This window comes from Microcoleus sp. PH2017_12_PCY_D_A (assembly GCF_020738565.1).
In the GTDB taxonomy this organism is placed as follows: domain Bacteria; phylum Cyanobacteriota; class Cyanobacteriia; order Cyanobacteriales; family Microcoleaceae; genus Microcoleus.
In genome coordinates this window covers 56,408-110,488 of record NZ_JAEQCI010000042.1, presented here as the reverse complement: position 1 = coordinate 110,488, position 54,081 = coordinate 56,408, and the positions used below count along the sequence as shown (strand labels likewise).

The following is a 54,081-nucleotide window of genomic DNA, read 5'->3' as shown; positions in this document are numbered from 1 at the left end:
CGTTTGATCGTTCGGAATTCAGTCGGAGCCAAAAACTCGCTCGGACTGAATTCCTCACTACCAACTAGCGGCAAGGTGCGCAGTGCGCACCCTACTGACAAGAGATTTTAGGTATTTTCCACCGGATAGAGTTGGTGAATAATTCCCTTGTTTTCTAACAAAGAGACATTTTTACGGGAATATCTAACTTGTCCATCACGGTATTTAGCGCCTTCAAATTGGCATCGTTGGAGTCAAGTTCAGCTAGAAGTTGTACTAGCATTTGAGCTTTTTCTGAATTGTCTGCTTCCGAACTAGCTAACTCCAAATTACCGTCGCGCAACTCTTCCAAAACCGGCACTATAATTGGTGGCTCGATAATAATTGGTCCAAAGATTGCCGGAGGAAGCACATTCAATGCTTTTCCGCTAGCGATCGCCAGAGTGTAATTAATTTGATCGAAGTCTAGATCCCCCATTACACCGGGAAAACCATTCGGCAAAAAAGTACCCCGAATTTCTGGATTCAGCAACACTCTGGCTCCTTCTTTGGTTGGGGGTACGGGGCCTGGAAAGAAGCGGCGGGGGTGCAAAAACAGCGAGACATATCCCCGCACTTCTAAGGTACCCGGAGTGAGAGCTGCTGGTACAATAGGCAACAGTTCAACAGATGCTGTTTTGCCAGCAGGTATTGTGAAAACCCCGCGATATACACTCGGCTTCATTGGGTTCTGAGTCAGAGGTATAAAGGTGTTAGTGCCTTCAACGTCAATAATTAAGCGAACGTTAACGCCGTCGATCAAGATTTTATTAGGATCTGGCGGTACGGGCAAACTGATGGTAAACTCAATCCGATATCGCAAGTCGATCGCTTCGAGATTAGAGATGGTGAGAAAGTATCCTTGAACGACTCGGCGAAGCACTGGAGTGAGTTCTGGTGCTGTGGGTACTGGAGGTGCGATCGGCTTTGCCAATAGTTCAAAAGTGGAAATTTCCATGTGTTTATCTAAGTAGGTTGTTCGCTCGGAAAAGTTTTGTTTTTGCTTTTCCCTCGCTATATCTATTGATAACCGGGGGTACAAGTTAGTTACCAGTCACTTTTTTGAGTGACACTCATTTGAGCTAACCCGATCGGGCTAGCTCAACCGTGCGACTTGACAGTGCATATAGAATTTGCTACAAGGGCGATCGTTTTTAAGTTAAAACTTATGTATCAAGGCAAAAAAACCGGGTTTTTTGAGCGAGATCGAAGGTTTTAGTCAAATATTTTGGTTGCAAAAACTAGGTTTCTAGCTACCCGTGCGTCCATGACTATAAGTAGAAATGCACGAAAAAAAATAAGCTCTGGTAGGGTTTTGCAGGGGAGCTAAAGAGCATAGAATCTATACTAGGAAAGAGCTGATGAGTAAACTCACCCGCTCTTCCCAAGTTATGTTTATTTGTACTGCTGCTACTTAGCTTTCGATCGATATTAGAGTCTTTGCGGTCTTTAGAGAGCGATCGCGTCTCGCACAGCCGGCGCAGGGTATAGACTATTGCAGGGGCAAAAATACGGTCATCACCTCGCCCTTTTGGGGGCGCTGGCGAATTACCAACTTCCCGCCAGCAGCCCGAAATAAATTCTTAGTGACGCTCAAATTTAAGCTCAAACTTCCCGTCTCCGGCTGTACCATGAGCAAAGGCCCGATCGATCGCAAAGGAGCATTCGCCGATTCTGCAAAATTCGATACGCCGTTACCTTCAGGTAGGTGTTCCGATTCCAACTGCAACTTTAACTGACTCCCTGCCAAAGTCACCTCTACCTGAATGCGGCTCCCCGATCGCAAAGTTCGAGTAAAATTCTCAATCAAATTAGTTAACACCTGATCCAACATCGTCGGATCGCTGACTACCGCCGGCAATTTTTGCGGCACAATAACTTCCAAAGTGTGGTTGCGCTGAATCGCTTGTTTTTGCCAGCGGGGAATGCTATTTTGGAGCACTTCACCGAGGGACATTGCTGTTAGCTGCAATGCGGAATTTTTAGCTTGCGACATTTCCATTTCCACGGCGCGGAAAATTAAACCGAAGCGATCGATCTGAGCGGTACATTCAGCATCAATCATTTCCAAACGCTTCACCACCACCGGATCGAGTTTGGGGCGTTTCAGCAGCAACCGAGTCAGGGTGCGGATGGTAGCTAAGGGAGTGCGGACTTCGTGGGCGATCGCCTGTAGCAACTCCACCTCTTTAGTAGCGTGAGGAATTGGAGACTTGCACTTGATATCTTGCCGGCTTTTTAAACTATCCTCAACTCTTTCATCTTTGATCCTGCCTGCTTCCTCTTTCCCAACAGGCAAATTATGCAACAACAAGCGGGCGAACAGCGCGACTGTTTTATAGTTGGGAGCAACAGGCAAAAACTGCTGGAATAGCGCATCTAATTTAGTAGAATTATTAGTTAATTCGCTTGCTGGCAAATTTAATTTACCGTCATAATTAGCAAGCAAACATTCACTTTCAGTCACGCGGCGCCGCAAAACTTCCCAAGCTTTGGCAACTACTTGCGGGTCGAAAGAAAATAGAAAAGCCGGAATTCCCGCAGCATTTTCACCCAAAACCATTACCAGACTAAAACTAGCAGTTAAAACCACACAAAACTGTTCGTTTGCTAAAGGATCGCCGATCGCCAAAGCCAGCGCAGGCGCAGCAGCAGGCACCGCTCTTTGCTCATCAGCCGCCGGTAGCAAAGCTAAAGTTTGCCTAGCACGAAAAGACCACAAAGCTGCATCGTTGTCAGGAATACTGGTAAAAATCCAATTAGCAAAGCCCGAAGCCACAGCGGGATCGGTCAAAACCGAAGACGGGCCGGACAAAACCAATCCCTGACAGGAATGAGGATTTGGGGAGAGACAATGTTTTTGGTTGGCGAGCATTTGATTCAAAGTTGCGATCGCCCCGTACCATTCCTGTTCAGCTTTAGGGCGGGAAGCCGCACGGCTCCCAGGACACTTCGGGCGGTTGTTTTCTGAGGCCAACTTCACATCAAAGAGACTGAGGTCATTTTCTAAAGCCTCGGAGGCTAAAATTTCGCTGATAGTCGGTAAAAAGTAAGTATTCACAGTAGTTATAAACCAACCTTCAAATACATGAAGGATCCAGTATTTATGTATAGCAATGTTCAGGAGTCACGATTCAAGCACCAGCCGGCTAGAAAAATCCCGCATAATTTCTTGCGCCTTGCTCCTAACTCACAGGATATCCACATTTGTCAACTATCGATATTGGCAGAACCGTACAAATAAGTCGCAATCTCCGCGCTGCGGGCGATATTTTCCGCGAACCCACCCGATCGCCCTAACAAAAGTGCAAAATGAAATCAGTTAAACACCCTGCTTTCCTTATGCCCACCTCGATCGCCGACTCAAAAAATCTGCTGTCAGACTTAATGGCACGCTACCGCAACCAAGTAGATTATCTAGCAATTCGACTCGAAGAAGCCGAAGGCACAGACATCCTGCTGCGGGGCGAAAAAATTGAAACCCTCAGCGAAGGAGTCTCCATTGGCGGCCAAGTCCGAGCTTGTCACAAAGGCGGCTGGGGCTTTGCCAGTTTTAACCGACTTTCCACCCTCGCCGAAAGAATCGAAGAAGCCATCGCCGCAGCCAAACTGATCGGCTCCGAAGAAACGATTCTCGCGCCTGTCACCCCAGTACAAGACATTTGCTTCCTGCCTTTGACAGGAACAGACCCCCGTCTGGTGCCCCTAATTGACAAAAAGCAATTGTGCGATCGCTACGCAGCCATTTTGCGTAGCATAGACCCCCGCATCGCCACCATCTCAGTGCGTTACGGCGACAGCACCCAGCGCACAATCCTCGCCACCTCCGAAGGCACCATGCTCGAACAAGGCTGGGCAGACATGGAAATGCGGTTTGCCGCCACAGCCCGCAGTGGGGAAACCGTACAAACCGGCCGCGAAACCACTGGTTCGCGGAAAGCTTACGAAGATTTAACCGAACTTGAGACCCAAGTTCGCAGCGCCGCCCAGCGCGCCGTAGACTCCCTAGCCTTGCCCCCCGTCTGTGGCAACACCTACACCGTCGTCATCGACCCAATACTCAGCGGATTGTTCGTCCACGAAGCCTTCGGACACCTTTCAGAAGCCGACATGGCTTACGAAAATCCCGACATCTTGGAAATTATGACCCTCGGCCGCCAATTCGGCCCGAAAAACTTGCAAATTTTCGACGGTGCGGCGCCACAGGGACACCGAGGCAGCTATTTCTATGACGATGAAGGGACTCCGGCGACTACGACTCAGTTAATTAAAGACGGGGCTTTAGTCGGGCGGCTGCACTCGCGGGAAACTGCGGGTAAGTTGGGAGAAACGCCTACGGGTAATGCTCGCTGTTTGAATTATCACTATCCGCCGATCGTCCGCATGACGAATACTTGGATCGAACGGGGCGATACGCCGGTTGCGGACTTATTTTCTGGTATCAAAGAAGGAGTTTACGCGCGCAATTGGCAAGGCGGCATGACTAACGGCGAAATGTTTACTTTCAGTGCTGGCGAAGCTTGGATGATCCGCGATGGCAAACTCGACAATCCGGTGCGGGATGTGACTCTTTCGGGTAATGTTTTCAGCACTTTAGCGGATATTGAGGCGATCGGCGACGATTTCTACTGGGATGAATCCGGCGGCTGCGGCAAGGGAGGACAAAGCGGTTTACCCGTCGGCTGCGGCGGCCCGAGTTTGCGGATTCGGGATGTCGTGGTTGGCGGCGAAGCTGCGGAAGACTAAAGCTTGGGATTTGCGTGGAATATTTTGTAGTGAGGAATTCAGTTTTCTATTGCTTGATTAAAAACTGAATTCCTGATTATCTCCGAGTAAGACTAAGTATCAGATTTTTAAATTAAAATTATGGGGCGGACACTCTTGACACCGCCCCTACAAATGTCCTTAAGGTTTCGGTAGCGCACCTTCTGGACTCGGAGAATCTGCCGGTTCTGGGCTGGGAGAAACAGCCGATTCTGGACTCGCTTTTTCTGTCGCAGGAGCAGGCGAAGGAGTGCCGCTAGCTAACTGATTAATTTGGTCTTTATAGTTAGGTGGAGCTAACTCAGTAGCTTTATCAAACAGCGTTTTTGCCTCGTCAGTTTTGCCCTGTTCCTTCAGCACGATCGCATGAGCTAAAGTCGGGCGAAAATCTTTCGGATTCGCCTTAGCCGATTCGTCGTAAATCGCGATCGCCTCTGGGTAGCGCTTCCCCACGGCATAAACCTGTCCCAAAATCAACTGCACCGAAGTTACATCAATACTTCCCGGTTTCGCCTGATTCTGCGCCGGAGCAGCCTTGAGCGTATCTTGCAGCAGTCCGATCGCAGCTTCGGGCCTTTGCTGCACCAACAACAAATTCACCAACCCCTGCAAAGCCTTAATTTCCCCAGGCTTAGACGCTAAAATTGACCGATAGGCCCCAGCAGCCCCTTCGCGATCGCCCGTGCGTTCTTTAGCCTGAGCCAGCAAAATCCCGTATTCCGTAGTTTCAGGATTCAGTTTAGCCAACTTTTCCAACGTCGGCACCACATCCTTAATTGCTCCCACTCCTTGTCCGATCAACTCCAGCCGTACCTGCAAAAGTCCCCGCAAAGCCGTTACATTGTCAGGTTCCCGCTGCAAAACCAATTCGTACCCCCTCACCTGATCTTGCAGCAACTGCGATTGCTTCTCGTTAGATGCTGCTGTCTGAGTTGGCGTTGGAGTCGATCGACTTTGCGCTTGATTGCCCTTGAGAATACTGTCCAAAATTGGAACCAGAGAAAATCCCACAAAAGCGATGAGCGCAAGCACTACCACTACAGTAATCAACCCGCGACCCTTGTTTGCTTTTTCCATAATTCAACTATCCCAACTTAAAATCTACTATTTTCTAAGAATTAACCCATCGCCTAGGGGCGTCTGCGATTTAACCAGATCTATGCAACCATAAAAGTTCTTAAGTTCAAAGTCCCAATTCACAAACCAGTCTTTTGCTTGCAGCTAATATGGTAACAGACCCGCAACTCCACGCTAGCCAAACTATTTTGGACACAAAGACCCGCAGCCCCAAGGAATGCGGCTTTCGTCCAATAAGAGTGCGGTCAAGCTCAAAATTACCTAAAATATGGCGGATCAGTCCGTTAGGTAATTGGATTAAGTAAAATAGGCAAGCTACTCCAGAGAGATTGGAACGGCGCTTTGGGGATTTTCCTCAAATCATTGCGAGATATTGCCGGGTTGGATGCTCAGGTATTCAACACGCTCTGTCGGGATATATCCTAGATTGTCCGGACTTGAAGTATCTGAATATCCTAAACGCTATTAGCCAGCAACGCCAGCTTTCGGGCGATCGACCGCTCCTTGGGCCGAGCAACTCTCAAACTCTTTGCCAACAAGGATTTAGAGCAGCCAGCAAATCCCGGAGCGCTCGCAGCGCAGTTGAAAGTTGGCGTTGGCGGGTCAAAACCAAACTTTCCGGCGCAAGCCTCAAGTCGGGTGCTAGTAGTTTTTAAATCAGTTTCTTCAGTTTATTCCTAATTTCCCTCAAGGGATGTGTCTCCGCTGCAAGGAGTTTTTATGAACCCCTCTCCCAACCGGTCTTCCAAATCGTCCAAATCTACTTCTGCTCGCAAGGCTCAGCCAACCGAGCCCGCCGTGAATCCGCCCGCAGTTACAGCCTCGGTGCCCGAGACACCAGACGAAAGTCCCGTGTCTTCCCCGCCGGCTGCACCTGTTGACCAAAATCAACCACCAGCGCCAACGGACGCCCCAGCGACAACGGACGCCCCAGCGCCAACAGACGCCCCAGCGCCAAAGGATACGCTGCAACGACCGCGCTACAGTTCTGCCCTCGATAAGGACAAAACAAAGCCAAAACACACGCCCAGCGATGCTCCTGCGCTCTCGGAGCAATCAGTGCCTGCGGAATCTGCTGGTAACACTCCAGCCATCACAGTCGCAGCGCCCCCAACGCCCAAGCCTGCCACTAACGAAAGTCAGGCTGATGCTGATGATGAGATACCCTCCGTCATGCGCCAACATCCCATCCCCCCTCCCAGCGAACCCAGACAGTACCGAGCTGTTGGTTTGGTGCGGGGCCGCTACACCCAATCGGAAGAGCAATTCACCCGGGGTATGCTCATAGCTGCCGACGGAACTGCCATTGATGCAGTTTTGCTGGGTAGAGTTATGAGTTTAGTCAAAAATCACCTGGATCTGGAACAAGAACACCTGTGGGTGGTCTATCCCCGCACCAGGCAAGAAGATGGCAACTTGCACGCCCAAATTATGGGTGTTTGGGAGCCGGAAACCCTTAAGAAACCTCCCTCTGATGAGGAAAATCAGGAAGCAGGGGAGATTGAGCAGGGCGGCGAACCATCGACTGCATCTTTGCCGCCCTCGGAAGCTGATGTTGAAGATGGCTATTTTTCGATTCGAGGCGAGGTAATTTATCAACAATCGCAAGAAGATCAAGAAAAGTATGTCATCGTCAAAATCAAGCAAGCTCCCCGCAAGAATGACGACAAGATGAAGTTTTTTAAGTTGAAACTCAAGGGGGATTTAGGCACAAAGGCGATCGGCTTTTTTTGGGATTTCCACGTCAAATTGCAAGCTGACAGTCTGATGATTGAGCAGGCCAACAACATTGGCGCCCTGCCGATTAAAAAGCGGAAATTCCCCCCCGGAAGCGGCAAGCCCGGTGGCGGCTACAAAGGAGGGGGAAACAAGCGTCCCTTTACTCCTAGGCCCAGCGGTGACGGTTCTCGTCTAGAACGCCCTAACATCAAGGCCGCAGCAGCACCGCCTGTCCCCAAGGAACCTCTTCCTAAGCCTGTGAAGAAGCCTAAGCCCGTTGAGGAATAAGACTATTTTAGATTTGGGATTTTAGATTTTAGATTTTAAATTTTCGGTGAGTGCATCAGTTTCCCATGCGTGCAGTTTTTCACCAGAAGGCTTCAATCTAAAATCTAGAATCCTGGGCGCGCTCGCAAGGAGCAGAAACCGGGTTTCTTGACCAAAACTATCGCTTTCAGGCAAAGCCGGCGACAAGAAACCCGGTTTCTCAGACCTTGTGCGTCCAGGACTAATCTAAAATCAACAATCTAAAATTGTTTATTCAATCCTGACTTGGGCGCCCCACAAATCTTGTGGGAGAAACACTCTGTCGGCTGGTAGGGGAGCAACTGGGGCCGTGAGAGTAAATTGACCAGCTTCAATTTGCTGCTTCAATTCCACTGCTACTTGCCGCGAGAGAAACATACTCGCCAGCGGGGCGGCCCGCACTGGTTTGCCCTCGATGAGAATGCGACCTGTTTTTAATTGAGCGTAACTGACTAAACCGAATGTGGGACGCACGCGCCGGGGGATAGAGAAATCTACCACCGGCGCGACTATTTTTTTGTCTGAGACTGCACAGTGGGCGACGACTGTTTCGTTTAAGACGGGGAAGGGGATGCCGACTCCCAGCATCAGGGATGGGCCGTAGTTTTTGAAGTAGCAGCCGCGCACCCATTTGGAGTTCATTTGTTTGGCGTCGCCGATGAGTGCCAGGGTGGCGGCTGGGCCGATGGGAGTCCCGTTGGGCTGCCGTTTTTGCAGCGGGAAGTGCTGGGTTCCTTCCCAGGTGATGTAGCCCTGAGCGCCTCCTAGGAAGATGCGGGTGCCGATGCCGATGAGTTCGAGGTGGGGGTCGTTGAGCAGGGGTGACATGGCTCCTAGGCTCGAATAGACGGCGTTGCCGAGGTTCGGTTGCAGGGGGCCGAGGTAGGTGAACAGCGGGCGATCGCCCCCGTTGACTCCTACAATAAAGTTTTGATAGGCGTTCCGGGGATTGAATAAATAAAACTGGTTGATGGTATCGCGGGTAATCGTGGTTTCAAAGGAGGCGCGGGGGTAGCAGTCTGTAACTTGCCCCAGCGCCCGCAACTGCACGGGTTTGCCGGCGATTAAGTCTTCGATGACGTGTCCGCCGCCCCGTTCCCGCGATTCTTCGCCGTCTTCGGTTACTTGGGTGGCTCCCAGGTACAGGTCTACGGCACCGAAGCCGGAGTAGGCTAAAACGCCGTCCAGCCAGCACTGCCGGATTTTAATCGGGGGGTCGGTATGGCCGAGGTTGATGATGGCGCCGGAGGATTCCATGGGCTCGAAGGTGCCGGCGGTAATCACATCGACTTGTTTGGCGGCTTGGGTAATGCTGGTTTCTCTGACTCTTGTTTTGAGTTCTTCGATTGTCCAGACTGTGGCTTTGCCTTGGCTGATTTTATCGTTGATTTGGTCGATCGATCTCATATATTTTAGATTTTAGATTTTGGATTTTAGATTTTGAATTGATTTTGGATTGATGGATTGTCGAAGGAGCGAAATGCTGTTTTGGCGATCGGTCTAGATTTAAATTGAAAGGAAGACATTATAACGGATCTGATAATATCATAATAAAACTGAGGCTAAGAAACCCGGTTTCTTAGAAAATCTTGGGTTCGATCGCGATAAATATGGTCAGAAACCGAGTTGATGAGGATGATTGCATAAGTCCTACATAAATAATATAAGGAGCGAGCTCCATGACTCAAGCGATATTAAAACCAGTCACCTTCGATGAATTTATTGACTGGTATCCTGAAAATTCGATAAACCGTTACGAACTGCACAATGGAACTATTGTTGAGAAGCATAAAGCAACCGGAGAACATTCAGAAGTAGCTGGCTTCCTGTGCCTGAAGCTAGGGATGGAAATCGAGAGGCTGCGGTTGCCCTACTTCGTACCGAAAGAATGCGTTGTTAAAGCTGATAACGAGTTATCTGGTTACGAACCGGATGCGATCGTTTTGGACAGGCAAGGGACGGACAGCGAACCGAGATGGAAAAAGCAATCTATCATTACAATGGGTAGTTCTGTCCGGCTAATTGTGGAGGTTGTCAGTACCAATTGGCGGGATGATTATGGCTACAAATTGGTTGATTACGAAGCTTTGGGCATTTCTGAATACTGGATTGCGGATTATTTTGGACTTGGCGGCCGACGCTATATTGGCAATCCCAAACAACCTACTTTTTTTGTTCACCATTTGGTTGATGGCGAGTATCAACTTAGTCATTTTCGGGGGACTGATAGGATTGTTTCGCCCACATTTCCCGAGTTGAATTTGACGGTGCAACAGATTTTTAGCGCTGGTAGAGATGCGGTTTAGAGTGCTATGGTTTAAGATAGTTATTCAACGGTCGCAGTACCATAAGTTTACTAAGTTTGTAGTGAGGACTTCAGTCCTCTATTTGGAATAAAGAAGGACTGAAGTCCTCACTACAAACCTGTTGACTAAGTTTGTAGTAAGGACTTCAGTCCTCTATCTGGAATAAAGAAGGACTGAAGTCCTGACTACAAACAATAAAGAAGGACTGAAGTCCTGACTACAAACCTGTTGACTAAGTTTGTAGTGAGGACTTCAGTCCTCTATCTGGAATAAAGAAGGACTGAAGTCCTGAATACAAACCTGTTGACTAAGTTTGTAGTGAGGACTTCAGTCCTCTATCTGGAATAAAGAAGGACTGAAGTCCTGACTACAAACCTGAATTATTGAATTTCATCAGCAGCGTCATTTACTAAGTGGGTAGTGAGGACTTCAGTCCTCTATCTGGGGATAAAGAAGGACTGAAGTCCTCACTACAAACCTGAATTATTGATTGGTAGTATCGTCATTGTCTGCATCATCGGAGATGTCTGGTTTGTGTTCGGGTAACTTTTCTGACCGGCTTTGTGTGACTCCTATAGATTCATATTCTTCGTGGATAGCCGAATCAATTGCGGCCAACCTTTTAGGATTGGCGTCCCACTGGTTGAGAATGTCTTTAATTAGCGCTTCCCTAATCCAAACTTGAGCGACAACTGTGAGGGGGAGGGCTAGCAATAAGCCTAAAAATCCAAAGAAGGTGGCGAAGAATACTTGAGCTATTAATGTTACTGCGGGCAGCAATGATACTTGCTGTGCCATGACGTAGGGGGTGAGGATGTTGCTTTCAAACTGTTGAATTAGAAAGTAAAGGATGAGGACTAAACCGGATTTTAACGGAGTGTCTAAAAGTGCGATCGTCATTGGCGGGATGACGCTGATAGTAGGGCCAATATTCGGAATTAAGTTCAGAAATCCTGCTACTACAGCGTGAGCTAGCGGTAGCGGAACTTGCAAAACAGACAAGCCAATTAAGCTCAAAAAAGCAATCACACTCATGCTAATTAAAGCGCCGATGACCCACCTACCGAGAGCTATTTCGCATTCATCTAAAATACCCTCGATTCGCCGCCGATAAAAAGAGGGAAATAGTTGTATAAATGCTTTGCGGTAAGAGAGGGGATCTGCTAAGGTCATCAAGGTCAAAACTAAGACTAGCAAAAAACTCAGGATAACGCCTAATGTGTTGCCGACAAATGCTCCTGCACCCCCAACGAGTTGGTTGAATAAAGGTTGCAGTTGTCGCATAATGTCGTTAACATCGAGATTGGGCAGCCGTTGGCCGATTTGTCCCGAGAAGCGAGTTTCGATTTGATCTACCCAATCATTTAATCTTGCTATTCCTTGAGGGGCTCTTTGGGTAAGTTGTTGGAATTGCAGGGCGAAGGGCGGTACAATTATCAGGAACAAGCCTACGAAGACGAGGAATAAGAAGGTAATTGAGCAGAGTACGGCGATCGATCTTTTGAGTCGGAATTTTTTTTGTAAGTAGCGTGCTAGTTTGTTTAAGGCCGTGGCTAAGACGATGGCAGCAAACAGCAGCAGTAGGGCTTGCCTGATTTGCCAGAGGATGTAACAAGATGCGATGAGGGCTAATAAGCCGATCCACTGTCCTAGCTTCATGCGATTTTTAGATATTATAACGGGGAATTGCCGACGTTGCTTTAGACGCTTTTGCAATCGCGTCTCTACAAGATAGCTTAAATGCGATCGCCTCTTTACAATATACTCCTACAACGCAGCCTCCTCAATTCCCTTTGGCGAACACCTGCTGCGCTGTCAGATTCAATTCTGGGAAAGTTGGCGACTCAATCACCTCAGCCCCTCTGAATTGTTTAACTTGGTATTCCCCGTCAATTAGTTGGTAAACCGAAAAAGTTGGTTGCTTTGGATTGCCGATAAACCGTCTGCCGCCCAATCCTAGATAGTCTACAATCCAATATTCATTGATGCCCATTGACTCGTAAGCCTCTAGTTTTAGGGAATAATCATCCGCCCAGTTGGTGCTAGTTACTTCTACGATTAGGGGGACTGATGAACCCATTGTAATAATTGATGATTTCTCCCATCGCGGCTCGTTTCCAATGGTTTGTTCGTTGAGTACAATTAGATCGGGTTCGTATCCAGATTCCTCGCTGATGGGTTTGATGACAGATTCTTTGGGGATGAAGTAGGGCAATTGTAGCCGTCTGATTTCAAAATTGAGATCGGCTACGATAAAACCTGTCAGTTTAGAATGTTTGCCTGTTGCTTTTGGCATTTCAACAATCTCTCCATTGTGAAGTTCGTAGTGATGTTCTGAGTTTTCAGGATACCAGTCAATGAATTCATCGAATGTTACAAATTCTGGTAGGGCTTGAATCATGGTGATGGCCTCAAGTTTGGTTGCGATAGTTGTGCTGGGCTGAGATTTAGTTGCCTTTAGATAAGTCTAGCTCGATCGCGCTTCTCGATCGCACTTCTCGATTTTGTCTCTACTGCACAGAAGTGCGATCGCTCTTTCGAGGGCAGCCTTGTCCCTAGAATTGACCTTTAGTTGTATAATTAGGCATTGAGACTATGATGCCAACTGTCTGCTGGGGGTGGATGTGGGGTTGGAAGGTAACGAAAGGGCGATCGAACTGAGATATTGCACCATGTGAATCAGTTTTTCAAGGGCGGGCGAGACGCCCACCCCACAATAAGCTTAATATTTTGTGGAACAGGCATCTTGCCTGTTCTTCAGACAGGAAAGAGGCGATGAATGAGGAGATTGCCGGAAAGATTACAGCTTACCGGAGAGGTAAATCTTAATTGTTTAAGATGATTCCAATAGTTTAATAAAGGTTCGCATAATGACACAGACACTTTTACGCCCGCTAGACCAACGGTTGATTCATTCTGGGATTAGCTGGGAACAGTTCAAACTAATTGAACAGGGGTTTTCTGACTCCCCTGGAATCAAGTTGTTTTATTACAAAGGAGAGGTAGAAATCTTGGCAGTTTCAGAAGACCACGAAGCAATAAGTCGCATCCTCACTATTCTTTTAGCTCTTTACTTTGACATCAAAGATATTGAATTTAAACCCACAGGAAGCCGTACTCTAGAAACAGAAGGCGAAGCTTCAGTACAAGCTGACGAATCATATCTTATTGGTAGGTCAACTGGAACTCCTCCCGATTTATCTGTAGAGGTTGTATTCACTAGCGGTACTGTGAAAAAATTGGAGCGCTATCGAGTATTGGGAGTTTCTGAAGTTTGGTTCTGGGAGGATGGTGTATTGGCTATGTATCGCTTGGGTTCTGAGGGTTATGCAAAAATTTCTGCAAGTGTTGTTTTGCCAGATTTAGATATTAATTTGCTGTGTCGCTGTTTGCTGATGGCTTCGAGTGTGGAAGCTATGAGGGAGTTTCGGAGAGGAATTGTTGGTTAGGGCGATCGCACCTACAGCAGATCCCGCGTTTATGAAGTACACTCAAGATCGAGATCCATCCCCGTAGGGACACCGCACCGTGCCTTTCGTCGTGTCAACTTAACCCGCTTTCCCACAGTCCGCCAGGGACTGAAGTCCCCCTCTTATAGCGAAAGTCCTCTTGCATAGGACTAAAGAACTCATTAGGAATCATGTAAAAATAAATGGCGTAACTTTTTAATTGGAGCCTTTAAATTTAGATACGGTTTAGCAATGCACTTGATCGAGTTATTTTTACACGGATCCCTAGTCCTCTTTAGAGGACTTTCGCTATGAGGCAGGGGTTTAAACCCCTGCCGGACTGTGGGTTTAAACTCAAGCTATGAGTGCGATCGTACATTACTATTTTGAACAGGAAAGAGGCGATGAATGTTGTTTTAAACCCAGAATTAGAGCAGTTGATTCAATCTCAGTTAGACACGGGAAAATATGAAAATGTAGAAGCGGTGCTTAGAGAAGCGTTAAGGCTTTTGTCTGAGCAGAATACTCGCCGCATCATCGCTCGTAAAGTCAAGGAATTATTTGATAAAACGCAAGCTATACCAGAGGTTCAAGAAATTACCGAGGAGGAGATTGCAGTCGAGATTGAAACTTACCGGAGTTCCCAGGGATAGGAAATAAGATTGCTTTAACTTTCAAGTCTTTCTCGAACAACTCGTTGATAAAAACCCTCTAAAGCTGTCACACAAACTTTATCGTCAAACAGACGATCGTGTCGCTGACTCATGCGTTGTGCAATATCTCGCCGCCACTCTGAATCTAAACCCAACTTGACAGCTATTTGAATATATTCCTCTTCGTTTTGGGCGATTGTGTCTGTTACTCCCAGCATCTTGAGAAAGCTATAAGCGTGCATTCCCCGCATAAATTCTCCCGGACAGGTTACTATAGGTAAATTGCAGGCGATCGCCTCCAAAGACGTATTTCCCCCCGACCAAGTGAAAGTATCCAAGAAAACATCGGCAAGAAAGTTCATGGCTATATACTCTTGTCGAGTTGCAATCGCTCGGAACAGACAGTAATCTTCGCTGTCGAGATTAACAGCAGCAAAAGCCCGCTTGAGCCGTTTTCGCAACAGTTCGCCGCGCGGAAAAATAAACTGAGCTTGGGGAACGCGGCGGGCAATTTGTGCTAAAATAAAATCATATTGCGGTAAGTATTTGAAAGGAGCTTGGCAGCAAAAGTAAATTATTGCATCTTCTCGCAGGTCAAAATCTAAGCGACTGTTGTTTAATTCTCCCACGAGTGGTTTTGGGTAGGAAACCCCAATATTAGGCAACTTAACTAAAGTTTCTGAGTAATGCAATTGTGCATTTTCCGGTTCCATCAATTCGCTGGAAATAAAATAGTCAACTGTGGGCAAACCAGAGGTAACAGGATGTCCCCACGCCGTACATTGTATCGGTGCAAGGCGTAAAGCTGCTATCTGGATAGTTGGTGCATCCATGCCAATTTCAGGGAATACCAGAATATGCAATTTGTCATCAATAATTTGTTGGCATACAGCTTCCAAGTTGTGAGGAATATGGCGAAATATATGGCTGTATTCGCGAAATTGTTCTGTAATTAGATCGGGTTCGTTACCCGTGTAGTAACAGTAAATTTCTAATTGTTTCGTATCGGCATAGCGCAACCAGCCGGTCAACCATAAAGTGCCGCTGTAAGAATGCAAGTAACTAGAAACATAACCGACTCTAATTTTGCCATTTTCCGCCAGCGAAGGCATCTGTCGCGGTTCCACCCACTGGGGATAGTTCGCCGCCATAATTTGATGCACTAAATTGGCATATTTTGATTGCGATTCCACAACATTGTGGGCTTGATAGGCTAGGTAAAAATTAGTGAAACTCTGCAATCCGAAAAAAGCATTTAGTTTTTCTTGTGGAGTTTTCAAAGATGTTTGCTGAATCAAGCTTTCTAATTCTCTGACAAATCTCTTCCGGTAAGTTTGAATTTCACGTAAACTATTGTAAATTATCGGTAATGTTAAGTGGCTAAAAAGTTTAAAAACGTATTCATTCGGGAGAATCTCTGCGGCTATTTCTGCGTGGGAAATAGCTTTTTTTGTTTGTCCGCTCTGCTGGCAAATTTTGATGAGTTCAAAGTGCAGTTGTCCGGCTGTACGATGACAACGAATTCCGTGTTCAAGGATAGCGATTGCTGCTGAGATTTTATTAATTCTTCGCCAGCAATCGCTGAAGTTCAAAAATAGTGCTACATCTCCTACTTGGAATTGCGAAAATCTTTGATACTGCTTAATAGCTTCTTCATATCTTCCTTGAGAGTAGAGTGTGTTAGCCAAATTTAGGGCCCTTGATGCTGGTAATTCCAGGGTTATATGGCTAAGTTTATCCTGTTCCAATAGTGGGAGAATTTCTGCGCCGGATAAGGCTAGTGCTGTTTGATTTTCCGCAGTCATCTTAATTCTATATTGAATCTGTGGCACAAGATTTTGCCACTGGCTTTGACTGAGGTTTTCTAATAAAATAATTTCCGGTTCTACGCTTGACTCTAAATCTTCTTCCATGCAGAGATTCATGAGAATCCCGGACAAAATTAAATGAGCGTCTAACTCAGAGTCTTCTGAAATTTCTGTGCTATCTATTAAGAGAGCTAGATTGTGGCGATCGCGATGAGTGACAATACTTTTAATAATTGCGGCCAACTCTAAATATAGCAATTCTTCTGGTTGGCTCCAATCGGGGAAAATGAGCAAGTTTAAGGGTTTGAGATTCAAGGTGGTTAGATCCATGCGATCGTCTGTCCTGTATTGTTGGGTATTGTGGGGCTTTTGGTGTTGTGTACGACTGCTCAACTCCTACCTCGGCTGCTGTTGCCATGCCCGCCAGCCGAGAATCGCAGCTAGGATGATACTGGGGGTAAACACGGCGATGAGGGCGTTGAAGTCGGTTGAGGCTATGGATAAGCTGGGCCCTGCGTACTTGATGGCCAGGGAAAATGCGGCGGAGAAGGAGAATACTTTGAGGATGGGGCTGATGTTGGTGTTCATGGATGTGCTGGTTGGTTGTATAATCTGTTTTTGGGCGGGGGTGGGAAACTTTGACCTTAACTATTATGGCAATGCTGTGGTCTTGTTTGGTGTGGGGTTTGGGGAAAAGTGCGATCGCTTTTTCCCTACGCTCCAAGGATGAAATGCCTTTTCATCTTAGAATGTGTAACTACCACAGCACAATTTTGCAGAATCGGGGGTAATTCAGAATGGAAAATCAAGAATCAGAGTTAATAGAAAAAATTCGTCAACAATTTGACAATGCTCCTTACCCGAGAATTCCCCTCGAACAATCTCCCAAGAAAGACTATGAATTGTTATATATTCACAATCTAGTAACGGCTTACTATTTAAGAAATCAACAAGTTATAGAAACTGAAGGTAAAGTTATACTAGACGCCGGCTGCGGCACAGGCTACAAATCCTTGGTTTTGGCAGAGGCGAATCCGGGTTCGAGAATAGTGGGCATTGACCTGTCGGAAGAATCGGTTAAGTTAGCCCAAAAACGCCTGCAATATCATGGATTTGAAAATGCAGAGTTTCACGCACTTTGTATTGAAGAATTGCCTAAATTAGAATTGAAATTTGACTATATTAATAGTGACGAAGTTATTTATTTGTTGCCCGATATAAAAATTGGATTAAGTAAATTAAAATCCGTTATAAAACCTCATGGAATAATTCGTACTAATTTCCATAGCTCGCTACAGAGGGCTGTATATTTTCGGGCGCAGGAAGTTTTCAAAATGATGGGATTGATGGAGGAAAACCCCAGGGAGTTAGAAATAGAAATAGCCAGAGAAATTCTGACAGCTTTGAAAGATGATGTCATGCTCAAGATACAAAGCTGGGATCGCAATGCTGCGCAGACTGAAGAGTGGATGCTAATGAATTATTTATTTCAAGGCGATAAAGGCTACACCATCCCTGAAATGTTTTCGGCCCTGCGAGCCACTGATTTAGAGTTCGTCAGCATGGTAAATTGGCGGCGATGGGATTTGCTCGCTCTTTTCAAAGAGCAAGACAATTTACCAGCTTTTTTAGCTATGAGCCTGCCAGAAACTTCTGTAGAAGAGCGGCTGCATTTATTTGAATTATTGCATCCTGTCAACCGTCTAATTGACTTTTGGTGCGCTCATCCCAATCAGGCTCAGTCCTTTGTACCTGTTGATGAATGGACTTTATCTGACTGGGAAGATGTGCGGGTACACCTGCATCCTCAGCTAAAAAGTTTTCAGGCGACAGAAGATTTGATCCACTGTATTAATAGCCAAAAACCCTTCGAGATCAGCCGTTATGTCCCTTTACCCGCTTTAGTACCTATTATCATAGAAAGCCATGTGGCCGCTTGCTTGCTACCGCTGTGGGAGAGTCCTTGTCCTGCTAAGTCTCTCATGGAACGCTGGCTCAAGCTCAAACCCCTGCATCCGGTTACTATGCAGCCAGCGAGCGAAAAGACAGCTTGGGATGAAATCAAGGAAGTCTTGAGTAGGCTGGAAGCGTTTCTATACCTGCTTTTGGAGCGTTCAGCCCGCCCCAGCTAACTTTTTTTAGGACAGGATGATATGAAAAAGATCGAAAGTGGGTAAGTTACACTCAGGAGTTAGAAATCAAGCATCCCGCGCCTCTAGGAGAAACAACCAATGAAAACTGAATTAAAAGCCAAGTTCCTGCAACACCTCAATCGGAGAAGACAAGATAAAGGTTTTACTCTGATTGAACTGCTGGTCGTTATTATCATTATCGGTATTCTGTCGGCCATTGCCTTGCCTTCCTTCCTCAACCAAGCTAACAAAGCGAAGCAGTCTGAAGCTAAGCAGTACGCGGGTTCGCTGAATCGCGCTCAACAAGCAAAATATGCAGAGAATGGTAACTTTGCAACTAACGTTGAGACTACTGCTCTGGGCATTAAAACTCAAACTACTAACTATACATATGCTGTGGCCCCAACAACTGCAGGTACCCAGACAGTCGCCACCGCAACACCTTTGAGCGAGTCTCTCAAAGCCTATGCAGGAACAGTAGCTTTGAGTACCGGCACCGGTGATAAAACTACTGTAGCCATATTGTGTGAAGCTCTCTCCGCAGGAGCGGCAGGAACAGGAGGGGTGTCTAGTACGGACGGTGCTTCCACTTGTCCTAGTGGTACTGCGACGGTAGTCTCGAAGTAAAACAGCCATCGTGGCGAGAGGGGGTTTTGGCAGCATAGCTTCAACCTTATAAGAAAGTGGGTAGTGTTTAGGTACGCTACCCACTTTCTGTAGAGCGTCAACAATGTGTAAAGACTAAAATAAGGGAAATCTTTATGACAACTCAAATTAGTAGAAACTCAATGCTAGGGTCACTACTTCAATTAAAGCAGTTGGGTTTAAAACCTAAAACAGTTATTGATGTAGGTGCGGCATTAGGAACTCCTCCACTATATACGGCTTTTCCTGAATCAAGACATTTTCTGATAGAACCAGTAGTAGAGAATGAACCTTATCTAGCTAAACTATGCAACAAGCTTGAAAATGCCGACTATATTATTGCTGCTGCTGCTAAAAAATCTGGAAGTGTATCTCTTCAAGTTTCTCGTCATCTTGTTTGGTCGTCAATAGAGGACGGTAGTAAGACTCAACAGGAAAATTTCTCTGTAAAAAATGCCTCATGGTTGAGGGAGGGCGAATTATTGAGAGCTACTCAAGATTCTGAATTAAGGACTATATCAGCTATTACGCTAGATGAAGTATGTAAAGAACGAAGGCTGTCAGAACCTTACTTAATTAAAGTGGATGTTGATGGCGCTGAATTGGATGTTTTAACAGGTGCTATTCAAATTTTACAGGAGACAGAATATGTGATAGTAGAAGCTACAATATTCGAGCAAATGTATGATGTAATCAATTTTATGAAATCCCAGGGATTCATAATATATGATATTGTCGATCCTCACTACCAACCTTCAGATGCGGCCTTATGTCAAATAGATATGGCTTTTGTAAAAAAATCGGGTAAATTCAAAAAAAATAGTCGTTATTGCGCCACGAGAGAACAAGAAGAATTATTAGTCAAACACCTTGAAGTGTATCGAAAAGTATTAAAATCAGAAATCGAAAGTTTAGGTGAATCTATTTCAATTAAAACAGAATTTGAATTATATAATCCAGATTTTTGGCAGCAAAAAGCACAGGACTATTTGATTCAAGGAAATTACCGTATGGCTGCAAACCTGTACGAACAGGCGATTGAAGCTGAACCGGATACTAAGTCTCACTATTGGCATTTGGGGTTGATCTTACTATTGGACGGGCAAGAGGTAGAAGCCCAAACAACTTGGCTGTTGGGGATGGCAGAGGGGGAACCAGACCAAATCGAGATGTGGACAGCACAACTGATCGAAGTGTTGCAAGCGGAAGCAGAGCGGAGGCGGTTGGATATCGGTGACTATGGGGTGGCTTGGGCAATCCGCCAGCACATACGGGAAATCAATCCCACAGATATTAACAATCTGTTGCATTCGATCGGACTGTCCATCCTGCTTGAAACGTACACAGGAGAGGAACCGAGTTCTCTAGGGGTGATTGAAGCACTTCAGGCGAAGCCGCCGATCGTCGGGGTAGACTCTGAATTATTAATGCAAGTTTTGAAGAGTGTTTTAGATTTCGATGCTTTGCATCCGTGCTCTCTAGAATTCGCGGAAGCTTGTGTGGCTCATGTCCACAATCCTCAAGTTTTCATCGAAATCGCAATCACAGCCTCGGTGGAAATTGCTCACTCTGCACTGATACCAAAATTAGCAGTAAAGTTTGGTGAACTAGCTCTTAGTTTAGATGATAAGAATTTAGGTATTTTGCAGCAGTTGGCTGTTTTTTACCAGAATGCGGGGCAATATGATGAGGGTATTGAGGTAGCAAAGCTGCGCTATTCATTATCGCATGAGTTACCAGACAAAGTTTTTTCAAATCATCAGATTATGCGGGGTTTGATGAGTGCAGGTGGATATTGGGAAGAGTTCAGTACGGTTATTAAACGGCACAAATTATTGCTGGAGTCACTGATAGCTCAACAATCAACATCGCTTCACCCAATTACAGTTCAAAACCTGTTTCTTACCTCCTTCTTTTTCCCGTACTTTCAGGATGATCCGAAAACGAATAGACCAATTCAAAACCAACTGTCTCAGTTGTGCCAAGCAAATGTTCAAACATATGCTAAGGAGCAGGCAGAGCGATACCGACAGCGACAATTATCTCGTAAAAGCCTGGGTGTTGCTGCCAAGCCTTTGAAAATAGGCTACGTATCTCATTGTCTCAGAAGACATTCTGTAGGTTGGTTAGCGCGATCGCTGTTTCAGTATCACGATCGCGATCGTTTTCAAATTTATGCGTATTTCATGGGCAATAAAAAAACGCAAGACTCTTTACAAGAATGGTATGTCAGTCAGGTATTTAAAGCATACAAAGGCGGTATTTCTGGGATTGAAATAGCCGAGCAAATCGATCGAGATGAAATCGATATTCTGATCGATCTCGACAGTATAACTATAGATATTAGTTGTGAGACAATGGCGCTCAAACCTGCACCTGTTCAAGTGTCTTGGCTGGGTTGGGATGCTTCAGGATTGCCTGCGATTGACTATTTTGTGGCAGATCCCTATGTTTTACCGGAGTTCGCCCAAGATTATTACACAGAAAAAATCTGGCGTTTGCCTCAAATTTATATAGCTGTGGATGGTTTTGAGGTGGGTGTCCCAACTCTGCGACGCGATCGGTTAAATATTCCTAGCTATGCTGTCGTATATCTTAGCGCTCAGAGGGGCTACAAACGTCATCTAGATACAGCACGACTACAAATGAAGATTCTCAAGGAAGTCCCAAACAGTTACTTTTTAATCAAGGGAGCGGCAGACGAAGACTCGATGAAAATATTTTTTAATCAACTAGCCGAAGAGGAAGGGGTGGAGTGCGATCGCCTGCGGTTTTTGCCAGAGGTTGCTTTAGAACAAGTACACCGAGCCAACTTAGGCATTGCGGACGTGGTGTTGGATACCTATCCTTACAACGGAGCCACAACCACTCTAGAAACTCTCTGGATGGGGATTCCTTTAGTGACGCGAGTGGGAGAGCAGTTTGCCGCTCGCAACAGCTACACCATGATGATGAATGCTGGCGTTACAGAGGGGATTGCTTGGACTGATGAAGACTATGTGGAATGGGGCATTCGTTTGGGGAAAGATCCTGTTTTGCGACAGCAAATATCTGGGAAACTGCGACAGTCGAGGCAAACATCTCCCCTGTGGAATGCTGAAAAGTTTACCCGCGAAATGGAAAATGCTTACGAACAGATGTGGCAAAGGTACATTGAGGGAGGACATTGACCCATCCAGCCTCCGGTACAACCGTGAATCGTTGGTCTTCAAAGTTTTAATTGCACAATTTATACTCGGTTTTCAACACCTGCTATTTGTAGCCTATTGCCACAATATTGAAGTTTTCTCGACGTACCTCTAAATCGCCGAAGCCAGCTTGCTGCATTTTGTCACTAAGGCTCTTGGCTGTGAATGCTGTATGGTGAGCCATGTAGTAATTGCCAGAAGCGATCGCTTTCCTAAAACCATAGAACATATCAATGGCTGCGATCGGGTCAGCAGGAGAAATATACAGAGGAGAATCTTCTAAGTTGCCCTCAGCTACAGCCTCTGCTGCTACCTGGATATCTGGAACAAGAATCATGGCGAAGCCCCCAGGCTTTAAAACGCGATGGAATTCTGCTAAAACAAGGGGTACTTGATGATAATAAACGTGTTCCACATTGTGAGATGAATAGACGGCATCAACTGACTCGCTAGGTACAGCACTCATCTGTGTGATGGAACCGATGATATCCGGCCTCACAGCAGGGTCAATATCCAGTCGCACTTCTTGCCATTCATCGGTACGGAAGGTTTCAGGTAAACTATCTGGACGATAAGGCCCGCACCCAACATGGAGTACAGCCTTAGTTAAGCTATTTTGAAAGAGAGCTTTTGGCAAGGTCAACGGTGCTGTTTCTTGTTGCTTTAGCCTTTCTTGCACAACTTGTTCGTAAAATTGCTCGAGTCCTTGGACACAGGTTTTGTCTTCATAAAGATAAGCATGACGATCGCTCATTGACTGCGAGATATCCTGTCGCCATTGGGGGTCTAATCCCAATTTCACGGCAATCTCAATATACTCTGCTTCATTTTGGGCAATCGTATCTGTCACTCCTAACATTTTCAAGATTCCACAGGACTGACGACCTCGCATCAACTCACCCGCACAGGTCACAATAGGTAAATTGCAGGCAACTGCATCAAAAGTGGTGTGACCTCCCGAAAAACTTAAGGTATCCAGAAAAACATCTGAATTTAACATCAGACTGGTGTAACTCTCCCAGTCTTGACCGGGCAAAAATACACAATAATCCTCGCTATTCAAATTAACGGCTGCGAAGGCTTCGTGTAACCGCTGGCGAAATTTTGTTTCTAGAGTTGTAGAGGCATCATTAAAAAACTTCGATCTAAAGACAAATACAAGCTGAGCTTGGGGAACTCGGCGAACTATTTCCACAAAGATATAATCGTACTGGGGTAAATATTTAAAACTTAATTGACAAGATAGATAAATGACAGCCTTATCGCCAAGCCGAAAATCTGAACGAGTTTTAGTTGGTTTAGGAATCAACGGTTTTGGATAGGAAATTCCCAGATTGGGGAGCCGAACTAATTGTTCTGTATAGTGTTCTTGGGCATTTTCTGGTTCGAGCAAGTCACCAGACAAGAAGTAATCGATGGTTGGCAATCCAGAGGTAACGGGATGTCCCCAGGCAGTACATTGAATTGGAGCCAAACGCAGGGATGCCAATTGGGTTGTCGGTGCCCACATCCCAATAGCTAAAAATACTAGAATATGCAACTGGTCTTTGAATATTTGCTGACAAACTGCTTCTAAGTTGTCAGGGATGTAATAATAAAAATCACTTAACAACCTAATTTTTTGAGTCGTGGAACCTATGCCTAAATAAGAACCTGTATGGTAGCAGTAAATTTCAAACTTGTCTCGGTCGCAATTCTCTAGCCACCCTAATATCCATTTAGTTGCACTAGAATTACCCAGTGCATCCGAAAGATAACCAATCCGAATTTTGCCATTATTTTTAATGGGTGGCATCGGCATAGGAGCTACCCATGCAGAATAGTTAGCTGCCATAACTTTATGAATAAACTTCCCATACTGTTCTGGCAATTCTCGGTCATGGTAACCTTGATAAGAGAGGTAAAAGGTTGCAGGGATGCTCGCCGTAGCGGTTAAGGCGCTTTTTCTGGCTTCATGACTGTCTAATTTAGTTCGCTCGATCGCATTTTGCAGTCCTAGAATGAATCGCTGACGGTAAAAAGCTATTTGTTCATAATTTTCATAAAACGATGGCAAGATTAATTGGTTTATGATATAAAGAGACAAATCATCGGGGTGAGAATTAGAGGCTTCTGTGGCGGTGGCAATTGCTTCTTGAATACGACCACTTTCATTCAAAAACTCTATCCTGATGCGGTAAAAAGCGGTCTCGTTTGGATATTTTTTGAGTCCCTGTTGAATAATGCTGAGACTTTCTTCTTCCTGATTAAACTTATTTAAAGAAATTGCCAGGGTTAGATAATCATTTGGCTCTACGTCTTGATTGATTTCTAATAATCTTTTAAAATAATCAACAGCTTCTTCATAATTTCTACGTCTATAGTAAGAATAACCAAAATAACTCAAGGACAAAGCTTTCTCCCCTTTAGCTTCATAAGCTAATCCTAGATTGTTTAGAATGTCAGGATCGCGCGGCTTGAGAGTCAAAGCTTTTAGATAAGTCTCAATTGCTTCATCCCAACTACTATTAACCATTAGCGTATTGCCCAAATTTTGATAGCTGCCAAAATCATTTGGATTTTCTTGAATCGCTTGACGATAAACATTCTCAGCTTCTTCGATGTGTCCTGTTTGAAGCAAAATATTGCCGAGATTGTTGTAAGCGTCGGTATTTTTGGGATTGAGTGCGAGCGCCTGCCTGTAAGCCTCAATTGCTTGCTCATAATTAGAGGTTTTTTCTAAAACCAAGCCAAAGCTATAATGAATTGCAGCTTTTGATGAGTCTATTTCTAAAGATTTTGCAAGGGCATCCATTGCTTCTTGATAGCGTTCTGTCAGGTAGTAGATAATTCCCAAATTCATCCAAGCAGCCGCATTATTGCTTTCATAAAGCAATATTATTTTATACTTTTGCTCCGCTTCCGCATATCGATGCCCGTGAGTTAATACTCCCGCTTCTGTAAAAAGAGCATTTACTGATTCTTGCTGATGTTTTAAGTGAGTTTCTCTCAGAGCTTCTATGACGACGTGACTGTTGCACTTATCTGTGAGACAATTATCATTATTAATTCCATCAATACCCCAGATTAAAATAGATATACCATTCCAAAAATTGTCATCACAGAACTTTACAGTCGGCAAATTAAGTACAATTTTACATCGCTCGTTAGTCGCTGTAAAATCTAAGATCGCTTGCTGAACATGCTCGGAGTTAGCATTACTTAAAACAATTAGCGCCTGGTTTGCCAGAAAAGGTTTGACTAAAAGTAAAGCTAAGAGTTGAGAGCGATAGTTATAACTAGCATCGTAAAAATAAACGCCTATTTTTTCATCCAATCCTAGCTGTTGCAGCTCCCCAAAAAACTCCTCAAAGTCTTGATTGCAAAAAAATACTTGCTCCTCCAGATTAAATTTAGATAGATTATTTGTAAGTTTTTCTAGGTTTTCACCAGACTCGTCAAATTCCGAAAAATTATCTATGGCATAAGCCATACAGTCGGGACGATCGAGGAGGGCGCCGATTAAACTAGCTCCCCGGAAGCAACCAATCTCACAATAAACTTCCCCCGGTTCCATGCAGTCTACAGCAAAATTTAGCAACTGCATGATATTTGCTGTTGTCATTCCCTCCACTTGTTCAAGTACCAGCCCACATCGCTGAGACTTCGGCTGCACGGAGGGGAGACTCCAGTTATCGTAAAGATTGGGAAGCTGTTCGATAAATCTTTGAAAGTCCATAAAAATGTAATCCTTAAGTTAGATTGGTCACTATGCCGCTGTCCGTGTCTCCTTGTCTGAGAAACAAAATCATACTATTGCATAACCCATGCTCCGGTTCGTAACTGAACAACTTTCTTGTTGCTCAAACTAACGAGTTCACATGACGGAAGAGTTTGGGCTGCGAGACTTGCGATCGCCTCTATATTCTCATTTTCCAATGCAATCCGAACGTGAAGGTTAGAAATGATAATTTCCCGCTGAATTTCGCTCAATAGTCCCAAAAGAGTAATTTCTGGGCCTTCTGAAACGTCTAAATCCTCTTGCATCAAAAGATTCATTGCCACGCTGGATAAAGCCAAATTAGCATCTTCGTCAGAAATGTTGCTGCTGTCTACCAGCAAAGTCATCTTACTTTTGTCAGGGTGAGTTGCGAGGGCGCCGATCGCCTTCGTTAACTCTCGAAATAAAGTATCTTCCGATTGACTCCAATCTGGGAAAATAATGAGGTTTACCTCTCTTAACTTGAGGTTATTGCTCAGAGAAGTTGCTTGTTGCGATCGGAAGAGTTCTTGAAACAGAGTTCCCATTTTAGCAGAGTATGTACGGCTGTCTAAAAATTTTGGATTACTTTGCATTCGCTGCTCGATCAAATAACTCTTTTGTTGGCGCAATTCACGGTTTGTACCAAGTGCGATCGCCAACTCGATATATGACTCTTCATTTTCCGCAATCAACTCATCAACTTGCAATTCTTTCAAAAGCGCCAATCCTACCCTAGATCTGAAAGTGCTACCTCCCATAGCAACCGTTGGTAGACCAATAGTCAATGGATCTAGCAGCGATGTTGCACCAGCAAATGGATAAGAATCTAAATAAACATCACCCAGCTTCAAACGTTCTAATACATCAGCGCGGTTCGGAACGCAATCAAGAATGATTAATTGCTCTTCGCTCAAACCATACCGAGCAAAACTAGCAGCTAAACGCTTCTGAAAAGCGGCAACAGCGTAATTTGAAGACCAGTTAGGATTAAATGGATAAAGAACCAGCTTGGAGTTAGGTGTACTAGCAACTATCTTTGTCCAAACTGCTTCTACTTCAGGAGTAATTTTGTAAAAATTAGAACCCGAAATATAAACTACCGTATCCTCAGCAATGCCTAAATTTTCTCTATTAACGCTGAGTGTAGCTGTAAGCTGTTCCTCTGTCGCAAAATCATAACAGTGAGCCGACCCATCTAATGCAAGTAGAGTCTCTGTATAATGCTGCTGAGGATCATTTTCTGGCTCGCTAAATAAGCCTGAGACATAGTAATCTACATGACGCATCCCAGTTGTGATACAGGAACACACATTAGCAATCTGTATCCGCGCTAGCCGATGCAAAGCCAGCCATGCTATGGAATTAGCCCCTGCTGTAACGTTGGTGGCAATCAGAATAACATCTAGGTCTCCATCGCGAATAGTTTGAACTTGACTCGGTAAATCTTGGGGCAGCAAAACCATAGCATCAGCGTGACCCCCGCAATACCGCTCTAGTCGATGATTGCCTGCCTGTACCGTGTAGAGAATAATTTCAAATAAATCTCTATTTAAGTGCTTGTAAACTGGCAATGTGGCAAAAGTTTCTGTCTGTGGCTGAAAATGGGCTGCCAAAATTCCTAGGCGAATCTTGTTTCTTTCGGGCAACCTCTCAGGAAAATCCCAGTCAATTTGGTGTCCGCCAATTTTTAAGACAAATTCCAGTATCTCAGCGCGCTTTTTACAGATATCTTTCAGATTTTGACTATTAAAGTAAATAGGAATGAAGTTAGCAAGTTTATAAAAACAAACAGCCACATCCTGCCACAGTTGTGATTCTTGGTTGCTGAAGATGTTTTGGTGGAGGTAATCTACCCATTTTTTTGCGTAGTGGTAATAACCATCTGCTTCTCCAACTTCCTGAAATAAACGTGGATACTCAAACATGAATGTCAGATAGTTATTGAGCAACCATTGGGGAATCCGAGGAATCTCATACAACAACGGCAATTGAGCGGCAGGCTTGTACAGCATAGCAGCTAGCAAATAAGGGATAGCTTTCGGAGCATCAAATCCTCTGGAAAGCTCTGCTGCTATTTCATCCAAAAACCTCTCTTCTGTATCTGTAAGTTGTTCATTTTTAATCCCGCTGTTCAGCAACATTCGATGTGCTTCTCCTAACTCTCCCAAGTAAGAGCTTTCTAGTTCACTTTCGGCTAAATTTAGCCAACAATCAGCAACTTTTTTCCTAATCAAACGCAAATCTTGTAGTGCAGAATTTTTCCCAAAATTTATCTGATAGTTTTCACAGGACAATAGAACTGTAGACAATAGAGATTCTGTTGCTCTATCAGCAAGACTTTCTGTTTCCGTTAATCCGATTGAACCTTCAACTAAAGATACACCTTCCTCAACTTTCTCAATGTTGTTTTTATAAACTGTTTCTTTCTTTTTGAATATCAAAGCAATAAATGTGTATTCTATCCCTTGCCAAATAATAGTCTGCTCTGAACAGCCCGGAATATTTATATCTTCGTTTAAGCAAAATCCATAATCTTGAGCTATGTCAATTAACTCTTGTATATCTGCTTCAGAAAATACTTTCCAGGGCAACCCCAGAGGATTAATTTCCCCAACATCCTGTTTGTCTGCCCAATAATCAGTCGTCAAAAATAGTAATCCATCGTTTTTTATAATTCTGTTAACTTCATTAAATAAGTCTTTTAAATCTACGCCGTGTTCGATCACAGAAATACTGATTGCCGCGTCAAAAAAATCGCTCTCAAAAGTGGTATTTGTAATATCTCCCTGATAAAGATTAGCTGGGAAATCTCTCCCTCCCTTGAAATCTAGATCGAAATCTATTCCATATAGGTTTGTGAATCCAAGGCTAATTAAAAAAACCAGAGTACACCCGGGACTACATCCAAGATCGACAATTCGAGAATTCCTATTTTCCGAGGCAATAGTTTCGTAAAGTAGGGACAAGTCCCAATTTTTCCGAGTGTCCGAGTGTGTTGGGAGACCTTGGCGCTGTAGAGTGAGAGTTGCGTCACCGATTTCTTGCCAATTTTTCAGAACTTTAATCATAAAAATGACTTTTTTCCTATTTTCTATTACTCTGCTAGTCACCAATACATCAATCGCTACTTCGAGGTAGGCTTAGTATTTAAGAATTTCAATGTTTGGGAGAGGGAATATCATCCCTATTCCTTTATTCAAAGATTCTTTCTCGCGTTTGATAAATTCTTCTTTAAAGTGCCAAGGTAACACTAGATAATAATCGGGGTTCATAGCCCTTGACTCTTCTTCGCTGACAATGGGAATATCAGTACCCAGAGTATAAGCGCCATATTTATCTGGGTTTCTCTCCGCAGCAACATCTATAATACGATGATCGATTCCACACCATTGTAATATAGTATTGCCTTTGGTTGAAGCACCGTATAGATGAATCGTCTTGCCTTCTTTTTTCAATTTTTTAAGTAACGAATTCAGTTCTTCTTTATGTACGTTTATACGGTCTTGAAAATTTTTGTATGGTTTATCGGTATCTAGCTCCATATCAAATTCTTCTTGACGCAACAGATTGATGCGCTGCAAAGCTTCTTTGTTCTTAAATGCAAAATTATCGATATGTGTCGCATAACAGCGAATACTGCCACCGTTGATGTCGTTGACGAGAGCATCGACTATCTTCAGTTCTGCTTGTTTCAGAATATACTCCAGCACTGCCAAACTGTAATATTCCAAATGCTCGTGGCAAATAGTATCATAAGAATTCATTTTTAGCATGGATGGCATATATGACATTTCTAATATCCATACCCCATCAACATCTAGCGATTTTTTAATTTCTTGGCAGAACCTGACAGGATTTTCAAGGTCGTAAAACATGGCGATAGATGTAATAATATCAAATCTTTCGCCTTTCAGGAGTGTTATGAGTTCTTCCGAAGGAAAAATATCTTGAATAACAGTAATATCTCCAGTAATTTCTTGAGCTAAGTCAGACGGATCTACTCCAAATTTGATAAATTCTTCTGGATAGCACTTGAGCAAAGTGCCGTCATTGCAACCAATGTCCAAGACAAACGCTTTGTCTTTGCCAATTAGCGATGAAGCCTCTTCTGCAATTGCCTGCAAGTGACTTCGCATAGTCTGATTTGTACCGGAACGATACCAGTAGGCGGAATATAACACTTCTGGGGGCACAGTATGTTCCATCTGAAGCAAACCGCAGGCTTTTTCGTCTTTCAGCGGGTCACAGCGCACGAGAGAAAGAGGAATTTTTCTGAATGGCGGTTCTTCTTTTCCTGGTTTTATGAATGAACCTTGCAGATGCTGATCACCCAGATTGATAACATTTGTAAGAGCCGAAGAACCACAGACACGGCAAGTTTTGCGATGGATTAGATGCATTAGATTCCCTTAAAAAACTTCAGTTGCAATGTTTATATTTTCCTCTACTTCCCCTTAGCCTGGGCCAACAGGGCCTGATAATCAGCGCGCCCGGGATTCAACTTCACCAACTTCTCCAAAGGCTCGCTCGATCGCCCCTACCCGATCATTCATCTCCAACCGGACATTTGCCAACCCCTCCAGAGCAGTCACATTCTGAGGTTCCCGCTGCAAAACCGTCTCATATCCCCGTTCCTGCACCGCCAGCACAGACTCCTGAGAAACAGCAGCAGCCACGGGTTTTTGTCGGTGCTGGCTGCTCAAACCGCTGCTGAACAGGCTCACCATACCCAAAATCGTAGAACCAGCAAAACCAGCCATCGATACAAACGCAAAAATCTGCTTAATTCGATCGCCCTTACGAACCCGACTATCACCAGATTTCTTCTGTATACTTTCCATTGCCAACCTTGACCGTAGCTGTTTTCCAGGCACTCACACTCGTACCTATCTCTAGATTGCCCAAGTTCGATCGCAAAACGATCGCCCTTTCCCATTTAAAATTTGAGAGCAACTTCAGCAACAACACAAAACCTGAGATTTGTCAAGGATATCTAGCTAACAATAGCACGCGGGCGATCGAGATCCGTGAAGTGCGATCGCCCGCTGATTTTTTAGCTGTTACCACCGTCAGGCAATTCGCCAAACCGATCTCGGTAACGCGCTAGCAAAGATTCGAGTTCAGCAGCACGCTGACTTTCTGCTTCAGCACGTTGACGTTCCGCTTCGGCACGTTGACGTTCCGCTTCGGCACGCTGACGTTCCGCTTCGGCACGCTGACGTTGCGCTCCCAATGCTGAGGCTAATTCATCAGGAAGCAGTAATTTTTCTCCATTATCTTCCCGATAAAAACCGATGACTTTTCCCTCTATTTCCAAACGCAGTCGCAACACTTCACTGCGACTGTCAGTAATTAATTGATAGCCATCTTCCCGCAGTCGATATCCCCGCAATTTTTCCGGTATCCATTGTCCTTTGGGGTCAAACAACCAATATTCCTGAACTTCCAAACTTTCGTACAAATCCTTTTTCGCAACTTTATCTTCCGACTGCGTGCCCGGTGACGTAATTTCAAAAACTACCTTCGGAACTTGCCCTTCCAACCAGATTTTATAATTATCTCTGCCTCCCGGTTCCACATCATAAATTACCATCACATCGGGTGCAGTGCGTAATTTTGGAAAACCTTCAGCGTAATATAAATATTGGTTTGCCAAAACCGTAGCACGCTGTCCGGCGAGGTATTGTTTGAGAACTTCTAAAGTGCTTAAAATTGCATAGAGGTGGTCGTAGGATTCTGCCACGGGTTTTCCATCCGCACTGGGGTAGACAATTTCAGATGATTTGAGGGTGGGAACGACTGCTGTCATGGTCGTGCTTCCTGTGAGTTGTAGCTCTATTATAAATCTTTTTGCTGCTGTTAATCATTCTGCGAGCGAAGCTTGCCAATAGTTGCGGTATGATTGCGAATTGATATCCAATCTCAATTCAAAAATTCCCAAAAATCGCAAATCCAAAATCCAAAATCTAAAATCGTTCGATCGCCCTTTTGAATTCTTTAACTGCCTCAACATGACTCGGCATATTAACACACCTGACAAGTAAATCAATATCGAGTTCTGGGAGCAATTGAGAACTCGCAATCTGTTCGTATCCTTCCTCTCCCAGAGCATACAGAGACAGTCGGCTGTTTTCCCAAAACCAGACTTCAGAAATTTGCAGGCGTTTGTAAGCCTCTAGCTTATCAATTCCGCCGCTAGTTACGACTACTTCGATCGCTAAATCTGGACGTTCTCTATCAGCACCCAATTCGTAAGACTTGTCTGCTTCACACTTCACTCGTTCCGATTCATTTTCTAAAGTCAACGAACCCGTTGGAGTGAAATCGATTCCTGCTTTCAGCAAATATGTTTCTACCAACGCACCGATACGTCCCTTAGTTATTTCGTGTTTTCTTCCAGCTTTTTGATGAATCTCCAGTATCCCATCTAAAAATGACAGCCGAACTCCGGGAATATCCAGCATCGGTTCTAAGGTTTTGAATTGTTCCCAGCTTAACCCTGGAAATCGCAACGGCAGATCTAATTTTTCTTCTAATATTGTTGCAGTCATGGCGCTCCTTAATTCCATCTAAAATCTAAAATCGATCGACCTTCAAATAACATCAGGATCGATACCCTGACTTATCAAGTATGCCATTAGGCGATCGGCGCGCTGTTGTTCCTCATCGGCTCGCTGACGTTCCCCATCGGCGCGCTGTTGTTCCTGTTCCACCCGTTCTGCACCCCACAGCAACAAATTGCCATTCTCATCCCACCAGCGCAACCAATAACCCCTTCTCTGAGATTTTTCCCCTTCCCAAACCCCCAAAAATAAACCCATTGATTCTATCCAAAATCGGCGATCGGCATCGGGTTCTTCTTGCAGTTCGTACTTTCCAGCAACCAAGCGGTATATGTCCAACTCTCCCGATCGCGGATCAAAAATTGCATACAGCGGAACCTGCAAAATTTGCTCGTAAAACCGCCACTTTCCATAAGGATATGTCGGTTTCACAGAATACCCAGTCTCGTCATCATCCTCATATATAAATTCCATCACTATTGCCGGTAATTCTCCCTGTGCATTGGGAGTATAACTGCGACGAATTTCTCCCGGTTCCGGAGGCAATACTGAGGAAACATACACCCAATCTGGTGCTTTTACAATTATTTTGTTGTTGACTTTGGCGCACAATCCAAAATTGGAACCTATCAGCATTGAAGGTTGGATAAATCCTGCGATTTCCAAAGATTCTCTGAGGGCTGCTACTAACAGTGGTTGGTCGATGTTTTCCACAGGCTCCTCTGGTAAGTTGAAATCCTCTGGCATTTTTTCCCAAGTTACTTCGTACTCGAACGGGGTTAGTTTTATTTCTGGTAATGATTTTTCCGTCATTGGTTTTGATTGTTGTGTTGCAATTAATTTTTGGGAGATTCTGAATTTTTGATTGAGAGTTAAGATCGATCGTCCCACCGCTTCAAATTGCATCGGGATCGATACCCTGACTTCTTAAATATGCCGCAAATCGATCGGCCCGCTGTTGTTCTTGTTCGGCCCGCTGTTGTTCCTGTTCGGCCCGCTGCTGTTCTTGTTCGGCCCGCTGTTGTTCCTGTTCGACTTTTTCGATACCCCACAGCAACAAATTGCCATTCTCATCCCACCAGCGCAACCAATAACCCCTCCTATGAGATTTTTCTCCTGACCAAACCCCCAAAAATAATCCCATCGATTCTATCCAAAATCGACTATTAGCATCTGGTTCTTGCTTTGTGTACTGTCCTGAAACCAAAAGGTATACTTCTAATTGTCCCGATTTAGGATCGAAGATTGCATAAACTGGAACTTGCAAAATTTGCTCGTAAAACCGCCACTTCCCGTAAGGATATTTTGATATTGTCGAATATTCACTGCCCTTAGTATCCGATAAAAATTCCATCACTACCGCCGGCACTTCTCCCTCTGCATTGGGAGTATAACTGCGGCGCACTTCTCCCGGTTGGGGTGGCAATACTGAGGGAATGTATACCCAATCTGGTGCTTTTACTATTGTTTTGTCGTTGACTTGGGCGCACAGTCCAAAGTTGGAAGCTATTAGCATTGAAGCTACGATCAATCCTGCGAGTTCTAAGGATTCTCTGAGGGCTGCTGCTAACAGCGGTTGGTCGATGTTTTCCACAGGATCGTCTGGTAATTTGAAGTCGTCTGGCAATTTTTCCCAAGTTATATTGTACTTGGTTTGGGTTGCGGGAGGTTTTGATAATGTTTGCGTCATTGCTTTTCCTTGTTTCGATTTAAAGATGTTTTTTTTAAGAAGATTTGCACAACTTGAATCTCGGGGTGCGCGCTGCCAACATTACTAAGTGAAACCTCTACAAGGCGCACATTCCTAACTGTAGGGCGCGCCCGCGCACCTTACCGACGGTTATTCAATGATACCATATTTCAAGGAGTATTTTCGGGAGGAACTAATTCTGCTGACCTTGAAGTTTGAGAATGTATAACAGGCAATTTTTGCGGTTTGTGCAAGCTGGGAATTCCCTGCTTTACTGATTGATTTACCGCAGTTGTACTCGCATTTACTTTCTGCGAAATAGGAGCTAATGTTTGAGCGACTTTAACTTGCTGCCGCAGTTGTTCTGTCGAACCCAACAAGCCTCCCAATCCGTTAAATAACCTGCGAATGTTGTTGCGGAAAGCCGGGTCTCCGGTCACTTCATCTACGTCGGAAGTGATTTTCTGCACGTTCTGAAATGTAGCTCGTGCAGAATCTAGGGTTTGCTGCAATAATAGCAAAGTGGCGGGATTGTTTACCTGGTTGGATAAATCTCGCAAAGTAGCAGAGGCTTGGGCCGCATTCGCTGATAAAACTTCTAAATTAGTTAGCAATTGTCCTTGGTTGATTCGATTAATTGTTGGACTCAAACTGCTGACGGCTACCCGCAATTCTTGACTGCTTTGATTGATGTTATTTAGGGTTGAGACTAAACTGGCGCGGTTGGTTGTTACTAATGAATTGACTTCGTTGGCTGTTAAGGTGATTCTATTGGCTGCTTGAGTTACTGAATTGGCAGAATTTATTGCAGCGGCTGATACGGCTTTTGTGGAAGTGTCCGCTGTAGCTGCTACTTTAGAAACATCGGCGGCAACTCCTGAGATTTCTCCTTTGAGCGATTGATTTAAGCTGCTGGCTTCTCCTTTTAAGGATTGATTTAAACTGGTTACTTCTCCTTTTAAAGATTGAGTCAAACTGTTGGCTTCTCCCTTTAATGATTGATTTAACGTTGTTAATTCGGTTTTTACTGATTGAGTTAAGTTGCCAACGTCTCCTGTTACTGATTTATTCAATGTTTGGATTTCGGCTTTGGCTGTTTGAGTTAAACTTGATAAATCTTGAGTGAGTTTAGCTGCGCCTTTGGCTGTGTTGGCTGTATTCTCGGAAATTGATTTAATATTGTTGAACAGGGCGGGGTCGGTGTATAAATTAGCTAGGCGGACTGTGGATCGAATTAGTTCGTCGAGACTGACTCCTGCTTGACCTTTTAAGCGGGAATTTTTGCAGATAATTTCTGGGGGACAGTCGGCACTAATGGGATTGGCGGTGAGTAATGAGTCTGGCAAAATTGAGTTGGGGGTAATGTCGATCGACGATTCGCCAATTAAACCGGATTTATTTGCTTCGATCGCCACATCGCGCGGCATAACTAAAGTACCGGGGGCTATCTCCATCGTCACCTCTACCCCGTTGGCGCTGGCTTTGATGGCGGTAATTTTACCGACGGCGACGCCGCGATACCTGACGGGCGTACCTATTTGCATTCCCTGGGCGCTGGCAAATTCTACGGCGAATTTGTAGCTGCGGTTTCCTAGCTGTACGCCCTGCAGCCAGAGCACTAAGCCGCCAAATAAACCGATTCCTACTAAAATCAAGAATCCGACAGAACCTTCTCTTACAGTTCGCGATCGCATATTGCCTCCGAGCGTCATTAGTCATTAGTCATTGGTCATTAGTCATTGGTCATTAGTCATTAGTCATTAGTTATTCGTTGTTGTTTGTGAGTTACTCGTCATAGTTTTTAGGAGATGAGCCGATAGATTGTAGATATGAGTTTAATTGAGGGGCTAAGTCATTAATGATTGTTGTGAATGTATTTACTTGTTCAACGGTTAAAAGATTTCGAGTGTAAGCTCGTCTCAACCAATGTTGAGTTTCATATAAAGAACCTCTAGCTATCTTGACAAAACGTCGATTGTCTTGATAGCTGCCTCGTCCGACTCCTTCTGCTATGTTAGCACCGACGCTATCGGCTGAACGGACAATTTGTTGACCGATCGTATTTTTGGCAAAGGAATCCCAAGTGTTAACAGTTGTCCAAATTTCATCAGCTAATCGTTCTGATAATCTATAAACCCGCAAATCCTGAAAACTCTTGCTTGTCATATTCCCCTCGCTATTAATAATCACTAACTGAAAACCAACAACCAACAACCTGTTTTGCCAATGACCAATGACTAATGACTAATGACCAATGACTAATGACCAATGACCAATGACTAATGACTAATGACTAATGACTATCCAATCACTTGAATTGGGCCGGTAACGCTGCCGCTAAAAAATTGTTTAATTAACAAATTATCTGTTGAGGCAATGTCGCTGACAGTGCCCTCCCACTGCACTTTTCCTCGGTACAGAAATACGATGCGATCGGCAGTCCGGCGAATGGTACTGTCTTGGTGAGTGACGATCGCATAAGTGCTGCAAACCCCTTGGGCCGCCTGCAAATCCCGAATTAAATCTTCAATTACCGTCGAAGCGATCGGATCTAAGCCCGCCGTCGGTTCGTCGTACAGCAAAACCTCCGGATTGTCCCTCGCATTATCGGGATTTGCCATGATGGCGCGGGCAAAACTTACCCGCTTCCGCATTCCTCCAGACAACTGCGCCGGATAGCGTTCGCCAATTCCCGGTAAACCCACCATCTCTAACTTTTCCTCGACCAATTCCCGAATCCGGCGGCGCGGCAGCTTAGAATGCTGGTACAGTAAAAAACCGACATTCTCCTCTACCGTCAGCGAATCAAACAAAGCCGCTTGCTGAAACACCATCCCAATTCCGATCGGATCTGCCACGTCGTCCACCCATCCCAGCCGCCGCTGTCCCTGAACGAAAACCTCGCCCGCATCCGGGGCCAACAAGCCCGCAATTATCCGCAAAATCGTAGATTTCCCCGTCCCGGAAGGGCCAATAATTGCCAGGGCCTCTCCCCGATATATCCTCAGATCCACTCGATCGAGGATTGGGTTCTCCCCGAAGGACTTACTTACCCCCTTGAGTTCGATTAGCGGCTCAGCCATAAGATGCGATCGATTATTATGTTGTCAGTCATCAGTCATCAGTCTAGCTAATGACTAATGACTGATGATTGATGAATAAGGACTTAAATTGACTGCCAGAATCAAAACTCTCTTGTATTGTAAATTTGTCAGCTCGAGCTATTCCAATACCCTTAAGACTAATTAACCATGTCAATTAGTTCATTTCCTAAAGCCCTGCGAGTCTTTGCCAAAGCTAAGCAGGTTTTTGCCCAATCCAGAAATCCTTACCCTCCCTCTTTGCGGAACGGGCGAGTTCACCAGTGGTTTAAGTGGTTGGCCCCCGGACTGTTGGTGAAACGGTGGCTGCTGATCAGTGCTAGCGGTGTGGTACTTGCCACTTTGGGGTTAGCGATTTGGACTGGGATGACTCCGATTTTTTTCTTGTTGCAATTGTTGAGAAATTTTTTGGCGTGGATTGCGGAAGTTATCCCCAATTACCTGTCGGGCCCGATCGTGATTGCGGGCGGGATTTTGTTAATTCTGTGGGGTCAAACTCGCAGTTTGAACTCGATTACTCAAGTGCTGATGCCGGAAGGGAATGAGGAATTGGTCGATCGGCTCCTCGACCACCGCCGCTTGCACCGCGGCCCGAAAATTGTCGCCATTGGAGGGGGTACAGGCCTTTCTCATTTGCTTAGGGGATTGAAGGATTACAGTGCCAAAATTACTGCGATCGTCACCGTGGCCGATGATGGCGGGTCTTCCGGGCGACTGCGGCGGGAAATTGGGGTATTGCCGCCGGGAGATATTCGCAATTGTTTGGCCGCTTTGGCCGATGAGGAAAAGTTATTAACTGAGTTATTTCAATATCGCTTTCAGGCTGGTGACGGTTTGGTCGGTCACAGTTTTGGTAATTTGTTTTTGACAGCGATGAGCGATATTGCTGGAGATTTGGAACAGGCGATCGCCACCAGTTCTAAGGTTTTAGCAGTGAGGGGGGAGGTGCTGCCGGCTACTCTGAGCGACGTTTCTTTGTGGGCAGAACTGTCTGATGGCCGGAGAATTGAGGGGGAGTCCAGCATCACCAAAGCTAACGGAAAAATCGTCAAAATTGGCTGCAATCCGGCTAATCCTCCGGCTTTGCCCAGGGCCGTCGAAGCGCTGCGGGAAGCGGATTTTATTATTATTGGGCCCGGGAGTCTTTATACGAGTGTGATTCCAAATTTGTTGGTGAAGGAAATTGCTGATGCGATCGCCCACAGTGAAGTTCCGCGCATTTATGTGTGCAATATTATGACTCAGCCGGGAGAAACTGACGGATATAGCGTTGCCGATCACATTCGGGCGATCGATCGGGCTTGCGGCCGCCCCCTGTTCGATGCTGTAGTAGTTCAAGGAAAAGTCCCATCTGCAAAATCTTTAATCCGTTATTCTCAGGAGAATTCCTATCCGGTTGTACTCGATCGCGAAGCCATAACGCAACTGGGGCGGCGAATAGTCATCGCCAACGTGACGGATGAAGATAAAAATACCGGTTTAATTCGCCACAATTCCCAAAGATTGGCGGGGATGTTGCTGCGCTGGTACGGGCGAGCGCAGAACATTTAAGCTGCTGACAGTTGACAGTTGACTGTTGACTGTTGACTGTTGACTGCTAACTAAGGACTAAGGACTAATGACTAAGATGATACTTTCTCTTCCAGATGCTGAAGCTACCCGCCAGTTTGGTGTTGCGTTAGGTCGATCGCTTCCCGCCGGCACTGTAATCTTGTTACAAGGAGATTTAGGTGCCGGCAAAACTACCTTGGTTCAAGGTATCGCCGAAGGCTTGGGAATCTCCGAATCTGTGGAAAGTCCTACTTTCACCTTGATTAACGAGTATTTTGCAGGGCGGATTCCGCTGTACCATCTAGACTTGTATCGACTGGAACCCGAAGAAGCGGAGGCTTTGCACTTAGAGAGTTACTGGGACGGATTAGAAAGGGATTTGGGGATTGTGGCGATCGAATGGGCCGAAAGATTGCCCTACAAACCAGAGAATTCTTGGCAAATTTCTTTGAGTTATCTCGATAACGGGCGGCAAGTTGAAGTGATGGGGACTGGCGATTTATTGGATTGGCAATAGACATCTCCAATAATTATTGTGGAACAGGCATCCTGCCTGTTCAAGACTTGCTTTTTTGGATAGATATAATGGGAAAATTGAGCTAGTGCGATTCACCCCGAGGGATAGCTACGCACGCGCGTACTTACTGCGGCGGGCGGTTGACTCGAATCAATTTGCCCCTCAAAGTTTCTTCACCAGCAATAGCATCATTAATGCGTGTTGCCAACCTTTCTAGATTTTTGTCGTCTGTACATACGATAATACCCGAATGATTTGGTTGTTCAGCGTGCAAGCCTATGAAATGCCGGTGGTTTTGCGTCATCACCGCGCGATCGTTATTCGCAGCAAAGGCTAATACTTCGGGGTCATCATCTCCGGCATTTCCTGCCTCTTGAATAGTCAGGGCATCGTGACCAAAATTTCGCAGCCGTGCCACAACAGGAAACGGGAACTGTTCATCTGCATAAAGACGTGCCATAAATTATACTTCCTGCATCATTGCTGCGGCTTCTTCTCGGAGTGCTGTTGCAATTTCTTCTGAATTTTCCTCAGCATAAGTCCAGACATTGACTAAGTTTATAGCATTCAAATAAGGATAAAATTGCATAATTTCAGCATCCGTTGCACCTTGACTTCGCAAACTCACGAACAGCCAAACGGGTAATCTAGTTTTGGCAATACAAGCATCGCCGCCGCAAACTCCGGGAGTCTTCGTAATTCCCGGCCAGCTATTGCTTAAACTTTGGGTTAACAGCCGTATTGCTTCATATTTCTCGGTCGGAGTTAAGGCAAGAAGTTGTGTTTTTAATTCTTGGAGCATAGGTAATATCGCCTCGACAATCAGGGAATATATTCTGATAATTTTAACACATTTTAGTTGAAGCTTCCTCATTTTTTTTGAGGGCAGCTTCAACTTAATCCAGATTTGCATTAGTCCGGTCGATTACCATAACAAAAACGGCTCGTAGTGCGGACTTCAGTCCGCTCTAGGGCAGAGAACCCAAGTCCGCACGCGCGACGATATAATCTTATTGTGGTCAATCCACCGGACATGATGTCAAAACTGACGCACAACCGGAATAAATGGTGCATCAGCATGAGATTTTTATTGATGATTTACACTGACATTTTCTGAGGAAATCTACCGCGGATTCATAAAAAACTAAGGACTTTAGTCCTCACTACGAACCCGATAGTTATTTTACCGTCTTGGTGAATGCTGGAGTTGTTGGCACCAGTTTTGTGCAGGCTTACTCGCCGTCAAATGTCAAGGCTTCTCCCCTGACATTTGTATCTAATTTCCCATTCTCAAAAACAACTTTTCCTCCCACAACTGTCACCAACGGCCATCCCGTCAAATTCCAACCTTCAAAGGAACTCCAGCCGCACTTGCTCGCCATTTCTGCTCCAACCACCGGGCGGTAGTTGTCCAAATCTACCAATACTAAATCAGCATCAAAACCAGGAGCTATCGCCCCTTTGTTCGGAATCTTATAAGCCTTAGCAACAGCCGCCGACATCCAATTAGCAACTTGTGCAACTGTACATCTTCCCTCGGCTGCTTGCGTCAACATCAAAGGCAAAGAAGTTTCAACTCCTGGCATTCCCGATGGGCTATTTGGATATTCTTGAGCTTTTTCTTCTAAAGTGTGCGGCGCGTGATCGGTGGCAATAAAATCAATTACGCCGTCGAGTAAAGCTTGCCAAAGTATTTCGTTATCGCGGGTGTCCCGCAACGGCGGATTCATCTGGGCTAAACTGCCAATCTTCTCATAGGCGCTGGTATTTAACAACAAATGCTGCGGCGTTACTTCCGCCGTTACCCAACTGGGTTTTTCTTGTCGCAAAAACTCAGCTTCGTCGCCTGTGGAAAGATGCAGGATGTGCAGTCGGCGTTGATATTTCTTAGAAAGTTTTAAGGCTAGCTGAGTTGCTAACAAGGCTGCTTGATTGTCTTGAATTTGCGAGTGCACAGCTAAATCGGTACTGCCGGCAAATTCCTGACGGCGCTGATTAATTCTAGTTTGATCTTCGGCGTGTACTGCAATTAATCGATCGCCCTTTGCGAAAACTCGCTCTAAATTTTCCTCTCCATCCATCAAAAGCTGCCCGTGCATCGAACCCATAAACACCTTAATCCCCGGAGTCGGATTCGCATCCAACAAATCCGGCAAATTCTCCGGCGTCGCCCCAATAAAAAAGCCGTAATTGACCAAACACTTGTCAGCAGCGCGGCTTAGCTTGTCATCTAAGGCCGCTTGGGTTGTGGTTAGGGGGCGGGTATTCGGCATTTCCAGAAATGATGTCACGCCGCCCTTAGCGCACGCGCAGCTAGCCGTAAACAAATCTTCCTTGTGTTCCAAACCCGGTTCGCGGAAGTGTACCTGCGGGTCAATTACTCCGGGTAACAGAGTTAGACCGATCGCATTTATTTCGCGATCGCCCGATGCCGCAATTTCAGGAGCAACCCGAACAATTTTGCCATCGCTAAGGAGCACGTCCCCTACCAAAAACTCACCGTCAGGTAACAGAATGCGAGCGCGGCGGATTAACAGACTTGATGTGGTCGGCATAAGCTATAATTAAGTGAGGAGTGTACGTGGAAACCTGCAAAAATTTTATCCTCAAAATAGTTGTGAAAATAGTAAGAAATATAACTAGCTTGCAGAAAAATTGTAATTGGTAGGGTGCGCCTGAAGCACCTTACTCAACCAGATAGTACAATAATTGACTCTGTCGGCGCAGATTTTGCAGATTTCCTCAAAAAACTTTGAATTAAGTCTATAATTTGTATCCAGCCCAGTGACTTAAATACTTATGACTCGTCTAGACAAGTCAGCCGACCAAAAACCCCCGCAAGATACGGAAAATCCTTGGATAGAAGGAATTAAGACGATCGGCTTAGCAGCATTCTTAGCCTTTGGCATCCGCACCCTGGTTGCTGAAGCTCGCTATATTCCGACAGGCTCGATGCTCCCAACCTTGCAAATTAACGATCGATTAATTATAGACAAGGTGAGCTATCGACTCCAAGACCCGCAGCGAGGAGATATTATCGTGTTTATGCCTCCGGATCCGGCGAGTTTGTGCACGGGACAGCCGCCGCCGATCAAAGATGCCTACATCAAGCGAGTGATCGGACTCCCGGGCGATACTGTGGAAGTCAAAGACGGAAAAGTTTATATCAACAAGCAGCCGCTACAGGAAAAATATATAGAAGAAATTCCGCAGTATCCCTACGGGCCTGTAGTTGTATCTCAAAATTCTTACTTGGTGCTCGGGGACAACCGCAACGCAAGCTGTGACAGCCATTATTGGGGCTTTGTACCCAGACCAAATATCATCGGTAGGGCGATCGTCCGTTTTTGGCCTCTCAACCGCACAGGCTCGATCGACCCCACACCGATTTATCCCGCTAAAAAATAGCTACCACCTAGAATTCCGCAGCGTAAAACCTGCGGTTGTCAGCTTAAATGAGCAATGACCAACTACTAATTACTAATTACCAATCACCAATCACCAATCACCAATCACCAATTACCAAGATAAAATTCTTATTGATTTTAATCAATAGTATTCATAAAATTATTGGGCAACAATCCTCAATGTCACTTCTTATTTCAACGAATTGAGCAATGAGTTCATTTTTTCTGCTTCTCGCCTCATCCCCAGGCGATTAAAGCCCTCCAGTGCTTTAGTTGCCCACTGGTAGGCTTCTGAAAAATCCCCCCGTATTTTTTCTAATTCAGCAAACGAGCTTTGATATACAGCAACTTCCCGTTTGTCCTTATTACGCTCTACTACAATCAAACCTGCCTTCAAAATCTTTTCAGCTTCGCTCAAGTTACCTTCCTTTATTTCAATATTAGCTACTTCGCCCTGGATATAATAAACTGCTCGCTGCCAATTAATATCTTCAGCTTTTTTCAATATTTGTTGATAACCTAATTTAGCCCTATCATAATTTCTCATCTCATACTCAACTTTAGCCTTGTAATATTCATTAGTGATTCGATCGCGAATGTAATAACGTCCTTCTAACGGGCTATTATTCAACAAGTTTTCTCCTACGTTTGACCAATGCAGAGCTTGTTCATATTGCTTTTGGTCTAAATAAAGTTGAGTTAAATGATTAGCCAAGTTAACCTGACAATCAAAAGTCGCATACTCATGCAAACTCCAAGCTCGTAATAAAATATCTTCCGCCATTTCTACTTGCCCGATTAAACTCAGCGTCCAACCTTTTTCTGACATGGCAAACACAGTATTTGACAAATCTCCTCGTCGCTCGGATGCCTCAATCAGCCATTGCATCCAAAACAGGCGATCTTCCCAATATCCATAGATATGAGAATAGTTTTTCAAACTATTCCATAAATCTTTAACATCTTGATAGCGTTCTTGAACAGCCAACCACTCAATCATCGCTAAAAGGTTAGCACCTTCTGCTTCTAAGCGATCGTAGTGGATATGCCATTCATGCCATTCTTCTTGTCCGTAGCGCTGGGCAAAATCTAAATACCACCTTACCCACCGCTCTCGTGCTTCTTGCTCGAAATCTGAATTAGCAGCAAGTTCTCCTAAAGCGTACTCACGAGTGAGAGACAACATCTCATATCGTCCTTCTTGCTGACGTATTAAGGATAGTTGTTGTAGTTGAGCCAAGCCTTTATTTGCATTAATTGGATCTCTTTTGAGTCCAGCTACTTCAGTCACAGCATCCCAAGTAGAATCTTCACTAAAAATAGCCAATGACATCAACAATTTTTGAGCGGGTTTCCCCCTAAGTGGTTGCACCGAAGTGTGAAAACAAAAATGCGCTATATCTTCAAGAAAAAGACTTGATTTATCTAATACCATTTCTATAGAATAGCTGCTGGCTAGCTGACCTATCGCATAAATCAGAGCAATAGGAACTCCCCCAAAACGATTGTAAAGTCTTCTTGATTGTTCGTCGTTAAGTGTCACCCCCTTTTCTGTAGATTGTTGCAAAATTAGGAGCAGACTGTCTGCTTCTGGCAAGCAATTCAAACGAATAGGAGCATACATAACAACCTGTTCGCGGGTAGTGATTACTGCTTTGGTACTTGGTGGCAAATCAGACAAAAAAGCTAAAATTTCATTTTTCTCTGTAATTGTCTCTAAATTATCGATAATCAGTAGAGTTTTCTGCCTACCAAGACTTTCATAAACACGATTGAGTTGCTCTTCTGGTGCCGATTGAGTAATGGTTTGATCTTCCAAAGTAGATGCGATTAGCCTGAAAATATCGCGTAATGTACTTTCTCTTTGAAGTCGTGGCACAATGCCATTCGGTAACAGATAATTTTCTTTGGCACTAACGAATATAATTGCATCAAAGATTGGTGCATCTATGGCGATACCATGTTTGGCTTCCCAAGACTGATAAGCCGCCTCTACTACCAGTGCTGTTTTACCGACACCACCTATACCGTCAACAGTAATAATCGGCGCACGGTGATTGAGAGATATCAATTTTAGTAAGTGTTTAAGGTCACTTTGGCGACCAATAAATTCGTTATCTTGTTTTGGTAAGTTGCAATAGGGAAGCTGATGTAAGCTATGGCGATGTGGCGTACCAGGGGCGATCGCTTCTTGATGTCCTAAAAAAATCAGATTTTGCAATGATGGAGGTGCGATTATTCCTTCAATTGCTACAAAATCCGAGTTGGGGTTTGACGTATTAATTTTGACCAAAGTATGGTCATATTGTTCCTGAGCAAATTGGTTGCCCCATTCAGCATAGGAATATCCTAGCAGCAACCGACACAAGCCATCGACAAGCCAAAGTTCAGAGGTATTTCGTTTCCCTTTCAATAAATTTAATACAGCTTGGTCTGAGGGGCTGCGGTCAGGATCTATTCGGTTTTGCCAGTGGACGATAAGTTCACCAGTGCGCGCGCGAGTCCTTCCGGGTTTTTTGTATCTCTTCTCAAACTCGGTTAGTAACCTTCGTTGCAGGTCTGGACATACATTAACAGAGACATTGGCTAGACTCATCAGGAATGGCGCTGAAGTGGACAGTGCTTTTAGGTGTTTCAGCGATTTTAGCAGCTAAGTTGGCTTAAAGTTGGCTTTTTTAGAATTTGGCTTAAAGTTGGCTTAAAAGTAGCCTTTTGTGTCCCTATTAAACTTAACGTCCGAATACACTCTAGTCATGGATTAGCTCAACCCATGAAATAAAATTTGATGCCAAGTCCAAAAAACAACACAAATTCAAAAAATAATGGAGGGATTATTTCATTACCTGAATAATGCAAAGGATTCGATCACAAATGCACATAATGAATAGAACAGTGAAAAGGATTAGTCTGCAAAACAGAGGAAACTTCTTGAGTAAAAGCGAATATTTTCGATTTGTTTTTATCTAATATGGAGAAAGTATGACTACCGAATATCTGGGATCGATTACTGTTCTTAACAAGCAGTATCAGCCAATGCTTCTTACCGACTTGTTGAACGAACAATTGAATGTTTTACACTTTCAAGATAGCTATGGCAGTGGCAGAACATGTAACTGTGTTCTTTCCTCTATCGAAGTTAATTTGGAGCGACTTAGCAATTACGGAAGTACAACCTTAATTGTTGCTGATGATGCATTCGACAAGGAAAACCCTCCTGAAACTAAAGTTCATCGTGTCGTGATGACAAAAGCTGAAATGGGTAGCTTGAATTTGCTTGATGAAGAAGGTTACGTCTGTCGCACCACTTTGATTGTTAATAGCACTGGAGCTGTTTTAGCAACCTTACCAGTAATGACTGAAGAAGAGCTAGGAACTCACATTGAACAAGCTGTACTTCCCACATTAATTCAACTCCAAAGAAAGTTTATACCCACTATTAAGTAAGGAGTTTAGGGGGAACTGTCTTATGGCTCTTACCCCCTGAGATCAGTATACTTTGGCAATATAAGCTGTTCGACATTCAAACTGCACTATTTGTCGCTCAGACCCCATACTGTAAAGGGTTGAAGCAATAAATTTAAATGACTAACTGCTTGTTTTCCGGTTAAATCGGAATTACATGATGCAATATAGCAATCCCAATTGATTTTCAAATATAGAAAATCCAGATTTTTTTGCTATAAAGGGAGTCTACCAAGGCAAGGAGTCGTTATCTTTTTTTGAGATTCAGATAAGATTCTTATAGTCCTTACTGCTTACGATAACACGATCAAAATATATCATTCCGATGTAACTGGATTTGATATAAATTATTAATCAGAGGAATTAACAATGAGTAACCTAATTTGTTCAACAAGTGACCAATCAATTCTGACAATTACTGACCTGGCTCAACAAAAAAATATTACCAGCAGTATTTTTTTTGATGCAGTTCGCTTCATCAAGCAACAGAAACCAGGAGTTGTGTTAGGACTGGCTCCGAAGCGAGGAATTAGAAAGATGATAGGGGTTATAAAGCGTACTGCTCGATTTGAATTGATTGGCGATCGCCCACCCAAAGATGCCAACTTCATGGTGAATGTACCGATTGGAGGAATTATCGCTATTGAAATAGGGCCTTCTGCTGGGCCAAACACTCCAATCGGTTCCATTGTTGAACAGAGCCTTTATCAACAAGGAGTTGCTGGTATCGTAATTGGTGGAAGGCTTCGAGATGTTGAGAGCATCCCAGAAGAGCGTTCCATTTGGGCGCTAGGAACCACCTGTTGTGGAGCCTATGGAGAGCTTTGGGAAGAAGAAGTTGACTGCCCAATCTCCATTTTAGGGACGCGAGTCACTTTGGAAAGCCTGATAGTGGCAGATGAGAGTGGCATAGTTGTCAGTCCTCCCTTAACGCCGAGAGAAGTAGAGATTGTTGGAAAATTCGTCGATGCCGATAATTATGCCCAATTCCTGGTGCAGCATAAGGGCATGAACTCGAACGATGCAAAAGACAAGGCTTCTGAATGTTTTGGTCTTCTCTGAGACACCCACCTTATACCATTTTTCTAAAGATCCGATAGAGAGAAAGAACGACAAGACGTTCCAATTATCTGCTTTCCCTAGTTTGCAAAAGTCTGTCACAACTTTAAAAAAATGGTATTAGAGATAAAACCTCTCAAAAAGCGGAGTTGCCGATAAGTAAAAAGTTTTTAACAAAAAGTGGCTTTCGGCATAAGAGTATCATCCCGATTCCAACAAAAAAATTGGGCTGGGGCAAATTATAGCGTGAGGGTAGGTACTTGGAGGCGGTTGTTCAAAAATATCGACATTAACCAAAATTTCGACTACTGACTGGAGATTTACATGAAATATCAATCTAACAATGTCATTGTGATGGGCGGAGGGCACGTAGGTTTTGCCGTTGCTGCTTTCTTGAGTTCCGAAGGTGTCAACGTACACTTGTTTTCTCGCCGTTTATTGTCGATCGCTAAAACACTTACTATTAAAGCTATTGGTCAAGTTTTGTGTGGTAATTATCAAATAGCTAGCTTTTCAACTCAAATGCAGGCGATCTCTGCTCATTTGGGAAAGCTACCTCCTATAATAATCATTTGCTGCCGAGGTAACGAATTAGTGGAGTACGCTCGCATCATATCCCGGTATGTTTATTCAGAAATGAACATTATACTTTTCTGTGGGAGTCGGTTGGATGACTGCGTATTCCGCCAACAGTTAATTTCAAGTGGCGTTTTAGAATCCCAGATGCCAGCCGTTGCTAGTGCTACAACCAGCCCTTTTTGTTGCTGCCTACAATCAGACAGCACAGTTGAGATTAAGGCAAAGAAAAGCCAAGTGGTTATCAGCGCCCAAACACTAACGATGACAGAACGGATCTTAAAAGCTTTGCAGCCTTGGTTCCGTAATTTACAGATTGCAGGATCGTCCTTAGAGGTTGCTTTAGAAAAACGAAATGATATTACTCATATCCCTCTCATGTTAACTTCAGCACGAAGCTTGGAGAAAAAAGAGCCACATTTGTTTTACCACGAGGTAGGACCTCGTACAGTTGGTTTGATTGTAGCTTTAGACAATGAGCGCCTGAAGATTGGACAAGCTTACGGTCTAAAACTTCGTGATTGGGTGAATTGGCATCAAGCTGAATACAATACATCTGCCTTATCAATCTACGAAAATCTTCAGCAGACGAGCGCGTATCAGCATTCATTCATGGATACTCTTGATGATCGCTACCTAACCGAAGATGTTCCCTACGGTGCTGTTTGTCTTCAAACCTTAGCGCGAATCGCAGAAGTACAGACTCCTGTATTAGATGGATGTATATCGCTTGTCAGTCAACTGATTGATATGCCCATCCCGGCTTGGACTCCTGAATTATTGGGTATAGCTGGACTGAATCCGACTCAGATATTGGAATTATTAAGTAGTTCTTGGGTTAAGCAACCCTTGTATCTGCCACTACCTTCACTTTTGTCTTCTTTGGCTCAACCTGATTTCCAGTCTGATAAAGAGATTGAGAATGTCAAAATTTGAAAATGGAGATTTTGCAGGGGAGTTAACGAAAATAAATCCCGTTTCTCTTAGGAATGAAAATTGAATATAGCCTTTATCTAAAAGATTTGCGGACAATTTTTGCCATAAAAAGCGTTACACTGTAAGGATTACAGGATACCTCGGCATACCTTATCTTTCTGAAAAAGGCTATAACTTAAGTAACTTTGCTTCCCCATTTCTTTTCCAGTAAGGGCGAAGGCGGGAAGAGTCGCCTAGGTTATTAACTTTTCATTCCTTAGTGGTGGGCATCGGGGATATTAACAAAAATTATCAAATAGTGGCTTAAGGTGCGTCAGTTAAAATATTTGAGACAAATCCAACAGTTTTTTTCACTCCGCACCCTACCGGGAACTAAGAAGCTCGCCGCACTCGAAAAAGTTTGGCGTATGCCAATATAGGCTCTAGCCGCCGCTGATTTTGCTTGAGTGCCGATCGCAATTTTTCCGAAGGGCGGAACACCAGAGGAGCCGAATATTTGTTCAGCATCTCGATATCCGGCGACTGACTCAGCAGCATCAGCCGTACATCTTTGTCGAGCAAATAACTCAGGGAGAGCAAATCTCCCATGTTAGTAAAGTCATTACCGCGATCGCTAATTACAATTGTATCTTTAATCGATCGATTAGCGATCGCCTCTTTGTTAATATTTCTCGCAACTTCAGCATTAAAATAGCTCAAGTCTTTGCTCCACCAAGTATCAGAAACACCGCTCACGGTACAGGATGCTATGCTTGCTGTAAATACTCCGGCTAAAACGACTTGCCAAAACCGCTGCTGAGTTTTTACATTATTTGCGAGCAAGCAAGCAACTGCTAGCTGCACTCCCGGAAAGCAGGAAATCAGATAGCGGCTGACGGCGGAACGTTTGCCACCTAGAATTATATCCGGTAAAACCAGCATCAAAAATGGTACGAAAATTGATGTTACAATAAACAGCAAAGTTGAAATATTTGTGCGGCGGCAGATGTTGTAAACTGCTACCGCAATTAACAGCAAAAATGGCAATCTCAGCAGGTAATTCCAAATATTGTCAAAGCCGAAGTCGAAGTCAAAAAATAAGGCTGTAAAGCTGAGCGTCCACAATTTGACCAAATACAGCCAACCAGGAGATATTCGCGTCCAATCTGTCGTTGCTGAGGCTCGTTCCAGGTTGGTCGCCAGCACGTAAATCCACGGCAGATACAAGATTAAAGCTGCTGTTACTGCTAAGAAAAATTGCGAATTAGTTAAGTGACCTCGCAATTTTCTTTTTTTGACAAACAGCCAGCAAGCAATTATAAAAACTCCATGTCCGACAAGTGTTAACGTGAAGAAAGGGTGAGTGTAGCAACCGATCGCAATTGCGATCGAGTAATACGCCCAATTTTCCCAGCCCCGCAACCGCAATGCTCTCAGCAGCAGCCAACTGCTGCCAATCACTGTTGCAGTGAGCAAACTGTACTGCCTTGCTGTCTGAGCAAACAAGATGTCAAAGGGAGATAAAGCCAACAGCGTTGTTGCTACTAAGGCTGCCAAATTTGAAGCGAAAAGTTCCTGGGCTAAAGCGTACATCAAAGGTAGCGACAGCAAACTCAATATTGCTGGCAAACTGCGGGATGCTGCAAGAGAACTGCCAAATTGCTGCATCCACCAACGAGCCATCAAAAAGTACAAAGGCGGATGTTGGGGGTCTTCTAGTGCTAGCGAACGTATTGTGTCTGCTGCTGTACTTCCCGGTTTGATCCGCTGATATTTCTGCAATTCTGGTGCGGGAATAATCCGGTTTTGAAATAGTTCGTCGTCGATTTCTTGTCTGGTGAAACCAGCGGCGCGGATTGATGTGTATGCTTCGTCGTGCCAGTAAAGTTTGCGATCGATCTCGAAGAACCGAAATCCGATACCTAGTAAAATGCCGATCGCCAATAAGCTAATTAGCAACCGCGAATTTTGAGGATTTTTGGGATTAACAGATGTGTCTTGATTTGTTGTAGATGCCATTGTTGTCCTAATTGTGGCGATCGTCCTATAGCGGTTCTCAAGCATGGTGAGGTATGCCCTAATGCCCTAGGCCCGGCGCAGGCCAGTCATACCTCATGTTTCTGAGACTCGGCTATATATGCGTACCGATCGATACCAGTACAGAACCCAACCGACAATCATTCTAACCTCTGCCGATCGCCTCCTACCTTCTAAACAAGAGCCACAGTATCGGACGATCGGGCCCAAGCACCGCAAAATCAAGAATTCTAAACCAAATCCCCCCAGAACTTCCAGAGCCCAAAAATAACTGCTAACATACGTGTTGTACAGTTAATCAACAAGCTCCGCAAGGGGTCTACCCGCGTACCGAAAATGGCAAAAAAAGAAGCTTCTACAAAAACTACTGAAAACACAGAAAAGCAAAAAGCCCTAAATTCCGTACTGTCCCAAATCGAGCGCAGCTTTGGCAAAGGAGCGATCGTCCGATTGGGAGACTCCACTCGCATGAGGGTAGAAACCATCCCCACCGGAGCTCTGACACTGGACATTGCTTTGGGCGGCGGTTTGCCAAAAGGCCGAGTAATTGAAATTTACGGCCCGGAAAGTTCCGGTAAAACTACTCTAGCGCTCCACGCGATCGCCGAAGTCCAAAAAACCGGCGGCATCGCAGCCTTCGTAGATGCCGAGCACGCCCTCGATCCCACCTACGCCTCAGCATTAGGCGTCGATATTGAAAATCTCTTAGTTTCCCAGCCGGATACCGGCGAAATGGCCCTAGAAATTGTCGATCAACTCGTGCGATCCGTCGCCGTCGATATCGTAGTCATTGACTCAGTAGCTGCCCTCGTCCCCCGCGCCGAAATCGAAGGCGACATGGGCGACTCCCACATGGGCTTGCAAGCCCGCTTGATGAGCCAAGCACTTCGCAAAATCACCGGCAACATCGGCAAATCCGGCTGTACCGTCATTTTCCTCAACCAATTGCGGCAGAAAATCGGCGTAACTTACGGCAACCCCGAAACAACAACCGGCGGTAACGCACTCAAATTCTACGCCAGCGTGCGGCTCGACATTCGCCGCATTCAAAGCTTGAAAAAAGGTACCGAAGAATACGGCAACCGCACGAAAGTTAAAGTTGCTAAAAATAAAGTTGCTCCGCCTTTCCGCATTGCCGAATTTGACATTGTATTTGGCAAAGGCATTTCTACTTTAGGCTGTCTGACTGACTTGGCCGACGAAATGGGAGTAATTCTGAAAAAAGGTTCTTGGTACAGTTACAACGGCGAGAACATCGCTCAAGGACGAGACAAAGTGATTCAACACATGGAGAAAAACATCGATTTCAAAAATGAGATCGAGCGGCTAGTACGGGAAAAACTTGATACTGGGGCAGTAGTTTCTGCTAATTCTGTCGCTCCTGTGGATGTTGATGTTGATGATGTTGAGGATGATGATGAGATTGTTGATAATGACATTCAAGATTTAGGAGATATGGAAGAAATCTAAATTTTGTCGCTATCGGTCATATCACGGCCGATCGATTATCATCACAAAAACGGCTCAGGCCGCGGACTGAAGTCGGCACTACGAACAAAAACGGTTTGTAGTGCGGACTTCAGTCCGCTCTCAGGCCGCGGACTGAAGTCGGCACTACGAACGAACTTATCTGATTGCGGTTAATCGATCGCACAGGATATCATTAGTGATTAATCATGACTAATTAGCAATAATAGGTTGGGTTTATATACGTTAAACCCAACCGACTATTGTATGTATTATTTTTTTGAAATCTATCGCAGAAATTGCACAGAAACTGGGTTTCTCAATACCCGAAAAGTTTGAGTTTAATATTGACATCAAGAACATTATTTGCGCGATCGACTCTAGTGCTGAGGATGTTGGTTGGGTAGTGCCTTTTCGTAAAGGATGAAGAATAATCGACCTTTCGTGGAGTCTCACCCAGTCTGACTTCCAAAATAGAGTATTTTACTCCGTCCTTTACGAAATACCACTACCGGCAAAATTGAAGAATTTAATCTCGTCAAATACTAGCTCCGATCGCAAACGAGCGAGAAAATTTCTGTCACCGAGAGTTATTGAGGTGCGTCGCTACTCGAACTACGAATAATATTTCTACAGGACAAGCTATCAACTGTCAATTATTTACTTCACCCTGCTTCAGGTCTCTTCACCTTGATTCACTTGGTAGCATTCGCATCACTTGGTTTACACGCTTCAGCTTCTGACTCATTGCAGGTGCAAATACTTAGCAACACAATAGATTTATATACGTAAGTAAAGGAGTTCCAATCACCGCTAAATACTGTGGATTTTACGGATATTTCCCAGTCCGTCAAGTTGCGGTAACTAACACTAACGCGATTTTGACAACTGGCAGATTTCAAATCTGAGAGTCTTTGTAAAGAAATATAAAAGCTCCGGAAACTGACTAGATGTCACGGAAAGTACGATTTCTAAGCTGAGCCTGTAAAAACAATCCTATTGATTCATAGCAAAAATGAACTTGAGGAACACAAATTTCATTTGCGAAAGACTTAAATCATTGTTGGAGTGAAAATAAATTATGGCTGACGGTCAACTAGGAGTTATATTAAAGATGGCTCAAACAATTAATCCTCAAATTGAGAGCGATCGACATTTTGAAATAGACTTGGAAAAATTGCGTCAACTGCCAGCAGGAACACTAGGGTGCTCAGTGGCGCGATTTATAGACGAACAAGGGTTTGAACCGATCGCATCAGGAGACTGGATTCAACGAAACCACGACGTTTAACCGGTTCTGACGGGTCTTTCACCTTCTGCTGAAGATGAATTTATACTTCAAGCGTTTACTCGCGCTCAAGTATTTCGCCCTTCCTGTGCGATTTTAGTGTTAGTTGGACTGCTGAGTGGCAAATGCGCGATCGGACAAATTATCAAAGGTTTAAAACATGGAAAATTAGCCGCTCGGCTCATTGATTGGGATGTTGCATCTGACTGGGAAACTCCCTTATCTGAAGTCCGAGATAAACTGGGGATTCTACCATTAATTGATTAATTTTTTAACTCGTCACTGCACTGCAAAACTATGCAAAGCACCATTTACAAACCGGTAATCAGCCTGAGCCCGCGGGAAAGAGCGATCGCGCAATTAGTAGCGCAAGGTCTGCCCAACAAATGTATTGCCAAAAATTTAAATATCAGTCACTGGACGGTTGCTACTTACGTGAGGCGGATTTTTATCAAACTCGGTGTTTGCTCCAGAACTGCGATGATTGCACTGTTGATACAAGAAAATATGCTCTGGGACTCATAAATAGTAGGGTGTGCACTGCGCACCGGTTGACTTCGTATCCCATCGCGCCCACACCGATTGACTTTTTCCGTGCGCAGTGCGCACCCTACAAGATTAGCCGCGCACCGGTTGACTTC

General features: G+C 44.6%; 45 protein-coding genes. 22 read left to right on the top strand and 23 right to left on the bottom strand.

All coding sequences use genetic code 11. From position 1 onward, the window contains the following. Positions 1-154 precede the first annotated feature (154 nt). Positions 155-976: a hypothetical protein gene (locus JGK39_RS13750; RefSeq protein ID WP_293261334.1), complete on the bottom strand. Its 822-nt coding sequence runs from the start codon at positions 974-976 to the stop codon at positions 155-157. Between the two features lie 534 nt (positions 977-1,510). Continuing rightward, positions 1,511-3,079 (bottom strand): HAMP domain-containing sensor histidine kinase, encoded by a 1,569-nt coding sequence (locus JGK39_RS13745; protein WP_293261331.1) that lies wholly within the window; start codon positions 3,077-3,079, stop codon positions 1,511-1,513. 281 nt (positions 3,080-3,360) lie between these two features. On the opposite strand from JGK39_RS13745, the gene JGK39_RS13740 reads away from it, so the two are divergent. Continuing rightward, a complete protein-coding gene (locus JGK39_RS13740; RefSeq protein WP_293261337.1) occupies positions 3,361-4,764 on the top strand; it encodes a TldD/PmbA family protein in 1,404 nt (467 codons plus the stop codon). 159 nt (positions 4,765-4,923) lie between these two features. Here JGK39_RS13740 and JGK39_RS13735 read toward each other — a convergent pair whose 3' ends face one another. After that, positions 4,924-5,859 carry a tetratricopeptide repeat protein gene (locus JGK39_RS13735; RefSeq protein ID WP_293261328.1) on the bottom strand — a complete coding sequence of 312 codons (936 nt, stop codon included), beginning with the start codon at positions 5,857-5,859 and terminating at the stop codon, positions 4,924-4,926. A gap of 720 nt (positions 5,860-6,579) precedes the next feature. Between JGK39_RS13735 and JGK39_RS13730 the strand changes: the two genes are divergently transcribed. After that, a complete protein-coding gene (locus tag JGK39_RS13730) occupies positions 6,580-7,866 on the top strand; it encodes a hypothetical protein (protein ID WP_293261325.1) in 1,287 nt (428 codons plus the stop codon). A gap of 249 nt (positions 7,867-8,115) precedes the next feature. On the opposite strand, the gene JGK39_RS13725 is transcribed toward JGK39_RS13730, so the two are convergent. Further along, complete coding sequence (locus tag JGK39_RS13725; RefSeq protein WP_293261322.1) at positions 8,116-9,291, bottom strand: homocysteine biosynthesis protein; 1,176 nt, start codon at positions 9,289-9,291, stop codon at positions 8,116-8,118. A 272-nt stretch (positions 9,292-9,563) separates the two neighbouring features. On the opposite strand from JGK39_RS13725, the gene JGK39_RS13720 reads away from it, so the two are divergent. Then, positions 9,564-10,190: a Uma2 family endonuclease gene (locus JGK39_RS13720; protein WP_293261319.1), complete on the top strand. Its 627-nt coding sequence runs from the start codon at positions 9,564-9,566 to the stop codon at positions 10,188-10,190. Positions 10,191-10,673: 483 nt separating this feature from the next. Here JGK39_RS13720 and JGK39_RS13715 read toward each other — a convergent pair whose 3' ends face one another. Together JGK39_RS13715 and JGK39_RS13710 are read right to left on the bottom strand one after the other, a co-directional pair. After that, entirely contained in the window at positions 10,674-11,849 is a 1,176-nt protein-coding gene (locus JGK39_RS13715; RefSeq protein ID WP_293254324.1) for an AI-2E family transporter, read from the bottom strand. 124 nt (positions 11,850-11,973) lie between these two features. Then, positions 11,974-12,591: a Uma2 family endonuclease gene (locus tag JGK39_RS13710; RefSeq protein ID WP_293254321.1), complete on the bottom strand. Its 618-nt coding sequence runs from the start codon at positions 12,589-12,591 to the stop codon at positions 11,974-11,976. A gap of 469 nt (positions 12,592-13,060) precedes the next feature. Here JGK39_RS13710 and JGK39_RS13705 point away from each other — a divergent pair, with 469 nt between their 5' ends. Together JGK39_RS13705 and JGK39_RS13700 are read left to right on the top strand one after the other, a co-directional pair. After that, a complete protein-coding gene (locus JGK39_RS13705) occupies positions 13,061-13,639 on the top strand; it encodes a Uma2 family endonuclease (protein ID WP_293254318.1) in 579 nt (192 codons plus the stop codon). Between the two features lie 404 nt (positions 13,640-14,043). Beyond that, a complete protein-coding gene (locus JGK39_RS13700; RefSeq protein ID WP_293254315.1) occupies positions 14,044-14,292 on the top strand; it encodes a type II toxin-antitoxin system ParD family antitoxin in 249 nt (82 codons plus the stop codon). A 14-nt stretch (positions 14,293-14,306) separates the two neighbouring features. Here JGK39_RS13700 and JGK39_RS13695 read toward each other — a convergent pair whose 3' ends face one another. After that, positions 14,307-16,493 carry an O-linked N-acetylglucosamine transferase, SPINDLY family protein gene (locus tag JGK39_RS13695; protein ID WP_293296623.1) on the bottom strand — a complete coding sequence of 729 codons (2,187 nt, stop codon included), beginning with the start codon at positions 16,491-16,493 and terminating at the stop codon, positions 14,307-14,309. A gap of 52 nt (positions 16,494-16,545) precedes the next feature. On the opposite strand from JGK39_RS13695, the gene JGK39_RS13690 reads away from it, so the two are divergent. From JGK39_RS13690 to JGK39_RS13670, 4 genes are all read left to right on the top strand, one after another. Further along, entirely contained in the window at positions 16,546-16,830 is a 285-nt protein-coding gene (locus tag JGK39_RS13690) for a hypothetical protein (RefSeq protein ID WP_293254309.1), read from the top strand. Positions 16,831-16,897: 67 nt separating this feature from the next. After that, entirely contained in the window at positions 16,898-18,232 is a 1,335-nt protein-coding gene (locus tag JGK39_RS13685; RefSeq protein WP_293296621.1) for a class I SAM-dependent methyltransferase, read from the top strand. Positions 18,233-18,331: 99 nt separating this feature from the next. Continuing rightward, positions 18,332-18,859 carry a type IV pilin-like G/H family protein gene (locus JGK39_RS13680; RefSeq protein ID WP_293296620.1) on the top strand — a complete coding sequence of 176 codons (528 nt, stop codon included), beginning with the start codon at positions 18,332-18,334 and terminating at the stop codon, positions 18,857-18,859. Between the two features lie 161 nt (positions 18,860-19,020). Beyond that, a complete protein-coding gene (locus JGK39_RS13670) occupies positions 19,021-22,047 on the top strand; it encodes an FkbM family methyltransferase (protein ID WP_366048880.1) in 3,027 nt (1,008 codons plus the stop codon). Between the two features lie 82 nt (positions 22,048-22,129). On the opposite strand, the gene JGK39_RS13665 is transcribed toward JGK39_RS13670, so the two are convergent. The 4 genes from JGK39_RS13665 to JGK39_RS13650 form a co-directional block, all read right to left on the bottom strand. Beyond that, positions 22,130-25,783: a tetratricopeptide repeat protein gene (locus JGK39_RS13665; protein WP_293296618.1), complete on the bottom strand. Its 3,654-nt coding sequence runs from the start codon at positions 25,781-25,783 to the stop codon at positions 22,130-22,132. A gap of 74 nt (positions 25,784-25,857) precedes the next feature. Beyond that, on the bottom strand, positions 25,858-28,875 hold the full coding sequence (locus JGK39_RS13660; RefSeq protein ID WP_293296616.1) for a methyltransferase domain-containing protein: 3,018 nt from the start codon (positions 28,873-28,875) through the stop codon (positions 25,858-25,860). Positions 28,876-28,947: 72 nt separating this feature from the next. Further along, positions 28,948-30,207: a class I SAM-dependent methyltransferase gene (locus JGK39_RS13655; RefSeq protein ID WP_293296614.1), complete on the bottom strand. Its 1,260-nt coding sequence runs from the start codon at positions 30,205-30,207 to the stop codon at positions 28,948-28,950. An 81-nt stretch (positions 30,208-30,288) separates the two neighbouring features. After that, positions 30,289-30,648 carry a tetratricopeptide repeat protein gene (locus JGK39_RS13650; RefSeq protein WP_293296612.1) on the bottom strand — a complete coding sequence of 120 codons (360 nt, stop codon included), beginning with the start codon at positions 30,646-30,648 and terminating at the stop codon, positions 30,289-30,291. Between JGK39_RS13650 and JGK39_RS13645 the strand changes: the two genes are divergently transcribed. Next, positions 30,648-30,914, top strand: a complete 267-nt coding sequence (locus JGK39_RS13645; protein WP_293254301.1) for a hypothetical protein — start codon at positions 30,648-30,650, stop codon at positions 30,912-30,914. The two genes, JGK39_RS13650 and JGK39_RS13645, sit on opposite strands and share 1 nt — an antisense overlap. Here the strand turns inward: JGK39_RS13645 and JGK39_RS13640 are convergent. From JGK39_RS13640 to JGK39_RS13610, 7 genes are all read right to left on the bottom strand, one after another. After that, positions 30,861-31,616 (bottom strand): Uma2 family endonuclease, encoded by a 756-nt coding sequence (locus tag JGK39_RS13640; RefSeq protein WP_293254299.1) that lies wholly within the window; start codon positions 31,614-31,616, stop codon positions 30,861-30,863. The two genes, JGK39_RS13645 and JGK39_RS13640, sit on opposite strands and share 54 nt — an antisense overlap. Before the next feature lie 157 nt (positions 31,617-31,773). After that, positions 31,774-32,358, bottom strand: a complete 585-nt coding sequence (locus JGK39_RS13635; protein WP_293254297.1) for a Uma2 family endonuclease — start codon at positions 32,356-32,358, stop codon at positions 31,774-31,776. Positions 32,359-32,400: 42 nt separating this feature from the next. After that, positions 32,401-33,183: a Uma2 family endonuclease gene (locus tag JGK39_RS13630; protein ID WP_293254295.1), complete on the bottom strand. Its 783-nt coding sequence runs from the start codon at positions 33,181-33,183 to the stop codon at positions 32,401-32,403. A gap of 82 nt (positions 33,184-33,265) precedes the next feature. Next, the gene (locus JGK39_RS13625) at positions 33,266-34,060 is read right to left on the bottom strand and encodes a Uma2 family endonuclease (protein WP_293254293.1); all 795 of its coding nucleotides are present in this window, start codon (positions 34,058-34,060) and stop codon (positions 33,266-33,268) included. 170 nt (positions 34,061-34,230) lie between these two features. Further along, positions 34,231-35,754, bottom strand: coding sequence for an MlaD family protein (locus JGK39_RS13620; protein ID WP_293296611.1), 1,524 nt, complete (start codon positions 35,752-35,754; stop codon positions 34,231-34,233). A gap of 91 nt (positions 35,755-35,845) precedes the next feature. Beyond that, complete coding sequence (locus JGK39_RS13615) at positions 35,846-36,226, bottom strand: four helix bundle protein (protein ID WP_293254289.1); 381 nt, start codon at positions 36,224-36,226, stop codon at positions 35,846-35,848. A 134-nt stretch (positions 36,227-36,360) separates the two neighbouring features. Continuing rightward, positions 36,361-37,143, bottom strand: coding sequence for an ABC transporter ATP-binding protein (locus tag JGK39_RS13610; RefSeq protein WP_293254287.1), 783 nt, complete (start codon positions 37,141-37,143; stop codon positions 36,361-36,363). Between the two features lie 168 nt (positions 37,144-37,311). Between JGK39_RS13610 and JGK39_RS13605 the strand changes: the two genes are divergently transcribed. Both JGK39_RS13605 and tsaE read left to right on the top strand, forming a co-directional pair. Further along, positions 37,312-38,712, top strand: a complete 1,401-nt coding sequence (locus JGK39_RS13605) for a gluconeogenesis factor YvcK family protein (protein WP_293254285.1) — start codon at positions 37,312-37,314, stop codon at positions 38,710-38,712. A gap of 76 nt (positions 38,713-38,788) precedes the next feature. Then, positions 38,789-39,229 carry a tRNA (adenosine(37)-N6)-threonylcarbamoyltransferase complex ATPase subunit type 1 TsaE gene (gene tsaE / locus JGK39_RS13600; RefSeq protein ID WP_366048883.1) on the top strand — a complete coding sequence of 147 codons (441 nt, stop codon included), beginning with the start codon at positions 38,789-38,791 and terminating at the stop codon, positions 39,227-39,229. Between the two features lie 124 nt (positions 39,230-39,353). On the opposite strand, the gene JGK39_RS13595 is transcribed toward tsaE, so the two are convergent. From JGK39_RS13595 to JGK39_RS13585, 3 genes are all read right to left on the bottom strand, one after another. Then, complete coding sequence (locus JGK39_RS13595) at positions 39,354-39,689, bottom strand: DUF5615 family PIN-like protein (protein WP_293254281.1); 336 nt, start codon at positions 39,687-39,689, stop codon at positions 39,354-39,356. A 3-nt stretch (positions 39,690-39,692) separates the two neighbouring features. Beyond that, the gene (locus JGK39_RS13590) at positions 39,693-40,031 is read right to left on the bottom strand and encodes a DUF433 domain-containing protein (RefSeq protein WP_293254279.1); all 339 of its coding nucleotides are present in this window, start codon (positions 40,029-40,031) and stop codon (positions 39,693-39,695) included. Positions 40,032-40,461: 430 nt separating this feature from the next. After that, on the bottom strand, positions 40,462-41,784 hold the full coding sequence (locus tag JGK39_RS13585) for a dihydroorotase (RefSeq protein WP_293254277.1): 1,323 nt from the start codon (positions 41,782-41,784) through the stop codon (positions 40,462-40,464). A 244-nt stretch (positions 41,785-42,028) separates the two neighbouring features. On the opposite strand from JGK39_RS13585, the gene lepB reads away from it, so the two are divergent. Then, a complete protein-coding gene (lepB, locus tag JGK39_RS13580; protein ID WP_293254275.1) occupies positions 42,029-42,637 on the top strand; it encodes a signal peptidase I in 609 nt (202 codons plus the stop codon). A gap of 189 nt (positions 42,638-42,826) precedes the next feature. Here the strand turns inward: lepB and JGK39_RS13575 are convergent, their stop codons facing one another. Continuing rightward, complete coding sequence (locus JGK39_RS13575) at positions 42,827-45,232, bottom strand: NB-ARC domain-containing protein (protein WP_293254273.1); 2,406 nt, start codon at positions 45,230-45,232, stop codon at positions 42,827-42,829. Between the two features lie 383 nt (positions 45,233-45,615). Between JGK39_RS13575 and JGK39_RS13570 the strand changes: the two genes are divergently transcribed. The 3 genes from JGK39_RS13570 to JGK39_RS13560 all read left to right on the top strand — a co-directional run bounded on the left by JGK39_RS13570 (position 45,616) and on the right by JGK39_RS13560 (position 48,669). After that, complete coding sequence (locus JGK39_RS13570; RefSeq protein WP_293254271.1) at positions 45,616-46,080, top strand: hypothetical protein; 465 nt, start codon at positions 45,616-45,618, stop codon at positions 46,078-46,080. 387 nt (positions 46,081-46,467) lie between these two features. Beyond that, positions 46,468-47,160, top strand: a complete 693-nt coding sequence (locus JGK39_RS13565; protein ID WP_293254269.1) for a hypothetical protein — start codon at positions 46,468-46,470, stop codon at positions 47,158-47,160. 321 nt (positions 47,161-47,481) lie between these two features. Then, positions 47,482-48,669: an NAD/NADP octopine/nopaline dehydrogenase family protein gene (locus JGK39_RS13560; protein ID WP_293254267.1), complete on the top strand. Its 1,188-nt coding sequence runs from the start codon at positions 47,482-47,484 to the stop codon at positions 48,667-48,669. A gap of 372 nt (positions 48,670-49,041) precedes the next feature. On the opposite strand, the gene JGK39_RS13555 is transcribed toward JGK39_RS13560, so the two are convergent. Then, the gene (locus JGK39_RS13555; protein WP_293254264.1) at positions 49,042-50,712 is read right to left on the bottom strand and encodes a glycosyltransferase family 39 protein; all 1,671 of its coding nucleotides are present in this window, start codon (positions 50,710-50,712) and stop codon (positions 49,042-49,044) included. Between the two features lie 73 nt (positions 50,713-50,785). On the opposite strand from JGK39_RS13555, the gene JGK39_RS13550 reads away from it, so the two are divergent. The 6 genes from JGK39_RS13550 to JGK39_RS13525 all read left to right on the top strand — a co-directional run bounded on the left by JGK39_RS13550 (position 50,786) and on the right by JGK39_RS13525 (position 53,965). Next, positions 50,786-50,956 carry a hypothetical protein gene (locus tag JGK39_RS13550; RefSeq protein WP_293254200.1) on the top strand — a complete coding sequence of 57 codons (171 nt, stop codon included), beginning with the start codon at positions 50,786-50,788 and terminating at the stop codon, positions 50,954-50,956. A gap of 65 nt (positions 50,957-51,021) precedes the next feature. After that, complete coding sequence (gene recA, locus JGK39_RS13545) at positions 51,022-52,155, top strand: recombinase RecA (RefSeq protein ID WP_293254197.1); 1,134 nt, start codon at positions 51,022-51,024, stop codon at positions 52,153-52,155. A 277-nt stretch (positions 52,156-52,432) separates the two neighbouring features. After that, entirely contained in the window at positions 52,433-52,579 is a 147-nt protein-coding gene (locus JGK39_RS13540) for a hypothetical protein (protein ID WP_293254194.1), read from the top strand. 654 nt (positions 52,580-53,233) lie between these two features. Further along, complete coding sequence (locus JGK39_RS13535) at positions 53,234-53,443, top strand: hypothetical protein (RefSeq protein ID WP_293254191.1); 210 nt, start codon at positions 53,234-53,236, stop codon at positions 53,441-53,443. A gap of 96 nt (positions 53,444-53,539) precedes the next feature. Next, positions 53,540-53,707, top strand: a complete 168-nt coding sequence (locus tag JGK39_RS13530; protein WP_293254188.1) for a hypothetical protein — start codon at positions 53,540-53,542, stop codon at positions 53,705-53,707. Positions 53,708-53,737: 30 nt separating this feature from the next. Then, complete coding sequence (locus tag JGK39_RS13525) at positions 53,738-53,965, top strand: helix-turn-helix transcriptional regulator (RefSeq protein WP_293254185.1); 228 nt, start codon at positions 53,738-53,740, stop codon at positions 53,963-53,965. Positions 53,966-54,081 lie beyond the last annotated feature (116 nt).

Coding starts and splice junctions, on each gene's coding strand:
- JGK39_RS13750 (WP_293261334.1), bottom strand. CDS start 976: ATGGAAATTTCCACTTTTGAACTATTGGCAAAGCCGATCGCACCTCCA.
- JGK39_RS13740 (WP_293261337.1), top strand. CDS start 3,361: ATGCCCACCTCGATCGCCGACTCAAAAAATCTGCTGTCAGACTTAATG.
- JGK39_RS13735 (WP_293261328.1), bottom strand. CDS start 5,859: ATGGAAAAAGCAAACAAGGGTCGCGGGTTGATTACTGTAGTGGTAGTG.
- JGK39_RS13730 (WP_293261325.1), top strand. CDS start 6,580: ATGAACCCCTCTCCCAACCGGTCTTCCAAATCGTCCAAATCTACTTCT.
- JGK39_RS13725 (WP_293261322.1), bottom strand. CDS start 9,291: ATGAGATCGATCGACCAAATCAACGATAAAATCAGCCAAGGCAAAGCC.
- JGK39_RS13720 (WP_293261319.1), top strand. CDS start 9,564: ATGACTCAAGCGATATTAAAACCAGTCACCTTCGATGAATTTATTGAC.
- JGK39_RS13715 (WP_293254324.1), bottom strand. CDS start 11,849: ATGAAGCTAGGACAGTGGATCGGCTTATTAGCCCTCATCGCATCTTGT.
- JGK39_RS13710 (WP_293254321.1), bottom strand. CDS start 12,591: ATGATTCAAGCCCTACCAGAATTTGTAACATTCGATGAATTCATTGAC.
- JGK39_RS13705 (WP_293254318.1), top strand. CDS start 13,061: ATGACACAGACACTTTTACGCCCGCTAGACCAACGGTTGATTCATTCT.
- JGK39_RS13700 (WP_293254315.1), top strand. CDS start 14,044: ATGAATGTTGTTTTAAACCCAGAATTAGAGCAGTTGATTCAATCTCAG.
- JGK39_RS13690 (WP_293254309.1), top strand. CDS start 16,546: ATGATACTGGGGGTAAACACGGCGATGAGGGCGTTGAAGTCGGTTGAG.
- JGK39_RS13685 (WP_293296621.1), top strand. CDS start 16,898: ATGGAAAATCAAGAATCAGAGTTAATAGAAAAAATTCGTCAACAATTT.
- JGK39_RS13680 (WP_293296620.1), top strand. CDS start 18,332: ATGAAAACTGAATTAAAAGCCAAGTTCCTGCAACACCTCAATCGGAGA.
- JGK39_RS13670 (WP_366048880.1), top strand. CDS start 19,021: ATGCTAGGGTCACTACTTCAATTAAAGCAGTTGGGTTTAAAACCTAAA.
- JGK39_RS13665 (WP_293296618.1), bottom strand. CDS start 25,783: ATGGACTTTCAAAGATTTATCGAACAGCTTCCCAATCTTTACGATAAC.
- JGK39_RS13660 (WP_293296616.1), bottom strand. CDS start 28,875: ATGATTAAAGTTCTGAAAAATTGGCAAGAAATCGGTGACGCAACTCTC.
- JGK39_RS13655 (WP_293296614.1), bottom strand. CDS start 30,207: ATGCATCTAATCCATCGCAAAACTTGCCGTGTCTGTGGTTCTTCGGCT.
- JGK39_RS13650 (WP_293296612.1), bottom strand. CDS start 30,648: ATGGAAAGTATACAGAAGAAATCTGGTGATAGTCGGGTTCGTAAGGGC.
- JGK39_RS13640 (WP_293254299.1), bottom strand. CDS start 31,616: ATGACAGCAGTCGTTCCCACCCTCAAATCATCTGAAATTGTCTACCCC.
- JGK39_RS13635 (WP_293254297.1), bottom strand. CDS start 32,358: ATGACTGCAACAATATTAGAAGAAAAATTAGATCTGCCGTTGCGATTT.
- JGK39_RS13630 (WP_293254295.1), bottom strand. CDS start 33,183: ATGACGGAAAAATCATTACCAGAAATAAAACTAACCCCGTTCGAGTAC.
- JGK39_RS13625 (WP_293254293.1), bottom strand. CDS start 34,060: ATGACGCAAACATTATCAAAACCTCCCGCAACCCAAACCAAGTACAAT.
- JGK39_RS13620 (WP_293296611.1), bottom strand. CDS start 35,754: ATGCGATCGCGAACTGTAAGAGAAGGTTCTGTCGGATTCTTGATTTTA.
- JGK39_RS13615 (WP_293254289.1), bottom strand. CDS start 36,226: ATGACAAGCAAGAGTTTTCAGGATTTGCGGGTTTATAGATTATCAGAA.
- JGK39_RS13610 (WP_293254287.1), bottom strand. CDS start 37,143: ATGGCTGAGCCGCTAATCGAACTCAAGGGGGTAAGTAAGTCCTTCGGG.
- JGK39_RS13605 (WP_293254285.1), top strand. CDS start 37,312: ATGTCAATTAGTTCATTTCCTAAAGCCCTGCGAGTCTTTGCCAAAGCT.
- tsaE (WP_366048883.1), top strand. CDS start 38,789: ATGATACTTTCTCTTCCAGATGCTGAAGCTACCCGCCAGTTTGGTGTT.
- JGK39_RS13595 (WP_293254281.1), bottom strand. CDS start 39,689: ATGGCACGTCTTTATGCAGATGAACAGTTCCCGTTTCCTGTTGTGGCA.
- JGK39_RS13590 (WP_293254279.1), bottom strand. CDS start 40,031: ATGCTCCAAGAATTAAAAACACAACTTCTTGCCTTAACTCCGACCGAG.
- JGK39_RS13585 (WP_293254277.1), bottom strand. CDS start 41,784: ATGCCGACCACATCAAGTCTGTTAATCCGCCGCGCTCGCATTCTGTTA.
- lepB (WP_293254275.1), top strand. CDS start 42,029: ATGACTCGTCTAGACAAGTCAGCCGACCAAAAACCCCCGCAAGATACG.
- JGK39_RS13575 (WP_293254273.1), bottom strand. CDS start 45,232: ATGAGTCTAGCCAATGTCTCTGTTAATGTATGTCCAGACCTGCAACGA.
- JGK39_RS13570 (WP_293254271.1), top strand. CDS start 45,616: ATGACTACCGAATATCTGGGATCGATTACTGTTCTTAACAAGCAGTAT.
- JGK39_RS13565 (WP_293254269.1), top strand. CDS start 46,468: ATGAGTAACCTAATTTGTTCAACAAGTGACCAATCAATTCTGACAATT.
- JGK39_RS13560 (WP_293254267.1), top strand. CDS start 47,482: ATGAAATATCAATCTAACAATGTCATTGTGATGGGCGGAGGGCACGTA.
- JGK39_RS13555 (WP_293254264.1), bottom strand. CDS start 50,712: ATGCTTGAGAACCGCTATAGGACGATCGCCACAATTAGGACAACAATG.
- JGK39_RS13550 (WP_293254200.1), top strand. CDS start 50,786: ATGCGTACCGATCGATACCAGTACAGAACCCAACCGACAATCATTCTA.
- recA (WP_293254197.1), top strand. CDS start 51,022: ATGGCAAAAAAAGAAGCTTCTACAAAAACTACTGAAAACACAGAAAAG.
- JGK39_RS13535 (WP_293254191.1), top strand. CDS start 53,234: ATGGCTGACGGTCAACTAGGAGTTATATTAAAGATGGCTCAAACAATT.
- JGK39_RS13525 (WP_293254185.1), top strand. CDS start 53,738: ATGCAAAGCACCATTTACAAACCGGTAATCAGCCTGAGCCCGCGGGAA.